A 56,841-nucleotide genomic window follows, 5' to 3' on the forward strand; every position below is an offset into this window, starting at 1 on the left:
GCCACACGCGGACACGCGACCGCTCTTACACCACTCCACGGGACGTGACCGGCGAGAGCTTCGGATACGCGAGCCGAATCAAGTTGTGCGGTATCGAGTTTCGCATATGTGGCGGCCAGGCTGCTGGGCTGCGGGGGTTCGCCGGCGGCGACGTGGATCGCGCGTCGCCGCTCACGGTGGATGTCCTCGGCGACGTTGGCCAGCAGCGCGAAGTGCGTGAACGCGCGGATGACCGGGATCGCCTTGCGGATCGCGATGCCGTCGAACATGTCGGCCAGCTCGGCGCGGTCGATCTCGGAACGCCGGACCCGGAACGACTCCACGCGGGCACGCTCGACGAGATCGAAGATCTCATCACCGTTCTGCTCACGGATGGTGTCGCCGAGGATGCCGCCGAGCAACCGGATGTCTTCGCGCATCGGCTCGGTGGCCTCGCGGCCGACCTGGGTGCGCTGCACCGCGCCAATCGGCTCGAGACCGTCGACCATACGTCCCAGTATCGGCGCAGCGGCACCCACGTCGCACGGCCGGGTGGTGCCGCGACTTGTTGCGCGTGCAAGCACCGGGAAAGAAATTTCGGCCGTTTCCGGAAGTCAACGCGGCATCGGGAGCACGATATCGGTGTGATCTGTCATTGATTCTCGACATCCGCAGGAGCCCACCATGGCCATGACAATCACCACCGCTGGTTCCGCCGGTCGGCAGCCGCGCCGGCGCCTCCTTGTTCCCACCGCGGTGTTCGGCGCCGCCGTCGTACTGTCTGCCAACGCGATCGCCTCCGCCGCACCCGACGACGGCGAATGGGACATCGAGGCCTACGACAACTGCATGAAGCAGACGGTCCGAAACGCCGACTTGTGTTGCGTCGACTCGGGCGGGGTGCCCACCGCCGACTCGGAGGACACGCAGGCCGACGGGTCGCCGAACTGCTATGCGCCGCCGGCCCAGGCGCAGGGCGTCGAACAGCCCGGGGTGCCACCGCGGCTACCACCAGGGGCCATCGTCGGTCAACTGCCTGTCGCGCCTGTCGCGCCGGCAGGCCCGCAGAACCCCGGCGTGGCGCCGATCGTGACGCCGACGGTGGTGGCTCCGGGTTAGCCGTACTTGATCTGCAGGCCGACGCCGAAGATCGACACCAGCCAGATACCGGTGATGAACAGCGTCAGACGGTCCAGGTTCTTCTCCACGACAGTGGACCCGGACAAGCTCGACTGCACGCCGCCGCCGAACAGGCTCGACAGGCCGCCACCCTTGGCGCGGTGCAGCAGGACCAGGAGCACGACCAGCACGCTGGTCACGACCAGGGTGATCTGCAGGGCCAGTTCCATGGCGGCCAGCCTACAGGCCGGGCGCGGGCGCTACGGCAACGGCCCGCCGGCGGCGATCGCGGACAGCGTGGCGAACTGCTCACCGTCGAGCGACGCGCCCCCGACCAACGCGCCGTCGACGTCCTCCTGCGCGACGATCTCGCCGACGTTCTTGGCGTTCACCGAGCCCCCGTAGAGCACCCGCACGCCGGCGGCCAGCTGCGGTGACGCCAGCTTGCCCAGTTCGTCGCGGATCGCCTTGCAGACCTCCTGTGCGTCGGCCGCGCTGGCGACACGCCCGGTGCCGATCGCCCACACGGGCTCGTAGGCGATGACGGCGTTGCCGATCTGCTCGGCCGACAGCCCGGCCAGTGAGCCGCGCAGCATCTCCACGTTGTGTTCGACGTGGTTGCCCGCCTCGCGCACCTCGAGCTGCTCACCGATGCAGATGATCGGCACCAGATCGTGCCGGAACGCCGCGGCGGCCTTGGCCGCCACCAGCGCATCGTCCTCGTGGTGATACGTGCGGCGCTCCGAGTGCCCGACGACCACGTACGTGCAACCGAGCTTGGCCAGGAAGGCACCGCTGATCTCGCCCGTGTAGGCGCCGGAGTCGTGCTGGGACAGGTCCTGTGCGCCGTACGTCAGCAGCAGCTTGTCGCCGTCGACGAGGGTCTGCACGCTGCGCAGGTCGGTGAACGGCGGCAGCACCGCGACGTCGACCTTGTCGAAGTACTTCTGCGGCAGTGCGAACGCGATCTTCTGCACCAACGCGATCGCCTCGAAATGGTTGAGGTTCATCTTCCAGTTGCCGGCGATCAGCGGCTTGCGGCTCACGACTGTCGTACCCCTCACTGTTCCAGAACGGCGATGCCGGGCAGTTTCTTGCCCTCAAGGTATTCCAGGGACGCCCCGCCACCGGTGGAAATGTGGGAAAAGCCGTCGGCGGGCAGACCGAGTTGACGCACGGCGGCCGCCGAGTCACCGCCGCCGACGACGCTGAACGCACCCTTGCCGGTCGCGGCGATGATCGCCTCGGCGACCCCTTTGGTGCCCGCCGCGAACGACGGGAACTCGAACACGCCCATCGGGCCGTTCCAGAACACGGTCCTGGCGTTGGACAGCAGGTTGGTGAACCGCTCCACCGATCCCGGCCCGATGTCCAAACCCATTTTGCCGTCGGGGATCTGGTCCGCGCGCACCGTCTCCGGCGTCGCGTCGGCAGCGAACTCGTCGGCAACCACGATGTCCACCGGCAGATGGATGACGTCGGCGTAGGTGTCCAGCAGCTTGCGGCAGGTCTCGATCATCCCTTCTTCGAGGAGTGACTTCCCTACCGGAACCCCTTGGGAGGCAAGGAATGTGAAGCACATTCCGCCGCCGATGAGGATGCTGTCGGCTTTGGTCGCCAGGTTCTCGATGACCGCGAGCTTGTCGGACACCTTCGAACCGCCGAGAACCACCGCGTACGGCCGCTCGCTCGAGCTGGTCAGCTGCTGCAGCACCTTGACTTCGGCCTCCACCAACCGGCCCGCGTAATGCGGCAGCAGCGTGGCCACGTCGTACACCGATGCCTGCTTGCGGTGCACCACGCCGAAGCCGTCGGACACGAACGCCCCAGGTGAACCGTCGGCGCCGCTGACCAGTTCGGCCAACTGCCTGGCCAATGCCCGCCGCTCGTCGTCGTCCTTGCTGGTCTCGCGCGGATCGAAACGGACGTTCTCCAACAGCAGCACGTCGCCGTCGGTCAGGCCCTCGGCTCTGGCGAGCGCGTCGGTGCCGACCACATCTGCGGCCAACTGGACATGCCTGCCGAGCTGCTCCCCCAGCGCGGCGGCCACCGGCGCCAGCGACAGCTTGGGATCCGGGGCGCCCTTGGGCCTGCCCAGGTGTGCGGTGACGATGACCTTCGCGCCGGCCTCACACAGCGCGCGCAGCGTGGGCACCGACGCGATGATGCGGCCAGGGTCGGTGATGTTGCGGTCATCGTCCAGTGGGACGTTCAAATCCGAGCGCACCAACACGCCTCTGCCCGAAACACCTTCGGCCAGAAGGTCGTCGAGCGTCTTGATGCTCACTGTCAGAGAGACTTGCCGACCAGCGCGACGAGGTCCACGCACCGGTTGGCGTAGCCCCACTCGTTGTCGTACCAGGACACCACCTTGGCCTGGTTGTCGATCACCTTGGTCAGCCCGGCGTCATACAGCGAGCTGTGCGGGTCGGTGACGATGTCGCTGGAGACGATCGGCGCGTCGTAGTACTTGAGGATGCCCTTGAGCGGACCGTCGGCGGCGGCCTTCATCGCGGCGTTGATGTCTTCCACGGTGGCCGACTTGCTCAGCTCCGCGGTCAGGTCGGTCACCGAACCGGTGGGGATCGGCACCCGCAGCGCGTATCCGTCGAGCTTGCCCTGCAGTTCCGGCAGGACCAGCCCGATGGCCTTGGCGGCACCGGTGGAGGTCGGCACGATGTTCACGGCCGCGGCGCGGGCGCGGCGCAGGTCCTTGTGCGGGCCGTCCTGCAGGTTCTGGTCCTGGGTGTAGGCGTGGATGGTGGTCATCAGGCCCTTGACGATGCCGAACTCGTCGTTGAGGACCTTGGCCAGCGGGCCAAGGCAATTCGTGGTGCACGACGCGTTGGAGATGATGTTCTGGCTGCCGTCGTACTTGTCGTCGTTGACGCCGAGCACAACGGTCAGGTCCTCGCCCTTGGCGGGCGCGGAGATGATGACCTTCTTGGCGCCCGCTTCCAGGTGTCCCCTGGCCTTGGCCGCGTCGGTGAAGATGCCGGTGGATTCGACCACGACGTCGACGCCGAGATCGCCCCACGGCAGCGCCGCCGGCCCTTCCTTGACCTCGAGCGCCTTGATCTTGTTGCTGCCGACGACGATGTTGTCGTCGCCTTCGAGGCTGACATCCTCGGGGAAGCGGCCCAGAATCGTGTCGAACTTCAACAGGTGGGCCAGGGTGGCGTTGTCGGTGAGGTCGTTGACCGCAACGATCTCGATGTCGGTGCTCTTGCCCTCGGCCTTCTGCGCCGCCAGGGCCCGATAGAAGTTGCGTCCGATGCGGCCGAAGCCGTTAACGCCTACCCGGATCGTCATTTTTGTCGCTCCCTCAGTTGCCTAATACGCGGTGCTGCTCACCGCTCAGCGTAGTGGTGTGACTCACACCACGTGCGGGCTGGTCAATGCACTGCCAGGCTCTGGTCGGTATAGGGGTTACCCAGCCATTTGCGCCGGATCGCCTGCAGCGTGCCGTCGTCTTCGAGCTCGGCCTGCGCGACGGTGAGCCGGCTGAGCAACGCCTGGTCGTGCGGGCCGACGGCGATCGCGATGTTCTCGACCGCGATCCCGCGCTGGACGACCTCCACGGCGGGGATCGGTTTCACCAGCTCGGTGAGCACCGGCCCCAGCTCCAGCACGGCGTCGCATCCGCCGGCGCTCAGGTCGGCCAGTGCCGCCGCGATGCCGTCGTAGACCCGCGCCGTCGCGGCCTTCCCCTCGGCGACGAGTTGCTCGGCGACCACCCGGGCGGTGCTGTCCTGCTGCACCCCGACGGTCAGCCCGTCGAGGTCGTCGACCGACCTGGCGCGCGGCAGGCGTTTGGTGTCGACGGCCAGCGCGTGCCCGCAGATAAGGTAGGGCGCCACGAACCGCGCCTTGGTCTCGCGTTCGGGCGTGACGGCGATGCCGGCCGCGACGCAGTGGTACTCGCCGGCGTTGAGCCGCTCGAAGATGCCGTCGTCGGTGGCGCCGCGGTACTCGACGAATTCGACTGTGGCGCCCAGCTTCTTGGCCAGCTCGGTCATCAGGTCGATGTCGAGGCCGCCGCCGTTGTCCATGCTGTTGAACGGTGGAAGCGGGACGGCGGTGCCGACCTTCAGGATCTCCATGCGTCCAGTGTTCGACGAGTGTGGGATCGATGCACGTGTTTCGCGCCGAACACGTGCTGGTAACCCACGTTCGCGCGATTACGAACGGCTAGGCGTCTTCCAACAGGTCGGGGGTGACCGCCGACTCCGTGTCGGGAATGCCCTCCTGCTTGGCCTTGCGATCCGCCATCGACAGCAGGCGCCGGATCCGGCCCGCCACAGCGTCTTTGGTCATCGGCGGATCGGCCAACCGGCCCAGCTCCTCCAGCGAGGCCTGCCGATGTTCGACGCGCAGCTTGCCCGCGGCGGCCAGGTGATCGGGCACGGTGTCACCGAGGATCTCCAGCGCGCGCTCCACGCGCGCGGCCGCCGCGACCGCGGCCCGCGCCGAGCGTCGCAGGTTGGCGTCGTCGAAGTTGGCCAACCGGTTGGCCGTGGCGCGCACCTCGCGGCGCATCCGGCGCTCCTCCCAGATCAGCCGGGTGTCCTGGGCGCCCATCCTGGTGAGCAACGCCCCGATCGCCTCACCGTCGCGCACCACCACGCGGTCGCTGCCGCGCACCTCGCGGGCCTTGGCGCTGATCCCCAGCCGTCGCGCCGCGCCGACGAGCGCGAGCGCGGCCTCCGGGCCCGGGCAGCTGACCTCCAGCGCCGACGAGCGGCCGGGCTCGGTGAGCGAACCGTGGGCCAAAAACGCCCCGCGCCAAGCGGCTTCGGCGTCGGCGACGCTGCCCCCGACCACCTGGGCGGGCAGCCCGCGGACCGGGCGGCCGCGCATGTCCAGCAGCCCGGTCTGGCGCGCCAACGCTTCCCCATCCTTGGCGACCCGCACCACGTAACGGGTGTTCTTGCGGATGCCGCTGGCCGACAGCACGTGCACCACCGCGGTGTAGCCGTACAGGTCGTAGATGTCCTTGCGCAGCCGTCGCGCGATGATCCCCAGATCAACCTCGGCCTCGACGACCACCCGGCCCGACACGATGTGCAGCCCGCCGGCGAATCGCAGCAGCGAGGCCACCTCGGCGCGGCGAGCGCTGACGGAATTGACCAACAAGCGGCTCAGCTCGTCCTTGACCTCGGCTGTCATCGCCACGGGTCGTCACCTCTCGGTCCGTTCACAGTCGGAGTGGGCACGGTCGGCGCGGGTGGGGTGGGCCCACGCAGCCGCACACCTTCCAAAGCTGCGGCCAGCTTCGCCGGATCATGTAAAGGTGTACCAGGTCTGGATACGTCGGCAAACTCCACGTGAGCATCGAGGATGTTCGCGGTCCGGCGTAGTTGCTCGCGCTCGCGCTCGCTGGGCACCCGGCTGGCGTCGACCACGATGTCGTGCACGGTGAACCCCGGCGCGTGCTGTGACAGCACGTGGATGTGGCGTTCGACGGAGAACCCCGCCGTCTCCCCCGGCTCGGCGACCAGGTTCAACACCAGCGCCCGGCGGGCCGGCGTCGCCTGCAGCGCCGCCGCAAGCTCCGGAACGAGCACATGCGGGATGACACTGGTGAACCAGGAGCCCGGTCCGAGCACCACGAGGTCGGCGGCCATGATCGCGTCCACCGCCTGCGGGGTGGCCGGCGGGTTGCCGGGCAGCAGCCGCACTCGGCGCACCTGCCCGACGGTGGTGGCGATGGCCACCTGCCCGCGGATCACCCGCGACATCCGCGGGTCCGACTCCAGCCCCGCGACGTCGGCCTCGATCCCCAGCGCGATCGGGCACATCGGCAGCACCCGGCCCTTGACGCCCAGCATGCGGCCCAGTTCGTCGAGCGCGGCGACCGGATCGGCGAGCACCTCGTTGAGTCCGGCCAGCATCAGGTTGCCGATCGGATGACCCGCCAGCGCGCCGTTACCCCCGAACCGGTGCTGGATGATGGTCGCCCACAACCGTCCGTGCGGGCTGTCAGATGCCAACGCGGCCAATGCCATTCGCAGATCACCGGGCGGGACGATGTCGAGTTCGTTGCGCAGCCGGCCCGACGAGCCGCCGTCGTCGGCCACCGTCACCACCGCCGTGACGTGAGGGGTGAGCCTGCGCGCCGCCGACAACGTGGCGTACAGGCCGTGCCCTCCGCCAAGGGCGACGATGCGCGGGCTCATTCGCGGCCCAGATCCCGGTGCAGCACACGCACCGTGAGGTCGTCACCCGCCTGCAGCCGGGTCGCGAGCGCTTCGGCGATCGCGACGCTGCGGTGCTTGCCGCCGGTGCAGCCGATGGCAACGGTCATATAGCGCTTTCCTTCGCGACGGTAGCCGTCGATCACGAGGTCGAGCAGTTGATGGTAGGTGTCCAGGAACTCTCTCGCGCCCTGTTGGGCGAGCACGTAGTTCCGGACGGCCGGGTGCTGACCGCTGTGCGGCCGCAACTCGTCCACCCAGTGCGGATTGGGCAGGAAGCGCACATCCATGACGGTATCGGCGTCCATCGGCAGTCCGTACTTATACCCGAAGGATTCCACGGTGACACTCGTGTGACGGGTCGTCTCGCCGCCGAAAGCCCGTTCGATGCTCTCCCGCAGCGCCGGCACCGACAGCGTCGACGTGTCGATGACGAGGTCGGCGCCCGCGCGGACCGGCGCCAGCATCGCGCGCTCGGCCGCAATGCCTTCGGCCAGAGTCTGATTGCCCTGCAGCGGGTGGCTGCGGCGGTTCTGCTCGTAGCGGCGGACCAGGATGTCGTCGGACGCCTCCAGGAACAGCACCCGCGGGGCGATGTTGCGGGTCGCCAGCTCCTGGCGCACCCCGTCCAGGTCGCCGGTGAACCCCCTGGAGCGCACGTCCATCACCACGGCCAGCTGGGTGATCCGCGAGCCGGCGGCCAGCCCGAGCTCGACCATGCGGGCGATGAGCTCCGGCGGGAGGTTGTCGGCGACGTACCAGCCGAGGTCTTCGAGCACCTTGGCCGCCGTCCCGCGCCCGGCTCCCGACAACCCGGTCACCAGGACGACGTCGATGTCTGATTCACCGGGTCGGTCGGCAGCCACCGATTCGGCGCCGACGTCGTCGCGCAGCTCCTCGTGCATTCCCTGTTCCGTCATCCCGATACCACGCGTTGATCATCGCCGATTGTCTCCTCGGGCGTGCCGGATTCGGTTCCCACACCCAGCGCCTCCAGTACCGCCCGCGCGGTGGCGACGCCGATACCGGGTACGGCGGTGATCTCCTCGAGGCTGGCCTCCCTGAGCCGTGCCACCGACCCGAAATGGGTCACCAGCGCCTTGCGGCGGTGCTCGCCGAGCCCGCGGATCGAGTCGAGCGCCGACGCCGTCATCCGTTTCGAGCGCTTGCTGCGGTGATAGGTGATAGCGAACCGGTGCGCCTCGTCGCGCACCCGCTGCAGCAGGTACAGCCCGTCGCTGTGACGCGGCATGATCAGCGGGTCCGGCTCAGACGGCACCCACACCTCCTCCAACCGCTTGGCCAGACCGATCACCGCGACGTCGCTGATCCCGAGCTCGTCGAGGACGGCCTGCGCGGCGTTGACCTGAGGAGCACCGCCGTCGACGACGTACAGGTTCGGTGGATAGGCGAACTTGCGCGACCGCGCTTGCGCTGCCGAATCCGATTCGACTGCACCGTTTTTCATGCTCTGGATGTCGTGCAGGTGCCGATGGAAGCGGCGCCGCGTCACCTCGGCGATCGATGCCACGTCGTCGGAGCGGCCGTCGCCCGCGGCTTCGCGGATGGCGTAGTGCCGATAGTCCGACTTTCGCGGCAACCCGTCCTCGAAAACCACCAACGAGGCCACCACGTCGGTGCCCTGGATGTGGCTGATGTCGACACACTCGATCCGCAGCGGTGCCTCCGCGAGCCCAAGTATGTCCTGAATGCTTTGCAGCGCAGCGGTTCTGGCTGTGAAGTCACCCGCGCGTTTGAGCTTGTGCTGGGCCAGGGCATCCTGGGCGTTTCGCCGAACGGTCTCGGCGAGCGCGCGTTTGTCGCCGCGCTGCGGCACCCGCAGCACGACCCGCGAGCCGCGCAGCTGGGTCAACCAGGTCGCCAGCTCGTCGGCGTTCTCGGGCAGGCACGGCACCAGCACCTGCCGCGGCACCGGGTTCAGCGACTCGTCGGCTGCACCGTCCAACTCGGCCTGATCCCCGTAGAACTGCGTGAGGAACTGCTCCACCAGGCGTTCCTCGCTGAATTCTGCTGCCTCGTCCGATTTTTCGACGATCCAGCCCCGCTGCCCCCGCACCCGGCCGCCGCGCACGTGGAACACCTGAACCGCCGCCTCCAGCTCGTCGTCGGCGAACGCCACCACGTCGGCGTCGGTGCCGTCGCCGAAGACCACGGCCTGCTTCTCCAGCGCCCGCTTGAGCGCCGAGATGTTGTCGCGCAGCCTGGCGGCGCGTTCGAAATCCAGTTCCTCTGCGGCACGGGCCATCTGCTGTTCCATGTCGCGGATCAGCCGGTCGGTCTTGCCGGCCAGGAAGTCGCAGAAGTCGAGCACGATCTGGCGGTGCTCCTCCGCGCTGACCCGGTTGACACACGGCGCCGAGCACTTGTCGATGTAGCCCAGCAGACACGGCCGGTCAATCTGCCTGTGCCGCTTGAACACTCCGGCCGAACAGGTACGCGCGGGAAAGACGCGGGTGAGCAGGTCGAGGGTTTCGCGGATCGCCCAGGCGTGCGAGTAGGGCCCGAAGTAGCGGACCCCCTTGCGCCGCGCCCCCCGATACACCATCAGCCGCGGATATTCCTCGTTGAGCGTGACGGCCAGCACCGGATACGACTTGTCGTCGCGGTAGCGCACGTTGAACCGCGGATCGAACTCCTTGATCCAGTTGTACTCGAGCTGCAGCGCCTCCACTTCGGTGTTGACCACCGTCCACTCGACGCTGCCCGCCGTCATCACCATCTGCCGGGTGCGCGGCGCCAGGCTGGAGACGTCGGCGAAGTAGGAGGTGAGTCGGCTGCGCAGGCTCTTGGCCTTGCCGACGTAGATCACCCGGCCGTGCGGATCCAGGAACCGGTAGACGCCCGGTTCGACCGGGATGGACCCGGGCGCGGGCCGGTAGGTCGCTGGATCGGGCATGATTCCCAGGTTACTGCCCGTGTCGACAACCCCTCGGCCCGCCGACGCGCGTCGGGGCGCCCTCAGCGCAGAGTCGATGGGTAACCGGCCCGAATGAACTACCGTCGAGTGGTGCGGATTTCACCGCTGACCAAGGTGCTGGCGCTGCTGACGGCCGGCGCGCTGGTGCTGGCCGGATGTGCCGCCGAACGCGGCGAGACCACTGTGGCGCCGGCGTGTGCCGTCATCGCCGACGGCGGCCCGGCCACCGACGAATACCGCACCGACATGACGGCGGTGCGCACGAGCAGCTACTCGGTCGTCACCGCCAACCCGCTGGCCACCCGGTCGGCCTGCGAGGTGCTGCGCGACGGGGGCACGGCCGCCGACGCGCTCGTCACCGCGCAGGCCGTGCTCGGTCTGGTCGAGCCGCAGTCCTCCGGCATCGGCGGCGGCGGGTTCCTGCTCTACTACGACGCCGTCACCGGCGCGGTACAGGCCTACGACGGCCGCGAAGCCGCCCCGGCGGCGGCCACCGAGAACTACCTGCGCTGGGTGTCCGACACCGACCGCAGCGAACCCAGACCCGATGCCAGGGCGTCAGGCCGGTCCATCGGCGTGCCGGGCATCGTGCGGCTGTTGCACGAGGTCCATGTCGAGCACGGCGGCGCCGGCTGGCGTGAGCTGTTCGACCCCGCTGTCAGGATGGCCGACGACGGTTTCGCCATCAGCCCGCGGCTGGCGGGCGCGATCGCCGCCGCGGCCCCTCAGCTGGCGGCCGATCCGCAGGCCGCCGAGTACTTCCTCGACGCCGACGGCACGGCCAAGACGGCCGGGACACGGTTGGTCAATCCGGCTTACGCAAAAACGTTGGGCGCCATCGCAGCTGATCCGCAGTCCTTCTATACCGGCCCGATCGCCGACGATATCGTCGCCGCCGCGGCCGACCCGTCCGGCGACCGCACCCCCGGCCGGCTGACGGTCGAGGACCTGTCGAGCTACACCGTCAAGAGGCGTGAACCGCTGTGCGGCCAGTACCGGAAGTGGGAGGTCTGCGGTATGCCGCCACCGTCGTCGGGCGGCATCGGCGTGGCGGCCACGCTGGGCGTGCTCGAGCACTTCCCGATGGCCGACCACAGACCCACCGAGGTCGACCTCAACGGCGGGCGGCCCACCGTGATGGGCGTACATCTGATCGCCGAAGCCGAGCGGCTCGCCTACGCCGACCGCGACCGCTACGTGGCGGACACCGATTTTGTTGCGTTGCCCGGTGATTCACCCGACACCCTGCTCGGCAGCGACTACCTGACCGGGCGGGCGGCGCTGATCTCGCCGGAGCACACGATGGGCACCGCGACGCCGGGTGACTTCGGCGCGCCCGCGGTGCCTGCCGCTCCGGTTCCCGAGCACGGCACCAGCCAGGTCAGCATCGTCGACGGCGCGGGCAATGCGGCGTCGTTGACCACCACCGTGGAATCGTCGTTCGGGTCGTTCCACATGGTCGACGGCTTCATCCTCAACAACCAACTGACCGACTTCTCCGCGGAGCCGGTCGGGCCCGACGGTGTGCCCATCGCCAACCGGGTGCAGCCGGGTAAGCGGCCGCGCAGCACGATGGCGCCCACGCTGGTCTTCGATCACGCCCCGTCCGGACCGCCGGGGACCCGCGGGCCGCTGTACGCGGTGCTGGGCTCGCCCGGCGGGTCGACGATCATCCAGTTCATCGTGAAAACCCTTGTCGGCATGCTGGACTGGGGCCTGGATCCCCAACAGGCGGCCTCCATGGTGGATTTCGGCGCGGCGAACACTCCCGAAACGAACGTCGGCGGCGAACACCCGGTGATCGACACCTCCGATGACGGCGACCACGATCCGTTGGTGCAGGGCCTGCGGGCGCTGGGCCACCAGGTCAACCTCGCGCCCCAGTCCAGCGGGCTTTCGGTCGTCGCGCGTGACGGCGCGGATCTGGTCGGGGGTGCCGACCCGCGCCGGGAGGGCGTGGCGATGGGCGACGTGGAGTGACGGTCAGCGCGAGTTGCTGGCCTTGTATCGCCGGACCAGGGCCCTGACCTGGTCCATGGCCTCCACCGCGCGGTCCTTGTCGACGGCCTGGATCGCCATCACCGGGATGTACTCGTCGTCGGGCAGGTCCACCCGCGCCCAGCGCGCCCCGGCCGGGAACGACACGTCGACGACATCGGACCACGGAATCAGCCGGTAGCCGAACAGGTTTCGCACCGCGACACCTTCCGCGCCGATCCGGAGACGGGGCCGGGCCAGCAACAGGACCGCCCCGGCGATCACCACGCCGAGCAGCGCGATCGCCACCTGGTCGGCGGTCCGGAAGATGACCCCGGTCGACGCGATCTTCAGCAGCGCCCCGACCGTGATGTGCGCGGCCAGGATCACCGCCGCCGCGGCATACACGAAATACGGTGTCAGGTGCGGCCGTACCTGCAGGTCCCAGTCAGCCATGCCGCAGGCCGCGAAGGGTCAGCGCGGTGGACAGCGCGGCCGCGGCCGCCTGGGCGCCCTTGTCCTCGGCCGACGTCGGCAACCCGGCGCGGTCCAGCGCCTGCGCCTCGGTGTTCGTGGTCAGCACGCCGTTGGCGACGGGAGTGGACGCATCCAGCGACACCCGGGTGAGGCCCTGTGTCACGGCGTCACACACGTAGTCGAAATGCGGTGTCTCGCCGCGGATCACCACGCCCAGCGCGACCACCGCATCATGGTCGGCCGCCAATGCCTGCGCCACGACCGGGATTTCGATCGCGCCGAGAACCCGCACCACGGTGGGGTTGTCGATTCCCGCGTCCGCGGCCACCTTTCGCGCACCGTCGAGCAGGGCGTCACAGATCGTCTGGTGCCACGTGCTGGCCACGATGGCCAACTTCAAGTCTGACGCGTCGAGCTGTGGCAGGTCGGGAACACCGGCCGCTGGGCTCATAGGGCTCCGCCGAGATCCACATCGCTCGGCCTGCGGTCACCGAGCAGGTAGACGCCCTCGTCGTAGGAGTCCATGGTGGTCGCTTCGTGGTAATCGTCGAGCCCGATGAGGTCGTGACCCATCCGGTCCCGCTTGGTCATCAGGTAGCGGATGTTCTCCTTGTTGGCCCGCACCGGCAGCGGCACGCGTTCGATGATGTGCAGCCCGTAGCCGTCCAACCCGACGCGCTTGGCGGGGTTGTTGGTCAGCAGCCGCATCGAGCGCACGCCGAGATCGACGAGGATCTGCGCGCCGATGCCGTAGTCGCGGGCGTCGGCGGGCAGGCCGAGCTTGAGGTTGGCGTCAACGGTGTCGTCGCCGGCGTCCTGCAGTTGGTAGGCCTGCAGCTTGTGCATCAGCCCGATGCCGCGGCCCTCGTGGCCGCGCATGTAGAGGACGACGCCGCGGCCCTCGTGGGCCACCATCGCCAGCGCGGCGTCGAGCTGCGGGCCGCAGTCGCAGCGCTGCGAACCGAACACGTCGCCGGTCAGGCATTCCGAGTGCACGCGCACCAGCACGTCGTGGCCGTCGCCGTGCGGGCCGGCGATGTCGCCGCGGACCAGCGCGACGTGCTCGATGTCCTCGTAGATGCTGGCGTAACCCACGGCGCGGAACTCGCCGTGCCGGGTCGGGATACGTGCCTCCGCGACACGTTCGATGTGCTTTTCGTGCTTGCGCCGGTACTCGATGAGGTCGGCGATGGAGATCAGGGCCAGATCGTGGTCGTCGGCGAACACCCGCAGCTCATCGGTCTGCGCCATCGCGCCTTCGTCCTTCTGGCTGACGATCTCGCAGATCGCGCCGGCGGGCTGCAAGCCCGCCATCCGGGCCAGGTCGACGGCGGCCTCGGTGTGTCCCGGCCGACGCAGCACCCCACCGTCCTTGGCGCGCAACGGAACCACGTGACCGGGCTTGGTGAAATCGTTGACGGTGCTGGACGGGTCGGCGAGCAGGCGCATCGTCGTCGCACGATCCGAAGCCGAAATACCCGTTCCGACACCGAACTTCGCGTCGACGGTGACCGTGTAGGCGGTGCCGTGCTTGTCCTGGTTCACCGCGTACATCGGAAGCAGGCCGAGCCGGTCGCAGATCGCGCCGTCCAGCGGCACGCACAGGTATCCGGAGGTGTAGCGCACCATGAACGCGACGAGCTCTGGTGTGGCCTTTTCCGCGGCGAAGATGAGATCGCCCTCGTTTTCGCGATCCTCATCATCGACGACGACGACGGCCTTCCCCGCGGCGATATCGGCAACCGCCCGCTCCACAGAGTCCAGCCTCGTCATCTCATCAGTATGAACCACCAGGGCCCGGATCTTATTGCCAGCCCCCTGAGCTGGGCCGATGCTGCGACCGGGCGGATCGGGGGCTATTCGCCGATCAGGCCGTCTCTGGCATCGAGCAACCGCTCGACGTATTTCGCGATGACGTCGACCTCGAGATTGACGGGGGCGCCGACCTCGACGGTGCCCAGCGTGGTTGTCTCGAGGGTCGTCGGGATCAGCGACACCTCGAACCAGTCGTGGCCCAGCCCGGACACCGTCAGCGACACGCCGTCGACGGTGATCGAGCCCTTCTCGACGACGTAGCGCGCCAATGCGGTGGGCAGTGCGATGCGCACCACCTCCCAGCGCTCGGCCGGGGTGCGCGCGACCACGTGTCCGGTGCCGTCGACGTGGCCCTGCACGATGTGGCCGCCGAGCCGGCTGTTGACCGCCGCGGCGCGTTCCAGGTTGACCCGGCTGCCCACCCCGATGATGCGCAGGCTCGTCCTGTGCAACGTCTCCCCGATGACGTCGACGCTGAACGCACCGTCGGGTAACACTTCGACAACGGTCAGGCAGACGCCGTTCACCGCGATGGAATCGCCGTGGCCAGCGTCGGACGTGACGAGCGGCCCCCTGATGACCAGCCGCGCGAAGTCACGGAAGTCCTCCCTAGCGACGACCTCACCCAGTTCTTCGACGATTCCGGTGAACACGCCGACAGAGTAACCAGCCGCCGAGACCCTCTACGATGCATTCCATGCAGACCCGCCCAGTAGCGATCTTTGCCGCCCTCTTCGCTGTCCTCGCTCTTCTCGCAGGTTGTTCCAAGTCCGCTGACTCCGGAAAAGACCTCCCCGACGCGGCGACACTGCTCACGCAGTCGACCGACACCACCAGGGGCCAGACCAGCGTTCACCTGAGGCTCACGGTGCAGGGCGAGATTCCCGCGCTGCCGCTGGAGTCGATCGAAGGCGACCTGACGAACGTTCCCGCCGTCGCCGCCGCGGGCTCGGCCAACATGCTGTTCATGGGCCAGCGCCTGCAGGGCGTCGAGTTCGTCGTGCTCGACGGCACCCTGTACGCCGCGATCAGCGCGGGCGCATTCCAGGACTTCGGTCCGGCGGCCGACATCTACGACGTCTCGGCCATCCTCAACCCCGAAATCGGGCTCGCGAACGTGCTGGCCGACTTCTCCGACGCCAAGTCCGACGGCCGCGAGACCATCAACGGCGTCGAGACGGTCCGCATCGCCGGAACCGTCAGCGCCGAAGCCGTCAACAAGATCGCCCCGCAGATCGGGGCCACCGAACCGGTGCCCTCCACTGCCTGGATCGCCGAAGAGGGTGACCACGCGTTGATGCAGATCACCCTGCAGACGGCACCGGAAGGCAGCATCACCATGACGTTGTCGGACTGGGGCAAGCCGGTGACGGTCACCAAGCCCGCCATCTGATGCAGACCCTGACCGACACCGCACCGAAGACCGGCAGCCGCAGGGTCGCCATCAGCGCGGGCAGCCTCGCGGTGCTGCTCGGCGCGCTGGACACCTACGTCGTCGTCGCGATCATCCGCGACATCATCATCGACCTGCGGATACCGGTGAACCAGCTGCAGCAGGTGACCCCGATCATCACCTGCTACCTGCTCGGATACATCGCCGCGATGCCGCTGCTCGGCCGCGCCTCCGACCGGTTCGGCCGCAAGCTGATCCTGCAGAGCAGCCTGGCCGGGTTCGCGGTGGGTTCGGTGGTCACCGCGCTGTCGAACGACCTGCTTCCGATGGTGATCGGCCGCTCCATCCAGGGCGTCGCCAGCGGCGCGCTGCTACCGGTCACGCTGGCATTGGCGGCGGACCTGTGGGCCAGCCGCAACCGCGCCGCGGTGCTGGGCGGGATCGGCGCCGCACAGGAGCTGGGCAGCGTGCTGGGCCCGTTGTACGGCATCGCGGTAGTGGCGGCGCTGAACACCTGGCGCGACGTGTTCTGGATCAACGTGCCGCTGGCGGCGGTGGCGATGATCCTGATTCACTTCAGCCTGCCGTCCAGGCTCAAACCCGAGAACCCGGAGCGGGTCGACGTGGTCGGTGGCGTGCTGCTGGCCATCGCGCTCGGCCTGATCGTGATCGGGCTGTACAACCCGGCCCCCGACGGCCACAAGATCCTGCCCGATTACGGGGTGCCGGTGCTGATCGCCGCGGCCGTGGCGCTGGTGGCGTTCTTCGTCTGGGAGCGGTTCGCCCGCACCCGGCTGATCGAACCCGCCGGCGTGCATTTCCGCCCGTTCCTGGCGGCGCTCGGGGCCTCGCTGTGCGCCGGCGCGGCGCTGATGGTGACGCTGGTCAACATCGAGTTGTTCGGCCAGGGTGTGCTCGGCAAGGACCAGACCGAAGCGGTCATGCTGCTGCTGCGCTTTCTGATCGCGCTGCCCATCGGCGCGGTGATCGGCGGGTGGATCGCCACCCGGGTCGGCGACCGCATCGTCACGTTCGTCGGCCTGATGATCGCCGCCGGCGGTTATCTGCTGATCTCGCACTGGCACATCGACGTGCTGTCTCGCCACCACGACCTCGGCTTCATCACCTTGCCCGTGCTCGACACCGACCTCGCCGTCGCGGGCCTGGGGCTGGGCCTGGTGATCGGCCCGCTGACCTCGGCCACGCTGCGGGTGGTCCCCGCAGCTCAGCACGGCATCGCGTCGGCCGCCGTGGTGGTGGCACGGATGATCGGCATGCTCATCGGTCTGGCCGGGCTGACCGCCTGGGGGCTGTACAAGTTCAACCAGTACCTGCAGGAACGGCTCGCCGCGCAGCCCATGCCGCCCGACGATTCCCTCGGCGGCCAGCTGCTTGCGCAGGCCACTCGGCTGCGCCAGGCCACCCTCGAGGCCTACGCGATGCAGTACGGCGACATCTTCCTGGCCACGGCCGTGGTGTGTGTCATCGGTGCCCTGGTCGGGTTGCTGGTCAGCGGTCGAAAGGAGCACGCCGACGAGGTCGGGCCCACAGCCGACGGTGATGGGGATGGGGGCGCGCCGACCGATCTGATCGACGCGCCGACGCCTGGCGGACGCGACCGCGGCTAGGCGGTCGGGCTCAGCAGCGCTCGATACCGGGCTGGATCAGCACCGGCTCGTCCCGGCGGGTCGAATCCTCGTCGGGCGCCTGCCCGGCCTCAGACCGATCCCGCAGCACACTGCAGACCAACGCTTTGAGGCTCCGTGGGCCCATCGGGCGGTATTTGAGCCAATCCTGCAACGCAGTCATGCTCGTGTCCTCCAGTTGTGCTCACATAGCGTGAGTGCCATTTCGGTACGAGTGTACCGATGCCCGCACCACTGATTGGCTGCCCGAACCGGCGGGTATGCGTGTCGTTGACCACAACGTCACGGGAGAAGATTCATGGCAAGTTCACTGGACGGCAAGAAAATTGCGTTCCTGGTCGCCCCCGAGGGCACAGAACAGGTGGAGCTGACCGAGCCGTGGAAAGCGGTCGAGCAGGCCGGCGGAACCCCGGAACTGGTCTCCACCGAGGTCGGCAAGATCCAGGCGTTCAACCACCTGACGCCGGCTGACACGTTCGACGCGGAGAAGTCCGCCTCCGACGCCGAGGTGTCGGATTACGCGGGGCTGGTGTTGCCCGGCGGCGTCGCCAACCCGGACTTGCTGCGCACCGACGCCGCCGCCGTCGCGTTCGTGAAGGGTTTCTTCGACGCGGGCAAGCCGGTCGCGGCGATCTGTCACGCGCCGTGGACGCTGATCGAGGCCGACGTGGTGCGTGGGCGGACGATGACGTCCTGGCCTAGCGTCAAGACCGACCTCGTCAACGCCGGCGCGAACTGGGTCGACGACGAAGTCGTCGAATGCTCGCGTGGCCCAAACACTTTGGTGACCAGCCGCAAACCCGCCGACCTGCCCGCGTTCTGCCGCACACTGGTCGAGACCTTCGCCAAGAGCGAGTGACACCAAAGCAGGCCCACCCGTAGAGGATCAGGCGGGTACCAGGCTGAGCAACACGTCGGGACCGATCGGTTCGATGCCGTCGAAGCGCCATCGTTGGGCGTGGGCGATGGACAGCACGCCGACGTCGTCCACCGCGGTCACCGGGCCGCCCAACAGGATCGGCGCCACGTAGGCCAGAATGCGGTCGATCACACCGGCCCGAAGAAATGCGCCTGCCAGCGTCGGCCCGCCCTCCACCAGCACGTCGGTGCGATCCGACAACGCCTTCAGCACCTCGTTGGGATCACGAGTGCGGATCAACATGGTGCGCGAGTCGTCGTTCAAAACCTTTGCGTCAGAAGGTATCTCACGCTCTCCGACCACGACCCGCAGCGGCTGGTGCTCGGCGAGCGTACCGTTGGGCAACCGCGCCGTCAGCGCCGGGTCGTCGACGAAAACCGTTCCGGTGCCGACCACGATGGCGTCGGCGACCGCGCGTCTGCGGTGCACGTCGGCGCGGGCCGCTTCGCTGGTGATCCACTGGCTGCTGCCGTCGGCCGCGGCGCTGCGACCGTCGATGCTGGTGGCGAATTTCCATGTCACATGGGGCAATCCGGTGCGCTGTTTGTGCAGCCACTCCCGCAGGGGCCCGCCCGCCACCTCTGAGGCGAGCACGCCCGCGACGACCTCGACACCCGCGTCGGCCAATCGCACCGCGCCGCCGGCGGCCACCGCGTTCGGATCGGTCACCGCGTAGACCACCCTCGAAACCCCTGCTGCCACAAGCGCGTCCACGCACGGCGGGGTTCGGCCGTGGTGGTTGCACGGCTCCAGCGTCACCACCGCGGTTCCGCCGACCGCGCGCTCCCCTGCCCTGCGCAGCGCGACCACCTCGGCGTGCGGCCCACCCGGCGGTTCGGTGGCGCCGACCCCGGCGACTTCGCCGTCGCGGTCCAGAATGACCGCGCCCACAGGCGGGTTCGGATATGTCCGCCCTTTGACGTCGTCGGCCTTCTCGATGGCCAACCGCATGGCGGCCTCGAGGTTCATCGACGGTGCTTTGACGCGGCGGCCGCCTGCCGACGCAACGACTCCACCGCTGCGGCGGGGTCGGCTGCGCTGTACACCGCCGAACCGGCGACGAAACAGTCCACCCCGGCCTCCGCAGCCTGCTCGATGGTGTCGGCGTTGATGCCGCCGTCGATCTCGACGATGATAGACAGCTCGCCCGCGTCGATCAGGCGCCGCACGACGCCCACCTTGGGCAGCACCTCGGGAATGAAACTCTGCCCGCCGAACCCGGGTTCCACCGACATGATCAGCACCGTGTCGAACTCGGGCAGGATCTCCAGATACGGCTCGATCGGCGTGCCGGGCTTGACCCCGAGGCCGGCCTTGGCGCCCGCGGCGCGGATGTCGCGGGCCACGGCGACGGGGTTGTCGGTGGCCTCGGCGTGAAAGCTGACGTTGTGGGCGCCGGCCTCGGCGTAGGGCGGTGCCCAGCGGTCGGGGTTCTCGATCATCAGATGGCAGTCCATCGGGATGTCGGTGGTGGGCAGCAGCGCCTCGACCACCGGCAGCCCGATGGTCAGGTTCGGCACGAAGTGGTTGTCCATCACGTCGACGTGCAGCCAGTCGGCGTTCTTCACGGCGGCGGCCTCCTCGGCCAGCCTCGCGAAGTCCGCCGCCAGAATCGACGCCGAGATCAAGGGCTTCCCCATGGGCTCACCCTACTTTGAGCGCGGCCGCGAACATCGCGTCGGTGCCGTGCCGGTGCGGCCACAGCTGCACGTACGGCCCGTCGCCCAGCCCGTCGACCGGGTCGAACAACGGCCGGGCGTCCAGCGCGGTCACCGGGTGGCGACGCAGCGCGTCGGCGACGATGCCGACGGTCTCGGCCAGATGCGGTGAGCACGTCGCGTAGAGCACCACCCCGCCGGGCCGCGTCAGCCCGATCGCGGCGGCCAGCAGCTCACGCTGCAGCTTCGCCAGCCGCGGCACGTCGGCGGGCTCGCGCCGCCACCGCGCTTCCGGCCTGCGCCGCAGCGCGCCGAGGCCGGTGCACGGCGCGTCCACCAGCACCCGGTCGAAGCCGGGTTCCAGCCCGGTCCGGCGGCCGTCGACGCGCAGCACCTCCACGGGCAGGCCGCGGGTGTTCAGCTCGACCAGCTCGGCGCGCCGGGGGTTGGGTTCCACCGCCGTCACCCGGGCGGCGGCGCCCTCGGCGTCCCCGCGCACGGCGGCCAGCGCGGCCAGCAGCGCGGTCTTTCCGCCGGGGCCCGCGCACAGATCGAGCCACCGCCCCGTGTCGGGCCCGTCGAGTTCGGCCAGCGTCAGCGCCCTCGCCACCAGCTGGCTGCCTTCGTCCTGCACCAGCGCCGCGCCGGTGCGCACCGGTTCCAGCCGGCCGGGGTCTCCACCCGTCAGGTACACCGCGTAGGGCGAATAGCGGCCGACGGTCCCGCCGACCTGTGCGGCCAGCTCCTCAGCGGTCAGCACCCCCGGCCGGGCGGCCAGGTGGACCGCCGGCCGGGCGTCGTCGCTGGCCAACAGCTCCTCGAGTTCTGCGGCCCGGCCGCCGAGCGCGTCGGCGAACGCCTGGGCGATCCATCTCGGGTGCGCGTGCACGAACGCGGCGTGGCCGATCGGATCGGCGTTCTTGTCCGGCGCCAGCTCCTGCACCCAGGCGTCCTCGTCCCGCCCCGCGATGGTGCGCAGCACCGCATTGACGAAACCCGCACGAGCAGAGTCGAATTCGATAGCGGCCTGTTCGACGGTGGTGGAGACCGCGGCGTGTTGTTCCACCCGGGTGCGCAGCAGTTGATAGGCGCCCAGCCGCAGCAGGTCCAGCAGGGCCGGGTCGATGCGGTCGGGCGGGCGTCCGGCCGCATGGCTGATGATCGCGTCCAGCAGACCCCGCGTACGGCAGGTGCCGTAGGTCAGCTCGGTCGCGAACGCCGCGTCCCGGCCGCTGATCCCACGCTCACGCAGCAGCGCAGGCAGCGCCAGGTTGGCGTAGGCGTCCTTCTCCGAGACGGCGCGCAGCACGTCGAAAGCCGCACGGCGGGCGGGGTCCAGCGGCTTTCGGCGCGGTGGCCGGCCGCGGCGGGGTCTGGTCATTCGGCCCGCGCCGAGTCGTCGAGCCGGGCGCCGCGGGCCCAGTCGGCCGCGTTCATCGATTTCTTGCCCGGGGGCTGGACCGTGCCGAGGCGCACCGGTTGCGACCCGGTGCCGACCCGCACACCGTCTCGGTCGACCCGAATCACCCCCGGGGCCAAGGGATCCGCGGCGTCATCGATGCTCACCGGGCCGAGCTTGACCCGCAGGTCGCCGATCATGGTCCAGGCGCCGGGGCTGGGGGTGACCGCACGGATGCGCCGATGGACCACGTGGGCGGGCAGATCCCACCGCACCCGGGCCTGCTCGACGGTGATCTTGGGGGCGACGCTGATGCCGTCGGAGGGTTGCGGCACCGGTTTCAGCGAACCGTCGGCGATGCCGTCCAGGGTGGTCTCCAGCAGCGCGGCACCCGAAACCGCCAGGCGGTCAAGGAGATCACCGGCCGTGTCGGTCGGGCGGATGGTCTCGGTGACCACGCCGTAGATGGGTCCGGAGTCCAGGGCCGGCTCGATCTGAAACGTCGTCGCCCCGGTCACGGTGTCGCCCGCGGCGATCGCGGCCTGCACCGGCGCGGCGCCCCGCCAGGCCGGAAGCAGCGAGAAGTGCAGGTTGACCCAGCCGTGGCGGGGCACCGCCAGCAGCCGCTCACTGAGCAGTGCGCCGTAGGCCACCACCGCGCAGCAGTCCGGGGCCAGCTCGCTGAGCTCGGCGATGAACTCCTCGGAGTTGGGCCGCCGCGGACGCAGCACCGGGATGCCGTGCTCGAGCGCGAGCCGGGCCACCGGCGACGGCGCGGGTTTGGCCCGCCGGCCCGACGCGGCGTCCGGCCGGGTCAGCACCGCGATGACGTCGTGGCGCGGCGATTCGATCAGCCGGCGCAGCGACGGCAGGGCTGGTTCCGGGGTGCCGGCGAAGACGATGCGCACCGAGCCAGTCTAGAGAGAGCGTTTCGGCTCTCGTCGAGATCTACGCCATGGTCGCGGTGCGGCGCGACAGCCCTGGGGTAGGTCTCGCGAAGTTAGTTGTGCGCTCTCACCGCGGCGTCTGGTAGTACTCGCGTTCGCCCACCCCGGCCAACGGCGCCACGAACATCCACGGGATCGTGGTGATCAGCCGGTTCAACGTGGCCACCGCGTCGTTGTAGTACTGACGGGCGAACGCCAGCTTGTTCTCGGTGTCGGCGAGGTTGTTCTGCAGGTTCAGGAAGTTCTCCGACGAATTCAGCTGCGGATAGTTCTGGCCGAGGGCCAGCAGCGGAATCAGCGCGCTGTCGAGTTGCTTCTCCGCGGCGCTGCGCTCGGCCACCGACTTGCCCGCGGTCGCCGACGCCAGCGCCGCGCGGGCGTTGGTGACGTGGTCGAGGATGGCCTTCTCGTGCACGGCGAACGTCTGCACGGTGTGCACCAGGCTGGGAATCAGCGAGGCTCGCCGCATCAACTCCACGTCGATGCCCGACAACGCCTCGGCGACCCGGACATCAGCGGCGCGAATCCTGTTGTAGCCCACCACGAAGCTGACCAGTGCCGCCACCGCGAGCATCAGCGCGATGACCAGCAGGATCCTCACCATGATCCGCCTCCTCCTCCGCCGCCGCCACCGCCGCCGCCTCCCCCGCCGCCACCGCCGGACGATGACGACGAGGACGACTGCGAGGCGGTGTAGGCCCCGATCGACGATGACAGCGCCGACTCGAAACTGTCGAAGTCCGCGCCACCGCCTGAACCGCTGCTGAAGCCCCAACCGGTCGATGACGACGAGTGATACCAATCCGGTTGCGGGGCAGGCTCGCCCATCGCGGCCTCGTACTTCTTGGCCCACAGCGCCGCAGCGCCCGCGGCCACCGCGAACGGGATGTAGGCCGTGTAGAGATCCTTGCGGGCGGCGAAGTCGAACCGGCTCTCAGCCGAGTCGGTGGCCAGCAGCCGGTGGAATCCCCCTGCCCGCGACCATAGTTCGCGTCCGGCGGCGGTCCGACGAGTGCCGACGCCTGGCAACCAGGACGGCGTCGTGAACAGAAAGAACGCGGCGAACGGCAGTGCCCACAGCGTGTTGGGGAGGCCGAACCATCGGAAGAAGCACACCATCATCGCCACGAACGCCGCGACGTTGGCGACCCGCAGCCACCACTCGGAGCGCTTCTTGACGAGCAGACCCTCGTCGGACGCCCAGTTGCGCACCGCGGCGGCCATGTCGTTCTTCGCGGCGCTGAGCCGTTCCCCCGACTTGACGGTCTTCTTGGCGTCGAACTCCCTACCCGGCCCCATCACCTTCAGCTTCGACCCGACCGCGACCGCGACGGGGTCGACGTCCGCCCACGCGCCCTCGTCGGCGATCCCGCGGATCTTCCAGTGCTTGGCGCTGATCTGCCGCAGTTCGATCAGCCCGCGGTCGGCGAGGTGGAACAGGGTCGCGGTGAGCCCGTTGGCGGGCACGTCCTCGGTGCGGATGTATTCGAGCTGGACGGGCCCGAGTCCGTCCGGCGGGCTGTACTGCAGCGGAAAACCGGGTGGAGTCTCCAGGATTCGGCCGTACCACAGCGTCGCGATCAACACCGCGGCGAGGGTGAGCCCGGCCACCCACAGCACGCCCGCCACCGAGTCGCCCAGCACACCGTCCCACCGCTGCGGCCACGGCAGTTCGGTGCGGGGCGGCGTCGGGACGTCTACTTCCGCGCGCACCGTGACCGGGGTGCGGGGCGGCAGGTTGACCGCCGAGAGCTGCACGGTGCGCGCCGAAACCGTCAGGGCGCGACAGGGTCGTCCCACACCGTGACCGACCGAGCACTGCACGCTGGGAACGTCGCCGGGCATCTTGATGGAGATGTCGGCGCGCTCGATGTAGTTGTTCCACGACGGTGCGATCACGTTCCAGAAGAACACCGACTCCGCGGACCGCGGTTGACCGACGGACCCGGCAAACCGCTTGTCGGCGCCGATGTTTGCCGGATCAAGGACCCCGTCGATGGTGTAGCGGATCTCGAAGACGTGAGTGCCCGGGCGCAGATAGGCGTCCGGGTCGCCGATCTTGGCGACCCGAAACCGCGTGCCGTTCTCCCACAGCATCTGGTACTTCGCTGGTTCCCCGTCGAGCAGGATCGACGTGATCTGTGGCCGCTGGCGCACCCCGGCGACGTTGGGGTTGGCGACATCCCAATACCGGAACAGGCCGTGGCGCCCGCTCGGGAATTCGGCGGTGATGGTCTCCGCGGCGTCGAGGCGGCCGTCGGCGGTGACCGCGAAGTTGGCCCGGTACTCGCTGATCACGACCGGGTCCGAGATGTCGGTGGCCTCCTGCGTCACCGAATCGAAGACCAGGGGGGACAACAGGCCAAACGTGATGAGTACCAACGGGATGAGCAACAGGAGTAGCCGCCGCATTCGCACCTCCGGTTCACCACGATCCGCCCGTGTGCGCATTACCCTATGTGCAACGGGTCCATTTGCACACGAACCGGCTGATGATCGTGGCGTGCGCTGAGCAGGCCGACGGCGCGGCGCAGGGCTGTGGCAAGGGCCAGGCCCTCGCCGCGGGGCGCCCGCACCAGCATCCGGCTCACCGGGCTGTCGGCCGGGGTACCCGGCGGTCGCCGCGCTCCGACCGGCAGGTCTACCGGACCCAGAACCTCTGCGGCATCGGGTATTTGAACGGTATCGAGCAGTGCGCGCACCGCTTCGGGTGAACCGTCGACCGCGGCCATGTGCACCGCGGGTGGCAGCCCGACCTCGGCGCGGGCGTCCAACTCTGCCTCGGCGTGGCCCACCGGGTCCCATCGGATCAGCGCCTGCACAGTGGGAATCGCCGATTCGGCGACGACGGCCACCACGCCGCCGTCGGCCCGGCTGCGGACCAGAACCGCGGCGGCCATCCAGCGCCGCAGCGTGTCCTCGGCGGCGCGCAGGTCCTGGCGGCCGAGCAACGCCCAGCTGTCGAGCAGCAGCGCGGCGCCGTATCCGTCGGCGGCGACCGGTTCGGCGCCCGGTGTCGCGACCACGAGCGCGGGTGCCGCGGCCACCGTCGGCACCATCGCGTCGCCCCCGGAGGTGATGACGGTCGCTCCTGCGAAGGCCCGTCCGAGTTCCTCGGCGGTGCGGCGGGCGCCGACGACCATGGCCCTAACGGCGTCGGATCCGCAGCGCGCACAGCGCAGCGCGGTGTCACCGCGGCCACACCACCGGCACACCGCCCCTGCGGCGTCGCGGTCCGGAAATGACAGCGGGCCGGTGCAGTGCCTGCAGCGGGCCACGGTGCGGCAGCGGTTGCACGCCAGCGCGGGCACGTATCCGCGGCGTGGCACCTGCACCAGCACGGGGGCGCCCTTCTCCAGCGCGGTGCGCGCGGCCCGCAACGCCATCGACGGCAGCCTCGCGGTGCGCGCGGCCGGGTCGCGCTCCTGCTCGAAGCCGCTGTCCTCGATGGCGATGACGCGGGCGGCCGCGGCGCGCACCGCCGTGCGCGGCGCCACCAGGTCATGCGCCCAGCCGCTGCGCACCAGCGCCTGAGCCTCGGCGGTGCGGGCGTAGCCGCCGATCAGCGCCGCGCACCGCAGTTGGTGCGCGCGCAGCATCGCGACTTCCCTGGCGTGCGGGTACGGCGCGCGGGGCTCGGCAAGCGTGTCGTCGCCGTCGTCCCACACCATCACCAGGCCGAGGTCGCCGACGGGAGCGAACACCGCGCTGCGGGTGCCGATGACCAGCCGGGCGGTGCCCCGCAGCACCGCCAGCCACCGCCGGTAGCGCTGCGCGGGGCCCAGCCCCGCCGACAGCGCCACCACAGCGCCCTCGTCGACGTGCCGGACCGCGGCGGCATACATCGCGTCGATGTCGCGCTGATCCGGCACGATCAGCAGCACACCGCGCCCGGACTGGATCGTGGCGGCCGCGGCCTCGGCCAGTCGGTCGGTCCAGCGCTCACCGGGCAGCGCCTGCCAGACGGCGCGGGCGGCGCGGCCGTCGCCCAGCGCCGCCAGGAACCGCTCACCGCGGCCGTAGACCGACCACGGCGCGGGGTCAACGGGGTTGACGGACAACGGTGCCGGGTCGGCGAGCGGCTGCTTTTCGACGCGGGCGTGTCGCGGCGGGATGGCCAGCCGCAACACATCGGCGCGGGTGCCCGCGTAACGCGCGGCGACCGCATCGGCGAGCCGACGCACTTCGGGGGTCAACACCGGTTCGGCCGACACCACCCGATCGAGCCAGCCGAGCTTGCCGACATGGTCTGTGTCCGAACGCCTTTCGAGCAGGAACCCGTCCACCAGCCGACCGGAGAACCGCACCCGCACCCGCACCCCGGGCTGCGCGTCGTCGGACTGCTCCGCGGAAACCAGGTAGTCGAACTCCCGGTCGAGGTGTGGCACCGACAGCATGGGAAGCACGCGCGCGATCGGCTCGTGCTCGGCTGCGGCCGAACGTTCCTTACCGCTCGACATTTCCCCGCAAATTCGAGCGGTAAGGAACGTTCGCGACACGGCCGAAGAAGAACCCGGCGGTGATGAGCACCAGCGAGGCCGAGTACACCCACCAGATCGGCACCGCCAGCGCCTCGGCGTTCTCCGGTGCCAGCACGAACTTGCTGATGCCGATCATCGCGTCCGACACCGCGAAACACACCGCGCCCAGCGCCGTCCAGCGCGTCGGCAACCGGGCCAGCAGCGCCGCGCACACCATCGCCCCCAGCACCACGATGTAGAGCGTGACGGGCACGGCCATCCCCTCGTCCAGCAGCCGCGGCCAGAACCAGATCAGCAGCGCCACACAGGCCGCGACGGTGATACCCGCAGCCAGCGTCCCCGGCGCCGACCGCACCATCAGCGGCACGAGCGCGCCCAAGAAACACAGGTGGGCCACCAGGAATGCTGACAGCCCGAGCACGAACGACGCTTCCCACCAGGGCATCGCCAACAGGTAGTCGCCCGCGGCCGAGAACAGCAGGGCGCCGACCAGCCAGCGTCGTTCCCGCGCGATCGGGTGATGAAGCGCGGCCCCGGCCAACAGCACCGCGGCCAGCGCCTTGGCCGCGGGCTGCAGCGCGAACTGCCCCGTCAGCTCCGCCCCGGCGGGCAGCCGCAGCGCGGTGACGATGAGGAAGAGGCCGTAGCAGACGGCGACCACCACCGCGGCCACCCACAGCAGCCTGGTCCGGCGGTGAACGTACGGTGTCCCCATGTCCGCTGCTGACGAGAAGTCGGTTGTCCGCGAACCGATAGATGCCATCTTGCAGAAGGTACTGGAGGCGGTTCCGTTTCAGTTGACAACCGACGGCGGACCCGAGGCCGCGCGCCGCCGGTTCGCCGAGCTGCCGCGCAGGGAGGTGCATCCCGAAGTACGCAGCGAGGACCACGTCATCGACGGGCCCGACGGCCCGATCCCGACCCGGGTGTACTGGCCGCCCGAGGCCGACGGCACCACCGTGCCCGTCGTGGTGTACCTGCACGGCGGCGGATGGTCGGTCGGCGACCTCGACACCTACGACGGCACCGCCCGCATGCACGCCGTCGGCGCCGGTGCGGTGGTGGTGTCGGTGGACTACCGGCTGGCCCCCGAGCACCCCTACCCCGCCGCCGTCGACGACGCCTGGGCGGCCACCCGGTGGGTGGGGCAGCACGCCGCGGAGCTGGGCGCGGATCCGGCTCGGCTCGCCGTTGCCGGCGACTCCGCAGGCGGCAACCTCGCGGCGGTGGTGGCTCAGTTGGCGCGCGACACGGGCGGGTCGCCGATCGCGTTCACGCTGCTGTGGTACCCGTCCACCACGTTCGACACCACGCTGCCGTCCTTCGCCGAGAACGCCGACGCCCCGGTGCTCAACCTTGCCGCGTGCAGCGGCTACACCCGCTGGTACATCGGCGATCTGGACATGTCGGATCCGCCGGCCACACTGGTGCCCGCCCGCGCGAAGGACCTGTCCGGGCTGCCGCCGACCTACGTCGCCGTCGCGGGTCACGACCCGCTGCGCGACGACGGCATCCGCTACGCCGAGTTGCTGGCGGCCGCCGGGGTATCCGTGGATCTGCACAACGCCGAGGCGCTGGTGCACGGCTACCTCGCCTATGCGGGCGTGGTGCCCGCGGCCACGGAGGCCGCTGACCGGGGCTTGGCGGTGCTGCGCGACGTGCTGCATCGATGATCACACGCGCTACCGTGGGCACATGACCGATCCCACGGCGCGGCCCGGTATCGACCCGACGATGCAGGCGCTGCTCGACGCGTTTCCGTTCAAGTTCACCGCCGAAGACGGCGTCGAGGTCGCACGCGAGCAGATGCGACAGATGAAGGCGCCGCCGGAGTTGTTGCCGGAGATGCGGATCGAGGAACGCACGGTCGGTTACGGCGACATCACCGACATCCCGGTGCGGATCTACTGGCCGCCCGTCGAGCAGCACGAGAACCTGCCGGTCGTCGTGTTCTACCACGGTGGCGGCTGGTCGATCGGCGACCTGGACACCCACGATCCGGTGGCGCGCAGCCACGCGGTCGGCGCCGAAGCGATCGTCGTTTCGGTGGACTACCGGCTCGCACCCGAGCATCCCTGGCCGGCGGGCATCGACGATGCGTGGGCCGCGCTGCGATGGGTCGGTGAACACGCCGCGGAGCTCGGCGGCGACCCGAGCCGCATCGCGGTGGCCGGCGACTCGGCGGGCGGAAACATCTCGGCCGTGATGACGCAGCTGGCCCGCGACCAAGGCGGGCCACCGCTGGTCTTCCAGCTGCTGTGGTACCCGTCGACCACCGGGGACACCCAGCTGCCGTCGATGATCGAGAACGCCGACGGCCCGATCCTCGACCGCGACGTGGTGGCGGCGTTCCTGCACTGGTATCTGGGCGACATGGATCTCAGCGACCCCGCCAAGTTGCCGCCGACGCTGGCCCCGGCCAACACCGCGGACCTGTCCGGGCTGCCGCCGGCGTTCATCGGCACCGCCGAATACGACCCCCTTCGCGACGACGGCGCGCGATATGCCGAATTGCTGCGCGCTGCAGGCGTTTCCGTTGAGCTGCGCAACGAGCCGACGCTGGTGCACGGCTACGTCAACTTCGCGCTGGTGGTGCCCGCCGCCGCTGAGGCGACCAACCGTGGGCTGGCTGCGCTGAAGGCCGCACTGCATCCCGGGCGGCAGACGTCATGACCGCGCCGGATTACGACACCGTCATCGTCGGCGCCGGCTTCTCCGGCATCGGGGCCGCGATCAAGCTGGACAAGGCCGGCATGGGCAACTACCTCGTGCTCGAGGCCGGTGACGGCCCGGGCGGCACGTGGCACTGGAACACCTATCCCGGTATCGCCGTGGACATTCCGTCGTTCTCCTATCAGTTCTCCTTCGAGAAGAGCCCGAACTGGACGCGCAGTTACGCGCCGGGCCACGAGCTGAAGGCATACGCCGAACACTGCGTCGACAAGTACGGCCTGCGGTACAAGATCCGGTTCAACACCAAGGTGCTGGCCGCCGACTTCGACGACGACGCCAACCTGTGGCACATCCGCACCGATCCCGGCGGGGTGATCACCGCCCGGTATCTGATCAACGCGTGCGGCGTGCTGATCACACCGAACTTCCCCGACATCGACGGCGTCGACTCGTTCAGCGGCGTCACCATGCACACCGCGCGCTGGGACCACACCCAGGACCTGACCGGTAAACGTGTCGCGGTCATCGGCACCGGCGCATCGGCCGTGCAGGTGATCCCGGAGATCGCGCCGATCGTGGAGCGGCTCACCGTTTTTCAGCGCACCCCGATCTGGTGTTTCCCGAAACCCGATGTGCCGCTTTCGCCGCTGGTGCGGAAGTTGATGCGGCTGCCCGGCGGCCACACGGTGCAGCGGTTGCTCAGCCAGGCCTACGTCGAGCTGACGTTCACGCTGCCGGCGCAGTATTTCACGCTCAACCCGATGGCCAAGCGGATGTCGAAGTTCGGTGAGGCGTATCTGCGCCAGCAGGTCGAGGACCCGGTGGTGCGCGACAAGCTCACGCCGCGCTACGCCGTCGGCTGCAAACGCCCCGGGTTCCACAACACCTACCTGTCGACGTTCAACCGCGACAACGTCGAGTTGGTGACCGAGTCGATCGAGAAGGTCACGGGCTCGGGGGTGGCCACCGCCGACGGGCACACCCGCGATATCGACGTGCTCATCCTGGCGACGGGCTTCAAGGTGATGGATCCCGACAGCGTGCCGACCTACGCGGTCACCGGGCCGGGCGGGCGCTCGCTCAGCGGTTACTGGAACGAGCAGCGGCTGCAGGCCTACGAGGGCGTCAGCGCCCCCGGCTTCCCGAACTTCTTCACCGTGTTCGGGCCGTACGGATACGTCGGAAGCTCCTACTTCGCGCTGATCGAGGCCCAGACCCACCACATCGTGCGGTGCCTGACCCACGCCCGGCTCAACCGCGCCACCCGCGTCGAGGTGAAACAGGAAGCCAACGACCGCTACTTCGCCGAGATGATGCGCAAGCGGCATCGTCAGATCTTCTGGCAGGACAGCTGCAAGCTGGCCAACAGCTACTACTTCGACCCGAACGGGGACGTGCCGCTACGGCCGGCCACCACGCTGGAGGCGCACTGGCGCGCCCGCCGCTTCCCGATCGACGACTACGCGTTCAGCGCGTAGCCCGTAGTCGCGCCGAGACCGACGCAATGGCTGATTTTGGCCGCTGACGGCGACCATTGCGTCAGTTTCGAGATGGCTAGCGCGAGCTAGACGGAGGCCTTGAGCTCGTCGACCTTGTTGAGCTGCTCCCACGGCAGCTCGATGTCGGTGCGACCGAAGTGGCCGTAGGCGGCGGTCTGCGCGTAAATCGGGCGCAGCAGGTCCAGATCGCGCACGATCGCGCCGGGCCGCAGGTCGAACACCGACGTGATGGCCTTCTCGATGCGGGCCGGGTCGACGGTCTCGGTCCCGAAGGTCTCGACGAACAGCCCGACCGGGGCGGCCTTGCCGATCGCGTAGGCGACCTGCACCTCGACGCGATCGGCCAGGCCCGCGGCGACCACGTTCTTGGCCACCCAGCGCATCGCGTACGCCGCGGAGCGGTCCACCTTGGACGGATCCTTCCCGGAGAACGCACCGCCGCCGTGACGGGCCCATCCGCCGTAGGTGTCGACGATGATCTTGCGGCCGGTCAGGCCCGCGTCCCCCATCGGCCCGCCGAGCACGAACTTGCCGGTCGGGTTCACCAGCAGACGGAAGTCCGAGGTGTCCATCGTGTCGTGGCTGAGGTCGGCCAGCACGGTGTTGACGACCTTCTCGCGGATGTCGGGCGTCAGCGTGGCTTCCAGGTCGATACCCGCGGCGTGCTGGGTGGAGAGCACCACGGTGTCCAGGCGCACCGGGGTGGTGCCGTCGTACTGGACGGTGACCTGGGTCTTGCCGTCGGGGCGCAGGTAGTCCAGCACCCCGCTCTTGCGGACCTCGGTCAGCCGCCGCGACAGCCGGTGCGCCAGCGCGATGGGCAGCGGCATCAGTTCCGGGGTGTCCTTGATCGCGTAGCCGAACATCAGCCCCTGGTCCCCGGCGCCCTGGGAGTCCAGCGGGTCGGCGGCGCCTTCGACGCGGGTCTCGTGGGCCGTGTCGACGCCCTGGGCGATGTCTGGTGACTGCGCGCCGATACCGATGTTGACGCCGCAGGTCTCCCCGTCGAACCCCTTCTCCGAGGAGTCGTAGCCGATCTCGAGGATGCGTTCGCGCACCGTGTTGGTGATGTCGGCGAACGCCTCCTTGGCCGCGGTCGTCACCTCGCCGACCACGTGCACCTGCCCGGTCGTGACCAGGGTCTCCACCGCGACGCGCGATTTGGGATCGTCGGCGAGCAACGCGTCGAGCACCGAGTCGCTGATGGCGTCGCAGATCTTGTCGGGATGGCCCTCGGTTACCGACTCACTGGTAAACAGCCGAGCTTGCGTCACGGTGTGGTCCTTCCGAAAGTTAGTTGGTCGAATTGTAGGCCTCGGTTCGGGCCGCCCGGTTGCACCCAAGCGCGTGCGCCGGTTCTGCGCAACCCTTGGGCGCAGCAGACGTGTGATCGAGCTATCCGCCGCCGCTCCTGAGGAACGACGCGATCGCGTCCACGATACGACTGGCCATCAGGGTCTTCGAACCGTGTTCCAACGCCGACTCGGTGCCGTCGGCCGCAAGCAGCCAGCCGTCGTTGTTGTCCACCTCGAACGCGCGGTTCTCGCCGACGGCGTTGACGACGAGCAGGTCACAGCCCTTGCGCTGCAGTTTGGCCCTGGCGTGGAACAGCACGTCGCCGTTGGCGTCGCCGGTCTCGGCGGCGAACCCGACGATGGCCCGCATGTTGGGCAGCTGCCCGTCGGCGCGGGCGCGCACGGCGCCGGCCAGCACATCGTCGGTGCGGGTGAGCTCGATGACCGGCTCGCCCTGGCTCTCCGGGCCCTTCTTGATCTTGCTGGTCGACTGGGTGACCGGCCGGAAATCGGCGACGGCGGCAGCCATGACCAGCACGTGGGCAGCGGGTGCGTGCTTGGACACCGCGTCTTTGAGCTGGGCGGCCGAGCCGATGTGCACGACCTCGACCCCGGCCGGGTCGATCAGGCCCGCGGTGTTGCCGGCGATCAGCGTGACCTCCGCGCCACGCTGGGCCATCACCCGGGCCATCGCATAGCCCTGCTTACCGGAGCTGCGGTTGCCGATGAATCGCACCGGGTCGATCGGCTCGCGGGTGCCGCCGGCGGTGACCAGCGCCTTGACCCCAGCCAGGTCGTAGGGCAGCGCGTCGGCGCGGGCCAGCAGCAGCTGGGCGAACGTGGTGATCTCCTCGGCCTCGGGCAACCGCCCCGCTCCGGTGTCGGCGCCGGTGAGCCGGCCCGACGCCGGTTCGAGCACCACCACCCCGCGGCGGCGCAACGTAGCGACGTTGTCGACGGTCGCGGGGTGAAACCACATCTCGGTGTGCATGGCCGGGGCCAGCAGCACCGGACATCGCGCCGTGAGCAGCGTCGCGGTCAGCAGGTCGTCGGCGCGTCCGGTGGCCGCACGTGACAGCAGGTCGGCGGTGGCGGGTGCGACGACGACGAGGTCGGCCTCCTGCCCGAGGCGCACATGCGGCACCTCGTGCACGTCATCCCAGACGCCGGTGTGCACGGGGTTGCCGGACAGCGCTTCGAACGTCGCCGCGCCGACGAAACGCAGGGCGGACTCGGTCGGGATGACCCGCACCGAATGTCCGGCCTCGGTGAGCTGGCGGACCACGGTCGCCGCCTTGTATGCGGCGATGCCACCGGCGACGCCGACGATGATCCGCTTGGGCTCCATCCAGGCCGCTCCTGAGTCGCTACTCGCCTTCGGTGTGCTCGAGCAGGTCTGCGTGGATCTCGCGCAGCGCGATCGACAGCGGCTTCTCCTGAAGGCCCGGCTCGACCAGCGGCCCGACGTACTCGAGGATGCCGTCGCCGAGCTGGTTGTAGTAGTCGTTGATCTGGCGAGCGCGCTTGGCGGCGAAGATCACCAGGGCGTACTTGCTCGATACGCGCTCCAGCAACTCGTCGATCGGCGGGTTGGTGATGCCGAGCGGCGTGTCGTAGGCGCCGGCGGCGGACGTGTCGAACTTGTCCACGGCGGCCAGCTGCGTATCGGCGTGCGGGGTGCTCACGTAAAAATTCTCCTGGCGGTTGGCTGGCTGGTTGCCTCTGAAACTGAGGTGGCTATCGGGGCTTCCTGCGCCGGCTCTGGCGCTGGGTCAGTCTTGGGCCACCAGCAAGGATACCAATTCGGCGCAGGCCGATTCCAATTGCCTGTTCACCACCACCACGTCGAACTCGTCCTGTGCGGCCATTTCCGCCTTCGCGGTCGCGAGCCGGCGATCCATCACCTCGGGGCTTTCGGTACCCCGCCCGCTCAGCCGGTTCTCCAGCGTCGCCCAGTCGGGCGGGGCGACGAACACGGTGATGGCCTCGGGCATCGCCTGCTTCACCGACCGCGCCCCCGCCAAATCCACCTCGATGAGGACAGGATGACCCGCCGCGGTGGCGTCGCGCACAGGCTGCGCCGGGGTGCCGGAGCGGTGCAGACCCCCGTGGATTTCGGCCCACTCCAACAGCGCCCCACTGTCGATCAGCTGCTGAAACTGCTCGTCGGTCACAAACGAGTAGTCGACACCGTCGACCTCGCCGGGGCGGGGCGCTCTGGTGGTGACCGACACGCTGAAGTACAAGTCGGGAATTCGTTCGCGCAGGCAGCGCACGAGGGTCGACTTCCCGACGGCAGAGGGGCCGGACAGCACAACTACCCGGCCGACCCCTCGGCCGGCGCTCAACTTCTGCGCCCGGGAACTACTGGTCGAACTTTTCCAGCAGCGCCTTGCGCTGGCGATCGCCCAGGCCGCGCAGCCGGCGGGTGGGGGCGATTTCGAGCTCGGTCATGATTTCCTGCGCCTTGACCTTGCCGACCTTGGGCAGGGCCTCCAGCAGCGCGGAAACCTTCATCTTGCCGAGTACCTCATCGGTCTCGGCGTCCTTGAGCACCTGCTTGAGATTGGTGCCACCGCGCTTGAGCCGATCCTTGAGTTCAGCCCGGATTCGACGTGCGGCGGCAGCCTTCTCCAACGCTGCCGCGCGCTGTTCGTCGGTCAACTGGGGAAGGGCCACGGGTTCCTCCGTCTCATCACCATCATTTTCAATAAATCGGCTGATAGGACCAATCCAGAACAGCCAGCGACGACGACCGTACCCACGCATCCTGACGAATGCGAACCCCACCCCCCGGTTCCGGGCCCAAAAGCCCAGCGTGTAAGGCGGTGCTGTGTCCGGCCCCGAGCACGCGTATCGGACGCCGAAACGACGTGATCGGGCCGGCTTCAAGTGGAATTTCCTCCCACTCAAGGGATTTCGTGCAGGCCCTTGACGATGGCGGAAACCGCGGCGATACGCGAGACCGGTCCGAGGCCGGGCCAGCAGCTTTTTCTAAAAATTTTCGCAGGTCAGCGCGTGTCGGGCGTGTCGAGCCGCGCTGACGGGCACAGTGCTGTGACTGACGTGACTTATGTTCGTTGTGTTACTGATGTGACTGTTTGCGCGGGGGAATACCGGCTCCTCAGGCTCCTCAGGCCAGGTACGCCACCGCATCGCGCGTCGCCTCGGCAGCGTGACGCAGCTCGGCGACGTCGGGTCCGGCCCGCAGCACCTCGCGCGATACGGCGGGCAGCAACTGGCCCGGCTTCGCCCCGCCCAGACCGCCCAGCGCGTCGGGGCGCCCGCCCTGGGCGCCCACCCCGGGAACCAGCACGGGCCCGCCCAGTGCGCTCACGTCGGGTGGGTCCGACAACGTGGCGCCGACGACGACGCCGACGGCGCCCGGCTCGGGCGCGCCGGCGCGGTTGAGTTCCGCGGCGGCGTCGACGATCGCCTGTGCGACGCTGCGCCCGTCGGCGACCGCGCGTTGCACCGTGTGCCCTTCGGGGTTCGAGGTGGCGGCGAGCACGAAGACGCCACGCCCGCGGGCCAGCGCGGTGTCGAACAACGGTTGCAGCGAGCCGAAGCCCAGATACGGCGACGCGGTGACCGCGTCGGCCGCCAACGGTGAATCTCCCGCCCACGCCTGGGCATAGGCCGCCATCGTCGAACCGATGTCACCGCGTTTGGCGTCGGCGAGCACCAGCACCTCGGCCTCGCGCAACACGGCGATGGTGTGCTCGAGCACCGAATAGCCTGCCGCGCCGTAGGCCTCGAAGAACGCCACCTGGGGTTTGACCACCGCGAACCCCTCGAACGCCGCGACGCAGATGTCGCAGAACCTGCGCAGCCCGTCGGCGTCGACCGAAAGTTCCCACGCCCGCAGCAGTTCCGGGTGCGGGTCGATGCCGAGACACAGCGGCCCGCGGGTCGACACCGCGTCGGCCAGCCGCCGACCGAAGCCGGTCACGATCCCAGCGAGTTGTGCAGTTCCTGCAGCGACATCACGTCGATCTCGCCGCGGATCCCTGCCTCGATGCCCTGCACCGCCGCCGACGCGCCCTGCACCGTCGTCACGCACGGGATGTTGTTCGACACTGCGGCCGAGCGGATCTCGTAACCGTCGACGCGCGGGCCGGAGTTGCCATACGGGGTGTTGATCACCATGTCGACCTCGCCCGCCTTGATGGCGTCCACCGCCGACATCTTCGGGCCGTCGGGCGTCGGCTCCTGAAAGTGCTTTCGCACCTCGTCGCACGGAATCCCGTTGCGGCGCAACATTTCCGCGGTGCCTTCGGTGGCCAGCACCCGGAACCCCAGGTCGGCGAGCCGTTTGACGGGGAACACCAGCGAGCGTTTGTCGCGGTTGGCCACCGACACGAACACGGTGCCCTCGGTGGGCAGCGAACCGTAGGCGGCGGTCTGGCTCTTGGCGAACGCGCTGCCGAAGTCGCGGTCGATGCCCATCACCTCGCCGGTGGACTTCATCTCCGGACCCAGCAGGTTGTCGATCTGCGCCCCGTCGACCCCGCGGAACCGGTGGAACGGCAGCACCGCCTCCTTGACGGCGACCGGCGCGTGCCGGGTCTTCGCCGAGAACGTGGCGCCGTCGCCGGTCTTGGCCAGCAGGCCCTCGTCGCGCAGCTGGGCGATGGTGGCGCCCAGCATGATCCGCGCGCAGGCTTTGGCCAGCGGCACCGCGGTGGCCTTCGAGACGAACGGCACCGTACGGCTGGCGCGCGGGTTGGCCTCCAGCACGTAGAGCACGTCGTCCTTCAGCGCGTACTGCACGTTGAGCAGGCCGACCACGCCGATACCGTGCGCGATGGCCTCGGTGGCGCGGCGCACCGACTCGATGTCGCTGCGGCCCAGCGTCACCGGCGGCAGCGCACACGCCGAGTCACCGGAGTGGATGCCGGCCTCCTCGATGTGCTCCATGATGCCGCCGATGTAGACCTCGGTGCCGTCGCACAGCGCGTCGACGTCGATCTCGATGGCGTCCTCGAGGAACCGGTCCACGAGCACCGGATGTTCGGGCGACAACTGGGTGGCGCGGGTGATGTAGCCGTGCAGGGTGTCGTCGTCGTAGACGATCTCCATGCCGCGCCCGCCCAGCACGTAGGAGGGCCGCACCAACACCGGGTAGCCGATGTCGGCGGCGATCCGGCGGGCCTGCTCGAAGCTGGTCGCGGTGCCGAACTTCGGGGCGGGCAGCCCGGCGTTGGCCAGCACCTCGCCGAACGCGCCGCGGTCCTCGGCCATGTCGATCGCGTTCGGAGTGGTGCCGACGATCGGCACCCCGGCCTGTTCGAGCCGGTCGGCCAGCCCGAGCGGGGTCTGCCCGCCCAGCTGCACGATGGCCCCGACGACACCTGGTCCGCCCAGCCCGGATTGCTGTTCGGCGTAGTAGATCTCGAGCACGTCCTCGAACGTCAGCGGTTCGAAGTAGAGCCGGTCGGCGGTGTCGTAGTCGGTGGACACCGTCTCGGGGTTGCAGTTGATCATGACCGTCTCGAAGCCGGCCTGGCTCAGGGTGGTGGCGGCGTGCACGCAGCTGTAGTCGAATTCGATGCCCTGGCCGATGCGGTTGGGGCCCGAGCCCAGGATGAGCACCTTGGGCTTCTCGGTCTGCGGGGCGACCTCGGTCTCGGCCGCGGGGTCGAGTTCGTAGCTGCTGTAGTGGTAGGGCGTCTTGGCCTCGAACTCGGCCGCGCAGGTGTCGACGGTCTTGTAGACGGGATGGATGCCCAGCCGTTCCCGCAGCGCCCGCACCCCGACCTCGCCTGCCAATTCGGGTCGCAGCGCGGCGATTTGGCGATCCGACAGGCCGTGGTACTTGCTGCGCCGCAGCAGGTCGGCGTCCAGCACCGGCGCGTCGACGATCTCCGCGCGCAGCGCCACCAGCCCGGCGATCTGTTCGACGAACCAGGGGTCCACACCGGAGGCTTGCGACACCTGCTCGGCGCTGGCGCCCAGGCGCAGCGCGTGCTCGATGTCATAGAGCCGCCCGTCGGTGGGGGTCTTGAGGTTCTGCAGCAGTTCGTCGACGGTGACGTCGGGGTCGGGCGCGGTCCAGAACCCGGCCCTGGTGGTCTCCAGCGAGCGCATCACCTTGCCGAGCGACTCGATGAAGTTGCGACCCAACGACATCGCCTCGCCGACGGATTTCATCGTGGTGGTCAGCGTGCCGTCGGCGCCGGGGAACTTCTCGAACGCGAACCGCGGCGCCTTGACGACGACGTAGTCCAGCGTCGGCTCGAAGCAGGCCGGGGTCTCCTTGGTGATGTCGTTGACGATCTCGTCGAGCGTGTAGCCGATGGCCAGCTTCGCCGCGATCTTGGCGATCGGGAACCCGGTGGCCTTGGACGCCAGCGCGGAGGACCGCGACACCCGCGGGTTCATCTCGATGACGATGAGCCGGCCGTCGGCCGGGTTGACCGCGAACTGGATGTTGCAGCCGCCGGTGTCCACGCCGACCTCGCGCAGGATCGCGATGCCGAGATCGCGCATGGTCTGGTACTCGCGGTCGGTGAGCGTCATCGCGGGGGCGACGGTGACCGAGTCGCCGGTGTGCACGCCCATCGGGTCGACGTTCTCGATCGAGCACACCACGACCACGTTGTCGTTGCCGTCGCGCATCAGCTCGAGTTCGTATTCCTTCCACCCGAAGATGGATTCCTCGATGAGCACGTTGGCGCTCGGCGAGGAGGCCAGGCCGTGGCCGGCCATCCGGTCGACGTCCTCCGCGGAGTAGGCCATTCCCGAGCCGAGCCCGCCCATGGTGAACGAGGGCCGCACGACGACCGGCAACCCCAGCTCGGCCACCGTCTCGCGAACCTCGTCCATCGTGAAACACACCCGCGAGCGCGCGGATTCGCCACCGACCTTGGTGACGATGTCCTTGAACCGTTGCCGGTCCTCGCCGCGTTGGATCGCCTCGAAGTCCGCGCCGATGAGTTCGACGCCGTAGCGCTCCAGCACCCCGTTCTCGTAGAGGGCGACGGCGGTGTTGAGCGCGGTCTGCCCGCCCAGGGTGGCCAGCAGCGCGTCGATCTTGTTGCCGCGCTCGGCCTGTTGGGCGATGACGCGTTCGACGAACGCGGGCGTGATCGGCTCGACGTAGGTCTGGTCGGCGAACTCCGGGTCGGTCATGATCGTCGCCGGGTTGGAGTTGACCAGGCTGACCTGCAGGCCCTCGGATTTGAGCACGCGGCAGGCCTGGGTGCCGGAGTAGTCGAACTCGCAGGCCTGGCCGATCACGATCGGCCCGGAGCCGATCACCAGCACGTGGTTGAGGTCGGTGCGCCTCGGCATTACCGCTCCCCCCTCTCCGCACCCACTGTGCGGTTTCGTACGCGACACGCCGGTCGGGGCGTATCAATCCGCACAGTCACCGGTCCTCCCCCGCCATCAGGTCGACGAACTGGTCGAACAGGGAGTTGGCGTCGTGCGGGCCGGCCGCGGCCTCGGGATGGTATTGCACCGAAAACGCTTTACCGTCAAGCAGTTTGACGCCTTCGACCACGCCGTCGTTGGCGCAGGTGTGGCTGACGACGGCCTTACCGAACGGGGTGTCGAACTGCTCCCCCGCCTCGCCCTCGAGCGCGAACCCGTGGTTCTGCGCGGTCACCGCGACCCGCCCGGTGGCGTGGTCGATGACCGGGATGTTGATCCCGCGGTGCCCGAACACCATCTTGTACGTCTTGCGCCCAAGCGCGCGGCCGAGGATCTGGTTGCCGAAGCAGATGCCGAACAGCGGAATCCCGGCGCCGAGCACCGCGCGGGTCACCTCAACGATGTGGTCGGCGGTGGCCGGGTCGCCGGGCCCGTTGGACAGAAAGACCCCGTCGGGCTTGAGGTCCGCGATCTGCTCGAAGGTCACCGTCGACGGCAGCACATGGCTCCGGATGCCGCGGCGGGTGAAGTTGCGCGGGGTGTTGATCTTGATTCCGAGGTCTACCGCGGCGACGGTAAACCGCGGCGGCCCTTCGGGTTCCACCACATACGCCGCCTCGGTGCTGACCTCGCCCGCCAGGTTGGCGCCCAGCATCGACGGCTGGGCCCGCACCCGGGCCAGCAGCTCATCGAGTTCGGCGAGCGCCTCTCCGCTGAACACCCCGGCCTTCATCGAGCCGCGGCTGCGCAGGTGACGCACCACCGCGCGGGTGTCGATGTTCGCGATGCCGACGACGTTCTGGCGGACCAGCTCGTCCTCCAGCGTCCCGGTGGCGCGCCAGCTCGACGCCCGCGGCGACGGGTCGCGGACGGCGTATCCGGCCACCCAGATCTTGTCGCCACGGCTCTCGGAGTCCTCTTGGTTCCAGCCCGTGTTGCCGATCTGCGGCGCGGTGGCGACCACGATCTGGCCGTGGTAGCTCGGGTCGGTGAGCGTCTCCTGGTATCCGGACATCGCGGTGGAGAACACCGCTTCGCCCAGGGTCTGACCGACCGCGCCGTACGCGGTGCCGGTGAAGACGCGGCCGTCCTCGAGCACCAGGACAGCCTTGGAATTCATGCAGCCTCCTCAAGCCACCGCGCATATTCCCCGCGGTCATCGGCGCGAAACCCGGTGTCGATCTCGGTGCCCGACGGCAGCCGCCACCGGATCGCCAGGATCCCTTCGTGGGTCAGGGCCTTACCGGCGATGGCGCGTTCGGTGCGGATCGCGGAGATCGACTCGTCGGGTATCCAGATCGGTCGTGCGCCGCTGCGCTGCACCATGATTCCCTCGGGGTAGCGGGTCAGCACGGCCTTGGTGCGGAAGCCGAGGTCGCCGACGACCACCCGGTCGTTCCAGCGCGGCGCCAGCGTGCTGCCGACATACAGGCCCTTGGTCGGTGCGACGACGGCCTGGCCGACGGTGTCGGGCAGCGGCGGCAGCGCACCGATGAGCTCGGCTTGGCGCTCGGCGCGGCGGCGCCAGCCCCGGATCATGGCCTGGATCAGCACGGCGATCACCACCGCCAGGACCGCGGCCACGACCAGCGACCCCACCAACGTCCCCGTGTTCACGTCGCGACCTTTCGCCCAAAGGGACACACGGGCGGAAAAGTGCGAGTGGATTTCGCCATTTCGTCCATCTCGGCGCTCATGCCGGACATTTCCCGTCGCGCGCCGTGATCTTGCCGCGCAGCATGGTCAGCGTCACCGACGCCGGCAGTTCCATCGATTCGAACGGTGTGTTCGCCGACCGGCTGGCCAGCGCCGCCCCTTCGACAGTCCAGGTGGCGTCGGGGTCGACGACGGTGAGGTTGGCCGGCTCGCCGACCTCCAGCGGCCTGCCCTGATCGGGCAACCCGACGATGCGGGCCGGGTTCTCGCTCATCACACGCGCCACATCGCGCCATGTCAGCAGCCCCGGCCGCACCATCGTCTCCACCACGACCGACAACGCGGTTTCCAGGCCGAGCATTCCCGGTCGGGCCTCGGCGAACTCGCAGCACTTCTCGTGCTCGGCGTGCGGGGCGTGATCGGTGGCCACACAGTCGATCACCCCGTCGGCCAGCGCCTGACGCAGCGCATCGGTGTCGGCGGCCTCGCGCAGCGGCGGGTTGACCCGGTTGCGGCCGTCGTAGCTCGCCAGCCGCCGGTCATCCAGCAACAGATGATGCGGCGTCACCTCGGCGGTGATCGAAATACCTTGAGCCTTCGCCCATTTGACGATCTCCACAGTGCCGGCCGTCGAGGCGTGGCAGATGTGCACTCGGGCCCCGGCGTCGCGGGCCAGCAGCGCATCGCGTGCCACGATCGACTCCTCGGCGGCACGCGGCCACCCGGCCAGCCCGAGCCGGGCCGCGTTGGGCCCTTCGTGCGCGACGGCGCCGGCGGTGAGCCGCGGCTCTTCGGCGTGCTGGGCGATCAGCACGCCCAGCCCCTTCGCGTACTCGAGCGCACGGCGCATGATCAGCGGATCGTGCACGCAGATGCCGTCGTCGGAGAACATCCGCACCTGCCCCGCGCCCGCGGCCATCAGGCCCATCTCGGTCAGCTGGGCGCCGGCCAACCCCATGGTGACCGCCCCGACCGGGTGCACGTCGACCAGTCCGACCTGCTGCCCGCGGTGCCACACGTGATCGGTGACCACCGGGCTGTCGGCGACCGGGTTGGTGTTCGCCATCGCGAACACCGCGGTGTACCCGCCCAGCGCCGCTGCGGCCGAGCCGGTTTCGATGTCCTCGGCGTACTCCCGGCCCGGTTCACGCAGATGGGTGTGCAGGTCGACGAATCCGGGCAGCACCACCTGATCGGTGGCGTCGAACACGTCCCACGCCTTTTCGAGTCCTCCGGACTCAGCCAGCCCCGTGCCGATCTCGGCGATCTGGCCGTCGGCCACCAGAACATCGACCCGGTCGCCCTCGCCGTAGAGCCGAACCCCTCGAATCACGGTGCTCATGCGCTGATCGCCTCCCGCTCCGCGCCTACCAGCAGGTGGAACAACACGGCCATCCGGACGTGCACACCGTTGGAAACCTGTTGCAGCACAGCCGATTGCGAGGAATCGGCGACGGAGAACGCGATCTCCATGCCGCGGATCATCGGGCCGGGGTGCAGGACCACCGCGTTGCCGGGCAGCATCGCCTGCCGCTTCTCCGAGAGCCCGTAGAGCGCCGAGTACTCCCGCGCCGACGGGAAGAACCCGCCGTACATCCGCTCGGCCTGCACGCGCAGCATCAGCACCGCGTCGGCGAGCGGCAGTTCGGCGTCGAGGTCGTGCGAGACGGTGACCGGCCAGCCCTGGACCCCCGCGGGCAGCAGCGTCGGCGGTGCGACCAGCACCACCTCGGCGCCAAGCGTGTTGAGCAGCAGCACGTTCGACCTGGCGACGCGGCTGTGCAGGACGTCACCGACGATCACCACCCGCTTGCCGTCGATGTCGCCGAGTCGCTGCCGGATGGTCAGCGCATCGAGCAGAGCCTGGGTGGGGTGCTCGTGGGTGCCGTCGCCCGCGTTGATCACCGTGGGCCCGGCCCCGTCGGCGCCTGCGGCCGTCCATTCGGCGAGCTGCTGGGGCGCGCCGGACGCGGGGTGACGGATGATGAGCGCGTCGGCGCCGGCCGCGCGCAGGGTCAGCGCGGTGTCGCGCAGCGATTCGCCTTTGGACACAGACGATCCCGATGCGCTGACGTTGATGACGTCGGCGCTCATCCACTTGCCTGCGACCTCGAACGACACCCGGGTACGGGTGGAGTTCTCGTAGAACATCGTGATGATCGTGCGCCCCCGCAGCGTCGGCAGCTTCTTGACGTCGCGGCCGAGCAACGCCTGGCTGAACCGGTCGGCGTCGTCGAGAATCGCCAAGGCCTCGTCGCGGGACAGGTCCGCTGCCGACAGCAGGTGCCGTGCCGTCATTTGGAGATCACCACCCCGTCGCGGTCGTCGTGTTCGGTGAGCAGAAGGTGCACGCTCTCGCTGCGCGAGGTCGGCACGTTCTTGCCGACGTAGTCGGCACGCAGCGGCAACTCCCGGTGGCCGCGGTCGACCAGCACCGCGAGCTGCACGGCGCGGGGCCTGCCGATGTCGCGCAGCGCGTCCAGCGCCGAACGCACCGAACGCCCCGAATACAGCACGTCGTCGACCAGGATCACCAGCGCGTCGTCGATGCCGCCTTCGGGTATCGACGTGTCCTCCAGCGGCCGCGGCGGCTTGATGTTGAGGTCGTCGCGGTACAGCGTGATGTCCAGCGCCCCGTGCGGGACGTCGACCCCGGAGAACTCCTTGATCTTCGCGGCCAACCGCGCGGCCAGGATGACGCCCCGCGTCGGGATGCCGAGCAACACGACGCGTGGCGCGTCGGGGCCGTCGAGTGCGGTTTTTTCGATGATCTGATGGGCGATTCGGGAGATGGTCCGGCCGACGTCCGCTGCGGACATCAACTCCCGGTCGGCGCCTGAAGAGCCCAAGCGACTCTGACCTCCTTCTCCGCCTCTCTGGACGGCTCATTAAAGGATGTCGAAACTTCGCCGAGCTTAGCACCCCCGAGGGCCGGGACCGCCGCTGGATACGCTGGCGCGGTGAATCTGGACAGCAATCAGGCATCCATCCGCGAGGCCATCGACGCCGGCCTGCTCGCAGGCGCGGTCACCTTGGTCTGGCGCGCCGGACAGGTGCTGCAGGTCAACGAGCTCGGCTACCGCGACGTCGAGGCGCGCCTGCCGATGCAGCGCGACACGATCTTCCGGATCGCGTCGATGACCAAACCGGTCACGGTCGCCGCGGCGATGTCGCTGGTGGACGAGGGCAGGCTGGCGCTGACCGACCCGGTCACCAAGTGGCTGCCCGAGATGGAGCAGATGCGGGTGCTCGACACGCCCGGCGGGCCGCTGGACAAGACCCGTCCGGCGCGGCGCGCGATCACCGTCGAGGACCTGATGACGCACCGCAGCGGGCTGGCCTACTACTTCTCGGTGGTGGGTCCGCTGGCGCGCGCGTACTCGCGCATCTCGGTGAAGCAGGACCCCGACGGCTGGCTGGCCGAGATCGCGGAGCTCCCGCTGCAGCACCAACCCGGTGAGCGGATGACCTACAGCAACGCCACCGACGTGCTGGGCATCATCCTCGAGCGGATCGAAGGCAAGTCGCTGCACGACGTGCTCACCGAGCGAATCCTGGGTCCGTTGAACATGACCGACACCGGCTTCTACGTGCCGTCCCGCAACCGGGGCCGGGCCGCCACCATGTACAAGCTCACCGAGAACGACACGCTCAGCCACGACGCGATGGGCCCCACCCCGGTGTCGCCGCCCCCGTTCTGCATGGGCGGTGCGAACCTGTTCTCCACCGCCGACGACTATCTGGCCTTCGCCCGGATGCTGCTGGCCGGCGGCGAGATCGACGGTGTGCGAGTGCTTTCGGAGGAATCGGTGCGTTCGATGCGCACCGACCGGCTGACCGATGAGCAGAAGCAGCATGACTTCCTCGGGATGCCGTTCTGGATCGGGCGCGGCTTCGGGCTGAACCTGTCGGTGGTCACCGATCCGGCACGGTCCCGGCAGCTGTACGGTCCCGGCGGGGCGGGCACCTTCAGCTGGCCGGGCGCCTACGGCACCTGGTGGCAGGCCGATCCCAGCGAGGATCTGATCCTGATCTACCTCATCCAGAACTTCCCCAACCTCAGCGCGGACGCCGCGGCCGCCGTCGCGGGCAACACCTCGCTGCTGAAACTGCAGTCGACGCAACCGAAATTCGTCCGTCGGACTTACCAAGCGCTCGACATCTGACGGCGGTCACTCGGCGCCCAGGCAGGGCGCTGACCACCGCAGCACCGTTCCCTCGCCGGCCGTGCTCTGCACGGTGAAACCACCACCCACATCCAGCGCGCGTGTCTGCAGGTTGTTCAGGCCACTGCGGGTGATTTCGCCGGTGAAGCCCCTGCCGTTGTCGACGACCTCGATGGTCAGGTCCTCGGCCACCACGACGCTGATGTTCAGCGTCGTGGCGTCGGCATGGCGGACGGCGTTGCTGATTGCCTCGCGGACAACGGCTTCGGCGTGATCGGCGATCTCGGCGTCGACGATCGACAGCGGTCCCGTGTACTGGATCCTGATCCGCAACTGAGAGCTGGAGAACTGTGCGACGGCCTCATCCAGCCGCTGCCTCAGTCGAGTGGTGCCGGTTGCCGCGCCGTGAAGATCGAAGATCGTCGTGCGGATCTCCTGGATGACCTCCTGAAGATCGTCGACGCAGTCCAAAAGGCGTTGCCGCACTTCGGGAACGCGGGCCCGCGGAATCACCCCTTGCAGTGACAGGCCGACGGCGAAGATCCGCTGGATCACGTGGTCGTGCAGATCGCGGGCAATGCGGTCCCGGTCCGACAGGATGCTGAGTTCACGCATCTGGTGCTGTGCCGTCGCCGACCGCCATGCGAGCGCCGCCTGGTCCGCGAAGGCCGCCATCATGTCGAGTTCATCGTCGGTGAACGGTTGCGCATTCGGCGGGCGAAGCGCGACGAGCACACCCGCGACCGCGTCGGCGGCGCGCAGGGGAAGCACCAGCGCCGGGCCGGCGGCGTCCTTGTCAGAGCGCGCGTCGCCGAATCGATCGAGTCGTTCCGGCGCGCGCTCGACGAACGCCCGGCCGATCGAGGTGCCTTCCACCGGAATCCAATCCGGCACCGGTGCCGGGCCGTCCCCGGACGTCGCGGCCACGACGAACTCGTCAACCTCGTCAGGCGGCGCCTCCGGGTCCGACGGCACGACGACGAACGTCAACTCCGCCCCGCTGAGCTCACGGGATTTGGCCGCCGCAAGGTGAAACACCCGGCCCGGATCGGTTCCGGCGAGCAGCTCCGTCCCGATATCCCGGGTGGCCACGATCCAGGCCTGGCGCGTCTTCGCCGACTCATACAGGCGCGCGTTGTCGATAGCGATGCCCGCCGCGTTGGCAAGCGCCTGGACCAGCACTTCGTCGTCTTCACTGAACGGCAGGCCACCCGCCTTCTCCGTCAGGTACAGGTTGCCGAACACTTTGTCGCGGATCCGCACCGGCACCCCGAGGAAGGTCCGCATCGGCGGATGGTGCCGGGGAAATCCGACGGAAGCGGCATGGTGGGCGATGTTGTCCAACCGGATCGGTTTGGGGTCGTCGATCAGGACCCCCAGCACGCCGCGGCCCTCGGGCAGGTGGCCGATCTTCTCGCGCTGCTCTTCGTCGATGCCCGTGTAGACGAACTCGACCAGTTCGTGGCCGTGCCCGCGCACGCCCAGCGCCGCGTATCGGGCATCGACGAGGTCGGCGGCGGTGCGCACGATCTTGTTGAGGGTCTGATCGAGTTCCAGACCCGATGTCACCACCAGCATGGCCTCGACGAGACCGTCCATCCGGTCCCGCCCCTCGACGATCTGTTCGATGCGGTCCTGGACCTCGACGAGCAGTTCGCGCAGCCGCAGCTGGGACAGGGTCTCTCGCAGCGGCGCGATGCCAGTGTCCGTCCGCCCGTCGGTCTCATCGGTCACCACCCCATCGTCACATTTCTGACCGGAGCGTGAAGCGTTCCGGACACAATTTGACGGCCCCGACGACGTCGGACACGAGAGTAGAAAAACCGTGCACCCGTGATGCAGGGTCGAAGGTCCCCGCCGGCGGGGACCAATGCGCCTAGCGGTCTCGCCCGGCGTATTCGACCCTGAACCGGTGCGCACCCATTGGCTGATGGTGGAGGCCACCCGGCAGGACGACACCACCCCGTTCCGCACCCGGCTGGCGGGCGCGGGCAGGCACCTGCCGCCCACCCGCCTCACCACCGATGAGCTGATGGCGACGGCGCGGCATCACCCCCACATCGACCTCGAGCGGCTGACCGGCATCCACGAACGTCGCGTGTCCGTCGGCGACGAGGACTCGATCAGCCTGGCGACCTCGGCGGCGGTGAACTGTCTCGACAAGGCCCGACGCGACCCCGCCTCCATCGATGTCGTGATCAACTGCAGCATCACCAAGTTCCGCGGCGGCTTGACGCAATGGCTGGAGCCGACCTCGAGTGGCGCGGTGGCCCGTGCGATCGGCGCCGACGTCGCGATGACCTTCGACATCAACAACGCGTGCGCGGGCATGCTGACCGGCGTCACGGTCGCCAACAACTGGATTCGGCGCGGCGCCGTCGAACGCGCGCTGGTGGTCAGCGGCGAGTACATCTCCCAACTGGGCCGAAACGCCGCCCGCCACATCCACAACTTCATGAGCAAAGAGCTCGCGTCGTTGACGCTCGGGGACGCGGGTGCGGCGCTCCTGCTCGAACGTGCCACCGGTGACTCCGGGGGGATCTCGCTCGCCGGCTTCACGACGGTCGCGGACTACAGCCGCCTGTGCCTCGGCTATCCGAAGGGAGGCGATCCCGGCGCCCGGATGTTCACAGACGCCCGCGGTATCCACCGCGCGGCGATGTCGAACACCCCACCGCTGTTGCATGAGGTTCTGGAGATAGCCGGCATCTCGATGCACGACATCGATCACGTCATCACTCACCAGACGTCCGCGCGGGCGATCCGCAAGGGGATGGCCGAGGTCACCATGGCATTCGGCGAGGGACCACGACACGATGCGGTGATCACGGTCGACAGGTACGGCAACACCGCGTCGACCACACACACCGTGGCCCTCATCGAAGAACTCGAAGCCGGCCACATCCGGCCCGGCGAGACGATCGCCCTCATCGCCCTCGCCTCTGGCCTGGAGATCGGTGTGGTCCTGTTGACGTTGGACGAGACGCTGGTGAGCCGCTATGGGCACGATCATTGAGAACGTCAGCGTCGCCCGCGGTCGGTGGCGAAGACGACACAGCGCGCTGCGTCTCGCGGACGCGGCGGCCAAGACCTGCCTGCGCCGGGTGGGACGGGATCCGCGCGACCTCGACCTTCTGGTCAACGCGGGCATCTACCGAGACCGCAACCTCGGGGAACCCGCCCTCGCGGCCATGATCCAGGAGGACATCGGCGCGAACCCGGAAGATCCGCACAGCCACGGCCACGGAACCTTTTCCTTCGACGTCGCCAACGGAACCTGCGGCGTTCTCACCGCCTTACAGATCGTCGATGGCTTCCTCGAATCGCACACCGTCGACAGCGCGCTGATCGTGGCGAGTGACGCCGACCCCGGCAGAGCACACAGCGAGCACTTCCCGTATTCGCCTGTCGGAGCGGCGATGTCATGCACGTGGACCGGCGGTTACGACGGACTCGGCAGCGTGTACTGGACCCACACGCCAGACGACGGCGAAAGCTACAACGCCACCGCCGGGCTCGTCAACGGCCGCAACGTTCTCCGGTTCCACGAGACGGCGGAAGTCGACCTCCGCTTCGCCGAGGCTGCCGCCGAGGCGGCCCGCCGGTGCCTTCGCGCAGAATCCCTCGACACAACGGATGTCGACGTGGTTGTTGCCGCCCCGGCGCGGCGGGCGTACCAAGCGGCCCTTGCCGAGCGACTCGGGATCGCGGTGGACACCGTCGCCGTCGCAGACGATGAGAAGGCCCACACCGCGTCGCTGGCCGCGGCGTTTCAACGGGGCACCGACCAGCTTGCAGCCGGAGCCTGCGTCCTGCTTGTGGCCGCGGCGGCGGGGGTCACGGCGGGCGCCGCGCTTTATCGGATTCCGCGCTAGCCGCCGACGGGCTCGAAATCCGTCGGTTGCCCCACTATGCCGAAGAACCGCTCCACGGCGGCGCGGGTGGGGACTTCGGTGCCGGGTGTCAGAAGCATGGCCGTGGCCGCGGCGATGCCGAACCGCACCGCCTCGCTCAGCGACCAGCCTCGACTCAGGCCGACCGTGATCCCGGCAACCATCGCATCGCCGGCACCGACACTGCTGACCGGTCGGGCCGGAATCGCGCGGAATCGTTGGCTGTGCGCTGCGGTGACGAGCAGCGCTCCTTGTGAACCGAGCGACACGACGACCGCCTGGGTGATGCCCGCGTCGATGAGTTCCCGTGCGGCGGCCAACTGTTCGGCTTCGGTGCGCAGGTCGCGACCCACGTGCTCGCGCAGCTCTCGCAGGCTGGGTTTCAGCAGGAACACGCCGGTGTGCATAGACGCGAGCGCATGTCCCGAGGTGTCCAAGATGAACAGGGCGCCGAGTTCGCGACTGACGTCGGCGACGCGCTGATAGAGATCGGGGGGCACCCCGGGCGGCAGGCTGCCGCTGGCCACGACGAACTCCGCACCGGCCGCGACCTTCCGCAGTTCGTCGAGGCACCGCGCTCGTTCGCTGATCGTCAGGTGCGGGCCCGGTAGGACGAATCGGTACTGCTCGTTGGTGTGGCGTTCGTTGACCGTGAAGCTCTCCCGGGTCGATTCGCCGATCTCGATGCGGCGATGTGGCACGCCGGCGTCCTTGATGAGCTGTGCCAGCAGGTCGCCGATGGGGCCGCCGACGGGAAATACCGCGGACACCGCCGCTCCGAGCACGTGCGCGACACGGGCCACGTTGATGCCGCCCCCGCCCGGGTCGTAACGCGCACTGCCGCAACGAATCTTCTCGGTCGGGCGTACCACGTCAGCTGACGTCGCGATGTCGAGCGCAGGGTTCATCGTCAGCGTGACGATCCGCGGCGTTGTCATGCGGCAGGGCTCCGTTCCTCGCGTACCTCGGCGCTGTTAGAGGCCGGTGGGATACGTCTCCGGCGTTTCCCCGGCCACCCAGAGGCTGGTGACCTCGAGCGGCTCGAGGGCGCGGGTGCGGTCGACGTGGATGATCGCGTCGAACTGTTCGGATGGGCGAACGTGGTAGTAGTGGCTCTGCCGTTCGGTTTCGGGCAGATAGATGACGCCGATGGCGCGGCCCAACCGGACGGTGTCCAGTGGTTCGGCCGCCGAGCGGTCGATCATCGCCGACACCAGGAAATCCGGTTCCCCGGTCTCATGGAAGAGTTCTTCCACGCTGCCGTTCAGCGCGGGGCGCACCACTTTTCGCTCGGCGATCCCACCCCATTCGCTGGCCGCGGTGACCGTGCCGGTGTAGGTGGTGAACCCGATCAACCGGCAGTCATCGCCGAACCGCTCACGCGCCAACTGGCCCAGGGTCAGCTGACCGTCACCGGTCACCTCGGTGGCCCGTGCGTCACCGACGTGAGAGTTGTGTGCCCAGACCACGATTCGCGCCGGTTCACGGCCGTTGTGACGGTCCAGATGGGCCAGCAGCGCGTCCAACGTCTGGGCCATGTGTTGATCGCGCAGATTCCACGAGGTGACCCGGCCGCCGAACATCGTGCGGTAGTAGGCCTCCGCGTTGCGCACCGTCTGCGCGTTCTGCTTGGCGTAGAACGCCTCGTCTTCGGCGAGCAGTCCGTTGCGGCGTGCGTATTCGACCGCGTTGCGCTGCATTTCGATCAGCTGGTCCAACGCTTGTCTCTCGCAGGACTGGCCGGCGCCGAACGCCGCCGCGTAACCGTAGGCCTGGCCGTCGTCGGCCGAGACGTGGTCGAAGCACGCGTACCGGGCGCGCGCCCGCGCGGCCGCGCGGGGGTCGACCTTGTCGAGATAGGCGATCACCTCCTGCATCGACCGATGCAGGCTGTACAGGTCCAATCCGTAGAAGCCGGCCTGCTGATCGCCGTCCGAGCGGCGCCGCTGATTGTGAGCGTGCAGCCAGGCCACGAAGTCTCGGACCACGACGTTGCGCCACATCCACGCGGGAAATCGCTCGAAGCCACGAAGCGCTTCCTCCGCCGAGGTGTCGTCGCCCAGCCCCCGCACGTAGCGGTTGACGCGGTACGCGTCGGGCCAATCCGCCTCGGCCGCCACCGCGCAGAAGCCCTTCTTCTCGATCAGCCACTTGGTGATCTCGGCGCGCGCTTCGTAGAACTCGTGGGTGCCGTGCGAACTCTCGCCGATCAGGACCACCCGCGCATCGCCGACGATCTCCTCGAGCGCTTCCGTCGGCGGCAGCCCGCCAGGGGCCCGCACCGCGGCGGCGCGGATGATTTCGGCCGGCGAGAGCCGTGTCTCGATCCCGGAGACCACCGCTTCCGTGGTGGGGGTGGCGAGGAGGTCGCGCACTTCCTGATCGCTGACCTGACGGAAGTCCCAGTACCATTCGCCCACCGCGCGGAACGGGGTGGGCATCGTCGCGCAGACGGCGTCGTCGACCATTCCGGCGAATTGCCGGCACGTCGATTCCGGCGCCGCCGGAACCGCGACCACGATCTCCTTCGGGTTGCGTTCCCGCAGCGCCTGTACCGCGGCGAGCATGCTCGAACCGGTCGCAAGGCCGTCGTCGACCAGGATCACCGTCTTGCCGGCCACCTCCAGCGGCGGTCGGCCACCCCGGTAGACGGCCTCGCGGCGGATCAGTTCTCGCCCTTCACGTTCGGCGACATCACGCAGCTGCTCGGGCGTGACGCGCAACGCCCGCACCACGTCGTCGTTGACGACGACATGCCCGCCGCTGGCCAGCGCGCCCATCGCGAACTCTTCGTGGCCGGGCGCGCCCAGCTTGCGCACGATGAACGCATCCAGCGGGACACCGAGCGCCGCCGCCACCTCCCAGGCCACGGGAACCCCACCGCGGGCCAACCCCAGCACCACAACGTCCTCACGACCCCGGTAGGCGCTGAGCAGTTCGGCCAGGACCCGGCCCGCTTCGCGGCGGTCACGGAACACTCGGCCGGGCGCGTTGCGCAACGATTCGGTTGTTCGAGCCATCGTCGTCCCTCACCCAACTCGATGTGATGCGGCGGTCCCGGGGTCAACCTGATACCCCGGGACCAGCCGGATCGATTACTTTTTGGCCTCGACCGCGATGCGCTTCTCTTCCGGCTCGACCGCCTTGGCGACCGGTACCGACACGGTGAGGATGCCCTTGTCGTAGGTGGCCTTGATGCCGTCCTCGTCGGCGCCTGGGGGCAGCATCACCGATCGCGTGAACGAGCCATAGGAGAACTCGGAGCGTCCGTTGGTCTTCGTCTCGGAGCGCTCGGCCTTGATGGTGAGCACGCCGTCACGCACGGTGATGTCGACGTCCTTATCGGGATCTACACCCGGAATCTCGGCGCGAAGCTCGTAGCTGTCCTCTTTCTGTTCGTCCTCGACGCGGATGATGTGGCTGCCGAGCGCGGGACGCAGGTTCGCCCACGACGGGAAAGCCTCGAAGAACTCGGCCAGATCCGGCCAGAAGGACCGCGGACGTTGCTGGGCGGGAATTTTACTCATCAGTGCCTCCTCTGTGACGTCGGTGTGACTTCCACGGTTTCATCCCATCACCGCGCGGACACCGCCCAATAGGGACGGAAGTCCCAGTCCGCCAGGGTCCTTCGTCGCCGGGCCGCCGAACTCACGACAAGCTGTCCGGCTCGGCGCCGAACACGAAGCGGCGTCCGGTCACGCTCAACGGGCGGATGCGCACGTAATGGCGCTTCACCGTTGCCGTCCAGGGCAGTAGCTGCGCGTGCTGGGCCTCCGCGAGCTCTTCGCCGGTACGAAGGATGCGTGCCGAGCCCTTCACGATCACACTCCAGCCCTCGGTCAGGTCGTGCCCGTCGGCCTCGAACAACACGCGGTTGTTGATCGCCGCACTGACCAGCTTCGTGCCTTCGGCGGTGCGGAACAGGATCGTCCGGCGCTGGGTAACGAAGTTGACCGGAAAGATCTCCGGTTGGCCGTCGACGCTGGTGACCAGCCGACCGAGCGAAACGCTCGACAACAGGTTCCAGCAGTCGGACTCCGAAAGGATGGACACGGGTTCAAGCTGTTCGGCCATGACCGGGAGAGTACGCGGGACGGTTGGCCGGCAAAGCGGCCGAAGGTCCCGAACCGCCGGCCATATCGGTGACTTCCGGCCCTGTCCGAACGGCGGCCTGCAGGCCAGGGTTGACCCATGGCTGGCAACACAATGCGAAAGGCGGCGCGGCTCGCGGCGGTCGGGGCGCTGCTCTACGCGGCGCGCCGGTACTACCGGAACTGGGGCACCACCAAGGAGGAGTACCGGCGGTGGCTGCCGGGAGACGAATTGATGTACCGGCCGTCCGTCTGGTCCACGACGGGGGTGTGGATCGACGCACCGGTTTCGGCTGTTTGGCCGTGGCTGCTTCAGATCGGCCACCGGAGCGCCGAGAGAATCGATCCGGAATGGCAGCGGCTGGAGCCGGGCGACGTGGTGCGCCTGACCCCGAACGGCTGGCTGGGTCTGCGCAACGGGCTCACCATGACCGTTGCTCAGGTCATCGACGACGAAGCCGTGGTGCTGCGCGGCAGGCCTCCGGGCTTCCCGTGGGAAGCCGTCTGGACGTTTCATGTCGAGCCCCGCTGGGAGGACCGCTGCCGCCTGCTGGCCCGCACGCGCGCGCAGCTTCACCATCCCGGCGACCTGCTGCTCACCGAGTTGGCCGGACCGATCACGGCACTGTTCATGCGGCGCACCTTGCTGACAATCAAACGGCGGGCGCAGGATTCGTTGAAGGCTGCCGAGTTGGAACGGGCGGTGTGAGAACCCGGCTTGAGCGCTAAGAGCGGCTGGGAAACCGGATGGTGCTGCCAGGGGCCAGGTGTTCGACCCGGCCGCGGCATTCGATCATCACCGGCGGCATGTCTCGCGGGCCGACGCTGATCTCCGCGCCCTTGCCGCTGACACGTACGTAGAGGTGGTGGCCGCGGTAGTGGAGCGGAAAGCCTAGTGCGCCAAGGGACTCCGGCCAATTGGGCGCGAGGACCAGGCGGTCGTTGCGGGTCTCCAGCCCGGTGAAACACCGCTGCACGAGGTCGACGCTGCCTGCCATGGCGGCCAGATGGATTCCCTCGGAAGTGGTGCCGCCCTGAATGTCGGCGACATCGGACTTGAGCACCTGCTCGAAGAACTCCATCGCGTGGTCGCGATTCGCCCGAGCCAACACCCAGGTGTGGACGAGGGCGCTGAGGGTCGAGCCGTGCGACGTACGGCTCAGGTAGTAGTCGACCATCTTCGGGATCTGTTGCGTGTTCAAGCGGTAGCCGAGCCGGGTCAGCAACTGACGCAGTTCGTCAGAGGACAAGAGATACAGCAGCATCAACGCGTCAGCCTGCTTGGACGCCTTGTAGCGGTTGACGTCGTCCTCCTCGGCCTCCAGGATCCGGTCCAGCCGTCGAATGTCGCCGTACCGCTTGCGGTACAGGTCCCAGTCCAGTTCGTCCAGTTCCTCGTACCCCTCGAACTGGCTGATGATGCCATCGTGAAACGGAACGAACATCCGTCGGCTGACATGCTCCCAGCGCTTCAGTTCCTCGGTGGTCAGCGCGAGCTTTTCGCGCAGGTCCAACCGGTTCGGCAGTGGCAGATGCTCGAGCGCCTCGATGGCCCGCAAGATGACCCACACGGCCATCACGTTCGTGTACGCGTTGTTGTCGATGCCGTCATACGGACGGTCCGGATAACCGGAGTGGAACTCGTCGGGTCCGATGATGCCGAAGATGCCGAAGCGGTCGCGCTTCTCGTCGTATGTCGTTCTGCTGACCCAGAATCGGGCTATCTCCACCAGCAACTCGCTGCCGTGGTCGATCAGGCAGGCCAAGTCACCGGTGACCTGGTAGTACTGCCACACGTTGTATGCGATCGCGATACCGATGTGGTGCGCGCGGTGGCTGGCATCCGGATTCCACCGCCCCGACCGGGGGTTCAGATGCATGGCCTGGCTTTCCTCGCGACCGTCGCCGCCGGATTGCCACGGGAACATCGCACCGGCGTAACCGGCCAGCCTGGCGGCGCGGCGCGCTTCCTGCAGCCGACGATAGCGGTAGTGGAGCAACGCTCGGGTGATCGTCGGATACCGCAGGTTGAGCACCGGGAAGATGAACAGCTCGTCCCAGAACACATGGCCGCGGTAGGCCTCACCGTGCAGTCCGCGCGCCGGTACGCCGACGTCGAGGTCCTCGCTGTGAGGCGAGACGGTCTGCAGCAGGTGCAGCAGATGCAGTCGCAGGATGCGTAACTCGTCGAGGTGATCCTCGAATTCGATCGAGAGGCGCTCCCACCCGTGGGCCCACGCGAGCACGTGCGCATCTCGTATCGTCGCGAACCGCTCCTGGCGTTCCAGCCTCCGTTCGGCCCCGGTGGCCGGCTCCGCCGTGGCGGTGTCGCGTCCGGTCACCAGGCTGACGATCTTCTCCACCGTCAGCTCCTGGCCCGGTTTGAGGTCGGTGAAGATCTCGTGCCCGATCTCGAGCCCCTCGTCGACGAGCCGGTACGTCGCGGGGGCCCGCCTCTCGCCGTGCCAAACCGTGGTCCTGGCGGCCAATGCCACCGCGACGTGCGACTGGGTCGTCTCGACGCGCATCAGTACCGAATCCTCCGACAGGCCACGCTTGCTCGGCGCGGTGAGATGCGTGCTGGCCAGCCCGCGATATCGCTCCACCCCCGCGTTGCGGACGTTCCCGTCGATCGTCGACCGAAGCTGTATCGTCCCCGACCAATCCTCGGCGACGATGACGCTCTGCAACGCGGCGACGTGGGCGGCGTGCATGGCCACGAACCGATGCTGGGTCAGCCGCGTGGTCCGGCCGGCGTCGTCGCGGAAGCGCACCTCACGGGTCAGCACCGCTTCGCGCAGGTTGAGCGTTTGGCGATACGACAGCAGGTCGACGCTGTCGATGTCGAACCAGTCGCCGTCGTCGATGCGGAACGTCAGCGGCAGCCAGTTGGGCAGGTTCACGAGGCTCTCGTTGTCGATTCTGGTGCCACCGACGAGATCATCGAGACGGTTGTACACGCCTGCGGCGTAGGTGGCCGGGTAGTGCACCTGCCCGGCTTTCGACTCCGGGGCGGCACCGCGGGTGGCGAAATAGCCGTTGCCGACCGTGCACAAGGCCTCCCGAAGCTTTTCGGCATGGGGTTCGTAGCTGTCGAACGTGTACGTCCAGGCTTCGTCGAAGCTGCGCTGCGCGTAAGCCAGCCAGTTCCCGCCGTGCTGCAGGAAGCGGCGCACCTCTGCGGCGCCGTCGAGCCTGAACTGGGCGGCGGACGGGCGGTCGCCGTCCCCATCGTGTCGCACCACG

53 protein-coding genes (1 of these 53 only partly in view) are annotated in these 56,841 nt (G+C 68.8%); 12 read left to right on the forward strand and 41 right to left on the reverse strand.

Annotated elements, in window-relative coordinates:
* Positions 1-488 (reverse strand): phosphoenolpyruvate carboxylase (locus tag MELE44368_RS25690; RefSeq protein WP_241566773.1); only part of this gene is annotated, 488 nt, incomplete at its 3' end.
* A gap of 175 nt (positions 489-663) precedes the next feature.
* Here MELE44368_RS25690 and MELE44368_RS25695 point away from each other — a divergent pair.
* Entirely contained in the window at positions 664-1,098 is a 435-nt protein-coding gene (locus tag MELE44368_RS25695) for a hypothetical protein (RefSeq protein ID WP_128111046.1), read from the forward strand.
* On the opposite strand, the gene secG is transcribed toward MELE44368_RS25695, so the two are convergent.
* The 9 genes from secG to uvrC form a co-directional block, all read right to left on the reverse strand.
* Complete coding sequence (secG, locus tag MELE44368_RS25700) at positions 1,095-1,328, reverse strand: preprotein translocase subunit SecG (RefSeq protein WP_046750371.1); 234 nt, start codon at positions 1,326-1,328, stop codon at positions 1,095-1,097. The genes MELE44368_RS25695 and secG overlap by 4 nt on opposite strands.
* Before the next feature lie 30 nt (positions 1,329-1,358).
* Entirely contained in the window at positions 1,359-2,144 is a 786-nt protein-coding gene (gene tpiA, locus MELE44368_RS25705; RefSeq protein ID WP_046750370.1) for a triose-phosphate isomerase, read from the reverse strand.
* Between the two features lie 14 nt (positions 2,145-2,158).
* Positions 2,159-3,385 carry a phosphoglycerate kinase gene (locus MELE44368_RS25710; protein ID WP_128111047.1) on the reverse strand — a complete coding sequence of 409 codons (1,227 nt, stop codon included), beginning with the start codon at positions 3,383-3,385 and terminating at the stop codon, positions 2,159-2,161.
* Positions 3,386-3,387: 2 nt separating this feature from the next.
* A complete protein-coding gene (gap, locus tag MELE44368_RS25715; protein WP_128111048.1) occupies positions 3,388-4,410 on the reverse strand; it encodes a type I glyceraldehyde-3-phosphate dehydrogenase in 1,023 nt (340 codons plus the stop codon).
* An 83-nt stretch (positions 4,411-4,493) separates the two neighbouring features.
* Positions 4,494-5,201, reverse strand: a complete 708-nt coding sequence (locus MELE44368_RS25720) for an ABC transporter substrate-binding protein (protein ID WP_128111049.1) — start codon at positions 5,199-5,201, stop codon at positions 4,494-4,496.
* 88 nt (positions 5,202-5,289) lie between these two features.
* Positions 5,290-6,267 (reverse strand): DNA-binding protein WhiA, encoded by a 978-nt coding sequence (whiA, locus tag MELE44368_RS25725; protein WP_109749288.1) that lies wholly within the window; start codon positions 6,265-6,267, stop codon positions 5,290-5,292.
* Positions 6,264-7,277, reverse strand: coding sequence for a uridine diphosphate-N-acetylglucosamine-binding protein YvcK (yvcK, locus tag MELE44368_RS25730; RefSeq protein ID WP_128111050.1), 1,014 nt, complete (start codon positions 7,275-7,277; stop codon positions 6,264-6,266). Before yvcK ends, whiA begins: the two co-directional genes overlap by 4 nt.
* A complete protein-coding gene (gene rapZ, locus MELE44368_RS25735; protein WP_164890233.1) occupies positions 7,274-8,215 on the reverse strand; it encodes an RNase adapter RapZ in 942 nt (313 codons plus the stop codon). The genes yvcK and rapZ overlap by 4 nt, the downstream gene beginning before the upstream one ends.
* Positions 8,212-10,212: an excinuclease ABC subunit UvrC gene (gene uvrC / locus MELE44368_RS25740; RefSeq protein ID WP_128111051.1), complete on the reverse strand. Its 2,001-nt coding sequence runs from the start codon at positions 10,210-10,212 to the stop codon at positions 8,212-8,214. The genes rapZ and uvrC overlap by 4 nt, the downstream gene beginning before the upstream one ends.
* Before the next feature lie 93 nt (positions 10,213-10,305).
* On the opposite strand from uvrC, the gene MELE44368_RS25745 reads away from it, so the two are divergent.
* Entirely contained in the window at positions 10,306-12,213 is a 1,908-nt protein-coding gene (locus tag MELE44368_RS25745) for a gamma-glutamyltransferase family protein (protein ID WP_128111052.1), read from the forward strand.
* A gap of 3 nt (positions 12,214-12,216) precedes the next feature.
* Here MELE44368_RS25745 and MELE44368_RS25750 read toward each other — a convergent pair whose 3' ends face one another.
* The 4 genes from MELE44368_RS25750 to MELE44368_RS25765 form a co-directional block, all read right to left on the reverse strand.
* Positions 12,217-12,666, reverse strand: a complete 450-nt coding sequence (locus tag MELE44368_RS25750; RefSeq protein WP_128111053.1) for a PH domain-containing protein — start codon at positions 12,664-12,666, stop codon at positions 12,217-12,219.
* A complete protein-coding gene (ribH, locus tag MELE44368_RS25755; RefSeq protein ID WP_128111054.1) occupies positions 12,659-13,138 on the reverse strand; it encodes a 6,7-dimethyl-8-ribityllumazine synthase in 480 nt (159 codons plus the stop codon). The genes MELE44368_RS25750 and ribH overlap by 8 nt, the downstream gene beginning before the upstream one ends.
* Positions 13,135-14,460, reverse strand: a complete 1,326-nt coding sequence (locus MELE44368_RS25760; RefSeq protein ID WP_128111055.1) for a bifunctional 3,4-dihydroxy-2-butanone-4-phosphate synthase/GTP cyclohydrolase II — start codon at positions 14,458-14,460, stop codon at positions 13,135-13,137. Before MELE44368_RS25760 ends, ribH begins: the two co-directional genes overlap by 4 nt.
* A gap of 83 nt (positions 14,461-14,543) precedes the next feature.
* The gene (locus MELE44368_RS25765; RefSeq protein WP_128111056.1) at positions 14,544-15,155 is read right to left on the reverse strand and encodes a riboflavin synthase; all 612 of its coding nucleotides are present in this window, start codon (positions 15,153-15,155) and stop codon (positions 14,544-14,546) included.
* Between the two features lie 44 nt (positions 15,156-15,199).
* On the opposite strand from MELE44368_RS25765, the gene MELE44368_RS25770 reads away from it, so the two are divergent.
* Together MELE44368_RS25770 and MELE44368_RS25775 are read left to right on the forward strand one after the other, a co-directional pair.
* Positions 15,200-15,895, forward strand: coding sequence for an LppX_LprAFG lipoprotein (locus tag MELE44368_RS25770; protein WP_128111057.1), 696 nt, complete (start codon positions 15,200-15,202; stop codon positions 15,893-15,895).
* Positions 15,895-17,523: an MFS transporter gene (locus MELE44368_RS25775; RefSeq protein ID WP_128111058.1), complete on the forward strand. Its 1,629-nt coding sequence runs from the start codon at positions 15,895-15,897 to the stop codon at positions 17,521-17,523. Before MELE44368_RS25770 ends, MELE44368_RS25775 begins: the two co-directional genes overlap by 1 nt.
* Before the next feature lie 10 nt (positions 17,524-17,533).
* Here MELE44368_RS25775 and MELE44368_RS26830 read toward each other — a convergent pair whose 3' ends face one another.
* The gene (locus tag MELE44368_RS26830) at positions 17,534-17,704 is read right to left on the reverse strand and encodes a hypothetical protein (protein ID WP_164890234.1); all 171 of its coding nucleotides are present in this window, start codon (positions 17,702-17,704) and stop codon (positions 17,534-17,536) included.
* A 135-nt stretch (positions 17,705-17,839) separates the two neighbouring features.
* Between MELE44368_RS26830 and MELE44368_RS25780 the strand changes: the two genes are divergently transcribed.
* Positions 17,840-18,400 (forward strand): type 1 glutamine amidotransferase domain-containing protein, encoded by a 561-nt coding sequence (locus MELE44368_RS25780; RefSeq protein ID WP_206613868.1) that lies wholly within the window; start codon positions 17,840-17,842, stop codon positions 18,398-18,400.
* 27 nt (positions 18,401-18,427) lie between these two features.
* Here MELE44368_RS25780 and ribD read toward each other — a convergent pair whose 3' ends face one another.
* The 8 genes from ribD to MELE44368_RS25820 all read right to left on the reverse strand — a co-directional run bounded on the left by ribD (position 18,428) and on the right by MELE44368_RS25820 (position 27,660).
* Positions 18,428-19,429: a bifunctional diaminohydroxyphosphoribosylaminopyrimidine deaminase/5-amino-6-(5-phosphoribosylamino)uracil reductase RibD gene (gene ribD, locus MELE44368_RS25785; RefSeq protein WP_128111059.1), complete on the reverse strand. Its 1,002-nt coding sequence runs from the start codon at positions 19,427-19,429 to the stop codon at positions 18,428-18,430.
* Positions 19,426-20,100 carry a ribulose-phosphate 3-epimerase gene (gene rpe / locus MELE44368_RS25790; RefSeq protein WP_128111060.1) on the reverse strand — a complete coding sequence of 225 codons (675 nt, stop codon included), beginning with the start codon at positions 20,098-20,100 and terminating at the stop codon, positions 19,426-19,428. The genes ribD and rpe overlap by 4 nt, the downstream gene beginning before the upstream one ends.
* Before the next feature lie 4 nt (positions 20,101-20,104).
* Positions 20,105-21,499 (reverse strand): RsmB/NOP family class I SAM-dependent RNA methyltransferase, encoded by a 1,395-nt coding sequence (locus tag MELE44368_RS25795; RefSeq protein WP_128111061.1) that lies wholly within the window; start codon positions 21,497-21,499, stop codon positions 20,105-20,107.
* The gene (gene fmt / locus MELE44368_RS25800) at positions 21,496-22,425 is read right to left on the reverse strand and encodes a methionyl-tRNA formyltransferase (protein ID WP_128111062.1); all 930 of its coding nucleotides are present in this window, start codon (positions 22,423-22,425) and stop codon (positions 21,496-21,498) included. The genes MELE44368_RS25795 and fmt overlap by 4 nt, the downstream gene beginning before the upstream one ends.
* Positions 22,426-22,531: 106 nt before the next feature.
* Positions 22,532-23,068 carry a LemA family protein gene (locus MELE44368_RS25805; RefSeq protein ID WP_128111063.1) on the reverse strand — a complete coding sequence of 179 codons (537 nt, stop codon included), beginning with the start codon at positions 23,066-23,068 and terminating at the stop codon, positions 22,532-22,534.
* Entirely contained in the window at positions 23,062-24,876 is a 1,815-nt protein-coding gene (locus MELE44368_RS25810) for a DUF2207 domain-containing protein (protein WP_128111064.1), read from the reverse strand. Before MELE44368_RS25810 ends, MELE44368_RS25805 begins: the two co-directional genes overlap by 7 nt.
* Before the next feature lie 38 nt (positions 24,877-24,914).
* Positions 24,915-26,924 carry a primosomal protein N' gene (locus MELE44368_RS25815; RefSeq protein ID WP_128111065.1) on the reverse strand — a complete coding sequence of 670 codons (2,010 nt, stop codon included), beginning with the start codon at positions 26,922-26,924 and terminating at the stop codon, positions 24,915-24,917.
* A complete protein-coding gene (locus MELE44368_RS25820; protein WP_206613869.1) occupies positions 26,911-27,660 on the reverse strand; it encodes a lysoplasmalogenase in 750 nt (249 codons plus the stop codon). Before MELE44368_RS25820 ends, MELE44368_RS25815 begins: the two co-directional genes overlap by 14 nt.
* Between MELE44368_RS25820 and MELE44368_RS25825 the strand changes: the two genes are divergently transcribed.
* Genes MELE44368_RS25825 through MELE44368_RS25835 form a run of 3 tightly spaced genes read left to right on the forward strand, consistent with a single transcriptional unit; the run spans position 27,659 to position 31,096 of the window.
* Positions 27,659-28,618: an alpha/beta hydrolase gene (locus tag MELE44368_RS25825; protein WP_128111067.1), complete on the forward strand. Its 960-nt coding sequence runs from the start codon at positions 27,659-27,661 to the stop codon at positions 28,616-28,618. The two genes, MELE44368_RS25820 and MELE44368_RS25825, sit on opposite strands and share 2 nt — an antisense overlap.
* A gap of 22 nt (positions 28,619-28,640) precedes the next feature.
* On the forward strand, positions 28,641-29,618 hold the full coding sequence (locus MELE44368_RS25830; protein ID WP_128111068.1) for an alpha/beta hydrolase: 978 nt from the start codon (positions 28,641-28,643) through the stop codon (positions 29,616-29,618).
* Positions 29,615-31,096 carry a flavin-containing monooxygenase gene (locus MELE44368_RS25835; protein WP_128111069.1) on the forward strand — a complete coding sequence of 494 codons (1,482 nt, stop codon included), beginning with the start codon at positions 29,615-29,617 and terminating at the stop codon, positions 31,094-31,096. The genes MELE44368_RS25830 and MELE44368_RS25835 overlap by 4 nt, the downstream gene beginning before the upstream one ends.
* A gap of 86 nt (positions 31,097-31,182) precedes the next feature.
* Here MELE44368_RS25835 and metK read toward each other — a convergent pair whose 3' ends face one another.
* The 12 genes from metK to pyrR form a co-directional block, all read right to left on the reverse strand.
* Positions 31,183-32,391 (reverse strand): methionine adenosyltransferase, encoded by a 1,209-nt coding sequence (gene metK / locus MELE44368_RS25840; RefSeq protein ID WP_128111070.1) that lies wholly within the window; start codon positions 32,389-32,391, stop codon positions 31,183-31,185.
* Between the two features lie 121 nt (positions 32,392-32,512).
* Positions 32,513-33,760, reverse strand: a complete 1,248-nt coding sequence (coaBC, locus tag MELE44368_RS25845) for a bifunctional phosphopantothenoylcysteine decarboxylase/phosphopantothenate--cysteine ligase CoaBC (RefSeq protein ID WP_128111071.1) — start codon at positions 33,758-33,760, stop codon at positions 32,513-32,515.
* Between the two features lie 19 nt (positions 33,761-33,779).
* Positions 33,780-34,097 carry a DNA-directed RNA polymerase subunit omega gene (gene rpoZ / locus MELE44368_RS25850; protein ID WP_128111072.1) on the reverse strand — a complete coding sequence of 106 codons (318 nt, stop codon included), beginning with the start codon at positions 34,095-34,097 and terminating at the stop codon, positions 33,780-33,782.
* Between the two features lie 87 nt (positions 34,098-34,184).
* Complete coding sequence (gene gmk / locus MELE44368_RS25855; protein WP_128111073.1) at positions 34,185-34,760, reverse strand: guanylate kinase; 576 nt, start codon at positions 34,758-34,760, stop codon at positions 34,185-34,187.
* Between the two features lie 16 nt (positions 34,761-34,776).
* The gene (gene mihF, locus MELE44368_RS25860; RefSeq protein ID WP_006244838.1) at positions 34,777-35,091 is read right to left on the reverse strand and encodes an integration host factor, actinobacterial type; all 315 of its coding nucleotides are present in this window, start codon (positions 35,089-35,091) and stop codon (positions 34,777-34,779) included.
* A 454-nt stretch (positions 35,092-35,545) separates the two neighbouring features.
* Positions 35,546-36,364 (reverse strand): orotidine-5'-phosphate decarboxylase, encoded by an 819-nt coding sequence (pyrF, locus tag MELE44368_RS25865; RefSeq protein WP_128111074.1) that lies wholly within the window; start codon positions 36,362-36,364, stop codon positions 35,546-35,548.
* Positions 36,361-39,708 carry a carbamoyl-phosphate synthase large subunit gene (carB, locus tag MELE44368_RS25870; protein ID WP_128111075.1) on the reverse strand — a complete coding sequence of 1,116 codons (3,348 nt, stop codon included), beginning with the start codon at positions 39,706-39,708 and terminating at the stop codon, positions 36,361-36,363. Before carB ends, pyrF begins: the two co-directional genes overlap by 4 nt.
* 76 nt (positions 39,709-39,784) lie before the next feature.
* Positions 39,785-40,909: a glutamine-hydrolyzing carbamoyl-phosphate synthase small subunit gene (gene carA / locus MELE44368_RS25875; protein ID WP_128111076.1), complete on the reverse strand. Its 1,125-nt coding sequence runs from the start codon at positions 40,907-40,909 to the stop codon at positions 39,785-39,787.
* On the reverse strand, positions 40,906-41,406 hold the full coding sequence (locus MELE44368_RS25880) for a PH-like domain-containing protein (RefSeq protein WP_128111077.1): 501 nt from the start codon (positions 41,404-41,406) through the stop codon (positions 40,906-40,908). The genes carA and MELE44368_RS25880 overlap by 4 nt, the downstream gene beginning before the upstream one ends.
* 76 nt (positions 41,407-41,482) lie before the next feature.
* A complete protein-coding gene (locus tag MELE44368_RS25885; RefSeq protein WP_128111078.1) occupies positions 41,483-42,787 on the reverse strand; it encodes a dihydroorotase in 1,305 nt (434 codons plus the stop codon).
* Positions 42,784-43,743 carry an aspartate carbamoyltransferase catalytic subunit gene (locus MELE44368_RS25890; protein ID WP_128111079.1) on the reverse strand — a complete coding sequence of 320 codons (960 nt, stop codon included), beginning with the start codon at positions 43,741-43,743 and terminating at the stop codon, positions 42,784-42,786. Before MELE44368_RS25890 ends, MELE44368_RS25885 begins: the two co-directional genes overlap by 4 nt.
* Positions 43,740-44,294 carry a bifunctional pyr operon transcriptional regulator/uracil phosphoribosyltransferase PyrR gene (gene pyrR, locus MELE44368_RS25895; protein WP_128111080.1) on the reverse strand — a complete coding sequence of 185 codons (555 nt, stop codon included), beginning with the start codon at positions 44,292-44,294 and terminating at the stop codon, positions 43,740-43,742. Before pyrR ends, MELE44368_RS25890 begins: the two co-directional genes overlap by 4 nt.
* A 111-nt stretch (positions 44,295-44,405) precedes the next feature.
* Here pyrR and MELE44368_RS25900 point away from each other — a divergent pair, with 111 nt between their 5' ends.
* Positions 44,406-45,611, forward strand: a complete 1,206-nt coding sequence (locus MELE44368_RS25900) for a serine hydrolase domain-containing protein (protein WP_128111081.1) — start codon at positions 44,406-44,408, stop codon at positions 45,609-45,611.
* A gap of 6 nt (positions 45,612-45,617) precedes the next feature.
* Here the strand turns inward: MELE44368_RS25900 and MELE44368_RS25905 are convergent, their stop codons facing one another.
* Complete coding sequence (locus MELE44368_RS25905) at positions 45,618-47,345, reverse strand: GAF domain-containing sensor histidine kinase (protein ID WP_241566774.1); 1,728 nt, start codon at positions 47,343-47,345, stop codon at positions 45,618-45,620.
* A 196-nt stretch (positions 47,346-47,541) separates the two neighbouring features.
* Between MELE44368_RS25905 and MELE44368_RS25910 the strand changes: the two genes are divergently transcribed.
* Complete coding sequence (locus MELE44368_RS25910) at positions 47,542-48,627, forward strand: 3-oxoacyl-ACP synthase III family protein (RefSeq protein ID WP_128111187.1); 1,086 nt, start codon at positions 47,542-47,544, stop codon at positions 48,625-48,627.
* The gene (locus MELE44368_RS25915) at positions 48,611-49,486 is read left to right on the forward strand and encodes a 3-oxoacyl-[acyl-carrier-protein] synthase III C-terminal domain-containing protein (RefSeq protein ID WP_128111082.1); all 876 of its coding nucleotides are present in this window, start codon (positions 48,611-48,613) and stop codon (positions 49,484-49,486) included. The genes MELE44368_RS25910 and MELE44368_RS25915 overlap by 17 nt, the downstream gene beginning before the upstream one ends.
* Here MELE44368_RS25915 and MELE44368_RS25920 read toward each other — a convergent pair.
* From MELE44368_RS25920 to MELE44368_RS25935, 4 genes are all read right to left on the reverse strand, one after another.
* Positions 49,483-50,442 (reverse strand): 1-phosphofructokinase family hexose kinase, encoded by a 960-nt coding sequence (locus tag MELE44368_RS25920; protein ID WP_128111083.1) that lies wholly within the window; start codon positions 50,440-50,442, stop codon positions 49,483-49,485. The genes MELE44368_RS25915 and MELE44368_RS25920 overlap by 4 nt on opposite strands.
* Before the next feature lie 36 nt (positions 50,443-50,478).
* Positions 50,479-52,524 carry an erythromycin esterase family protein gene (locus MELE44368_RS25925; protein ID WP_128111084.1) on the reverse strand — a complete coding sequence of 682 codons (2,046 nt, stop codon included), beginning with the start codon at positions 52,522-52,524 and terminating at the stop codon, positions 50,479-50,481.
* A 75-nt stretch (positions 52,525-52,599) separates the two neighbouring features.
* Entirely contained in the window at positions 52,600-53,031 is a 432-nt protein-coding gene (locus tag MELE44368_RS25930; RefSeq protein ID WP_128111085.1) for an Hsp20/alpha crystallin family protein, read from the reverse strand.
* 121 nt (positions 53,032-53,152) lie between these two features.
* A complete protein-coding gene (locus MELE44368_RS25935; protein ID WP_128111086.1) occupies positions 53,153-53,578 on the reverse strand; it encodes a pyridoxamine 5'-phosphate oxidase family protein in 426 nt (141 codons plus the stop codon).
* 117 nt (positions 53,579-53,695) lie between these two features.
* Here MELE44368_RS25935 and MELE44368_RS25940 point away from each other — a divergent pair, with 117 nt between their 5' ends.
* On the forward strand, positions 53,696-54,304 hold the full coding sequence (locus MELE44368_RS25940) for an SRPBCC family protein (RefSeq protein WP_128111087.1): 609 nt from the start codon (positions 53,696-53,698) through the stop codon (positions 54,302-54,304).
* A 16-nt stretch (positions 54,305-54,320) separates the two neighbouring features.
* Here the strand turns inward: MELE44368_RS25940 and otsB are convergent, their stop codons facing one another.
* Positions 54,321-56,841, reverse strand: partial view of a trehalose-phosphatase gene (gene otsB / locus MELE44368_RS25945; RefSeq protein WP_128111088.1) — the 3' portion only. Its footprint extends 1,436 nt past the window's final position; only the last 2,521 of its 3,957 coding nucleotides appear in the window; its start codon lies beyond the right edge, outside the window — the gene reads right to left on this strand; its stop codon occupies positions 54,321-54,323.

Source organism: Mycolicibacterium elephantis DSM 44368 (genome assembly GCF_004014805.1).
Lineage (GTDB): Bacteria > Actinomycetota > Actinomycetes > Mycobacteriales > Mycobacteriaceae > Mycobacterium > Mycobacterium elephantis.

Excerpts from the sequence above, each read along its gene's own strand:
- MELE44368_RS25695 (WP_128111046.1), top strand. The coding sequence starts at position 664 with ATGGCCATGACAATCACCACCGCTGGTTCCGCCGGTCGGCAGCCGCGC.
- secG (WP_046750371.1), bottom strand. The coding sequence starts at position 1,328 with ATGGAACTGGCCCTGCAGATCACCCTGGTCGTGACCAGCGTGCTGGTC.
- gap (WP_128111048.1), bottom strand. The coding sequence starts at position 4,410 with ATGACGATCCGGGTAGGCGTTAACGGCTTCGGCCGCATCGGACGCAAC.
- MELE44368_RS25720 (WP_128111049.1), bottom strand. The coding sequence starts at position 5,201 with ATGGAGATCCTGAAGGTCGGCACCGCCGTCCCGCTTCCACCGTTCAAC.
- whiA (WP_109749288.1), bottom strand. The coding sequence starts at position 6,267 with ATGACAGCCGAGGTCAAGGACGAGCTGAGCCGCTTGTTGGTCAATTCC.
- yvcK (WP_128111050.1), bottom strand. The coding sequence starts at position 7,277 with ATGAGCCCGCGCATCGTCGCCCTTGGCGGAGGGCACGGCCTGTACGCC.
- rapZ (WP_164890233.1), bottom strand. The coding sequence starts at position 8,215 with ATGACGGAACAGGGAATGCACGAGGAGCTGCGCGACGACGTCGGCGCC.
- uvrC (WP_128111051.1), bottom strand. The coding sequence starts at position 10,212 with ATGCCCGATCCAGCGACCTACCGGCCCGCGCCCGGGTCCATCCCGGTC.
- MELE44368_RS25745 (WP_128111052.1), top strand. The coding sequence starts at position 10,306 with ATGAACTACCGTCGAGTGGTGCGGATTTCACCGCTGACCAAGGTGCTG.
- MELE44368_RS25750 (WP_128111053.1), bottom strand. The coding sequence starts at position 12,666 with ATGGCTGACTGGGACCTGCAGGTACGGCCGCACCTGACACCGTATTTC.
- ribH (WP_128111054.1), bottom strand. The coding sequence starts at position 13,138 with ATGAGCCCAGCGGCCGGTGTTCCCGACCTGCCACAGCTCGACGCGTCA.
- MELE44368_RS25760 (WP_128111055.1), bottom strand. The coding sequence starts at position 14,460 with ATGACGAGGCTGGACTCTGTGGAGCGGGCGGTTGCCGATATCGCCGCG.
- MELE44368_RS25770 (WP_128111057.1), top strand. The coding sequence starts at position 15,200 with ATGCAGACCCGCCCAGTAGCGATCTTTGCCGCCCTCTTCGCTGTCCTC.
- MELE44368_RS25775 (WP_128111058.1), top strand. The coding sequence starts at position 15,895 with ATGCAGACCCTGACCGACACCGCACCGAAGACCGGCAGCCGCAGGGTC.
- MELE44368_RS26830 (WP_164890234.1), bottom strand. The coding sequence starts at position 17,704 with ATGACTGCGTTGCAGGATTGGCTCAAATACCGCCCGATGGGCCCACGG.
- MELE44368_RS25780 (WP_206613868.1), top strand. The coding sequence starts at position 17,840 with ATGGCAAGTTCACTGGACGGCAAGAAAATTGCGTTCCTGGTCGCCCCC.
- ribD (WP_128111059.1), bottom strand. The coding sequence starts at position 19,429 with ATGAACCTCGAGGCCGCCATGCGGTTGGCCATCGAGAAGGCCGACGAC.
- rpe (WP_128111060.1), bottom strand. The coding sequence starts at position 20,100 with ATGGGGAAGCCCTTGATCTCGGCGTCGATTCTGGCGGCGGACTTCGCG.
- MELE44368_RS25795 (WP_128111061.1), bottom strand. The coding sequence starts at position 21,499 with ATGACCAGACCCCGCCGCGGCCGGCCACCGCGCCGAAAGCCGCTGGAC.
- MELE44368_RS25805 (WP_128111063.1), bottom strand. The coding sequence starts at position 23,068 with ATGGTGAGGATCCTGCTGGTCATCGCGCTGATGCTCGCGGTGGCGGCA.
- MELE44368_RS25810 (WP_128111064.1), bottom strand. The coding sequence starts at position 24,876 with ATGCGGCGGCTACTCCTGTTGCTCATCCCGTTGGTACTCATCACGTTT.
- MELE44368_RS25815 (WP_128111065.1), bottom strand. The coding sequence starts at position 26,924 with ATGTCGAGCGGTAAGGAACGTTCGGCCGCAGCCGAGCACGAGCCGATC.
- MELE44368_RS25825 (WP_128111067.1), top strand. The coding sequence starts at position 27,659 with ATGTCCGCTGCTGACGAGAAGTCGGTTGTCCGCGAACCGATAGATGCC.
- MELE44368_RS25820 (WP_206613869.1), bottom strand. The coding sequence starts at position 27,660 with ATGGGGACACCGTACGTTCACCGCCGGACCAGGCTGCTGTGGGTGGCC.
- MELE44368_RS25830 (WP_128111068.1), top strand. The coding sequence starts at position 28,641 with ATGACCGATCCCACGGCGCGGCCCGGTATCGACCCGACGATGCAGGCG.
- MELE44368_RS25835 (WP_128111069.1), top strand. The coding sequence starts at position 29,615 with ATGACCGCGCCGGATTACGACACCGTCATCGTCGGCGCCGGCTTCTCC.
- coaBC (WP_128111071.1), bottom strand. The coding sequence starts at position 33,760 with ATGGAGCCCAAGCGGATCATCGTCGGCGTCGCCGGTGGCATCGCCGCA.
- carB (WP_128111075.1), bottom strand. The coding sequence starts at position 39,708 with ATGCCGAGGCGCACCGACCTCAACCACGTGCTGGTGATCGGCTCCGGG.
- carA (WP_128111076.1), bottom strand. The coding sequence starts at position 40,909 with ATGAATTCCAAGGCTGTCCTGGTGCTCGAGGACGGCCGCGTCTTCACC.
- MELE44368_RS25885 (WP_128111078.1), bottom strand. The coding sequence starts at position 42,787 with ATGAGCACCGTGATTCGAGGGGTTCGGCTCTACGGCGAGGGCGACCGG.
- MELE44368_RS25890 (WP_128111079.1), bottom strand. The coding sequence starts at position 43,743 with ATGACGGCACGGCACCTGCTGTCGGCAGCGGACCTGTCCCGCGACGAG.
- MELE44368_RS25910 (WP_128111187.1), top strand. The coding sequence starts at position 47,542 with ATGGTGGAGGCCACCCGGCAGGACGACACCACCCCGTTCCGCACCCGG.
- MELE44368_RS25915 (WP_128111082.1), top strand. The coding sequence starts at position 48,611 with ATGGGCACGATCATTGAGAACGTCAGCGTCGCCCGCGGTCGGTGGCGA.
- MELE44368_RS25920 (WP_128111083.1), bottom strand. The coding sequence starts at position 50,442 with ATGACAACGCCGCGGATCGTCACGCTGACGATGAACCCTGCGCTCGAC.
- MELE44368_RS25925 (WP_128111084.1), bottom strand. The coding sequence starts at position 52,524 with ATGGCTCGAACAACCGAATCGTTGCGCAACGCGCCCGGCCGAGTGTTC.
- MELE44368_RS25930 (WP_128111085.1), bottom strand. The coding sequence starts at position 53,031 with ATGAGTAAAATTCCCGCCCAGCAACGTCCGCGGTCCTTCTGGCCGGAT.
- MELE44368_RS25935 (WP_128111086.1), bottom strand. The coding sequence starts at position 53,578 with ATGGCCGAACAGCTTGAACCCGTGTCCATCCTTTCGGAGTCCGACTGC.
- MELE44368_RS25940 (WP_128111087.1), top strand. The coding sequence starts at position 53,696 with ATGGCTGGCAACACAATGCGAAAGGCGGCGCGGCTCGCGGCGGTCGGG.